Origin of the sequence: Natrinema sp. 74, from assembly GCF_046097095.1 — an archaeon.
Lineage (GTDB): Archaea > Halobacteriota > Halobacteria > Halobacteriales > Natrialbaceae > Natrinema.
Genome location: NZ_CP175698.1, coordinates 562,627 through 616,961, shown reverse-complemented (window position 1 = coordinate 616,961; position 54,335 = coordinate 562,627). Strand labels below are relative to the sequence as shown.

The following is a 54,335-nucleotide window of genomic DNA, read 5'->3' as shown; positions in this document are numbered from 1 at the left end:
TCAACTGGGAGCGCCTGGGTAGCTCGACGCTCGCGAACGCGATCGCCAGCTGCGCCCTCGAGAAGGCCCTCGAGTACGCACAGGACCGAGTGCAGTTCGACCAGCCGATCGGCGACTTCCAGGGGATCGAGTGGAAGCTCGCCGACGCCGCCACGGAACTTGAAGCCTCGCGAGCGCTCACCCACCGCGCGGCGGTGCGGGCCCACGAACAGGGCCGCATCCCCGACCGCCGCGACGCATCAATGGCCAAGCTCTACTCGAGCCAGATGGTCGAGAGCGTTGTCAGCGAGGCGCTGCAGGTCCACGGCGCAAACGGCTACCAGCAGGGCCACCCCCTCGAATATCTCTACCGGCTCGCCCGCGCCCGGCGGCTCGCGGCCGGGACCGACGAAGTTCAAAAGAACCAGATCGCGTCCAGCCTGAAACGCGACGGGCTCGGCGACCTCGCCTGACGGTGGCTACCCCGCCCGGTCGGCTCCCATCGCACTGCATCTCGAGCGAGGCCGAGTGCGGAGAGAGCGCGGCGCTCGCGTACACGGTTATGTGCCTGGAATTCGAACCATTGGTTGAGAATATGTACCACATCGTCGTTCCGGTCGACGAAGACGAGACGCGAGGCGAGACCGCGGCGGCGTTCGTCACGGCTCTCGGCGACGACGACGGCCTCGACGCCGATCTCGACGACGTCACCGTCTCGATCGTGAACGTGTTCAAGGAGTTCAAAGCGGTCGACGAAGGGGCTAACGTCCGTTCCGACGAGTTCTACGACGAAGACGAGTACCCCGACTCGGTGCTGACCGTTCGCGATCGGTTGGCGGCGGCCGACGTCGCGGTCGACCTCGAGCGCCGCCACGGCGACCCGGCGGACGAGATCGTCGAGTACGCCGAGTCGGTCGACGCCGACCTCATCGTTATCCCCGGCCGGAAGCGATCGGCGGTCGGGAAGGCGGTGTTCGGCAGCGTTACGCAGGACGTGATCCTCACCGCCGACCGGCCCGTCACGATCGTATAGCCGACGCGTCGGCGGTGGCGCGCTCGAGAGATGCCGCGGTGCCGCCCGTGTCCGTAGCCTCGCGTCTTGCCCACTCCCGACGAGCACCGTCGCCGTCGGTTCTACGGTCTGCTGTATCTGGGTACGGCTCCCCGAACCCGCTTCCGGAGGACGCCGGAACCGACTTTTAGTGGACTATATCAGCCCGTCCGTCTCGTCAGAACGGCGACGCAGACAGCGGCGACGGCGGTGTGCATGAGCAGCAACGCGGCGACGCCGAGTATCGTCGCGTTCTCGTCCTCGGAGAGCAAGACGAAATCGGGGATGTACGAGAGAACGAGGACGACGGCGGCGACGATCGTGAACGTCCTCTCCGGGCTGTCGGACAGGCGGGCGAGGAGCCAGTAGACGACGACTGCGCCGACGGCACCGATGACCGTAAACGAGATCACCGACGGCCAGGTGAGCGGTTCGAAGCCCGGCGCGATTCGGACTGCCCGAGCGACCGCGAGGAGACCTGCAGTGCTGAGAACCGAGAGCAGAACTGCGAGCAGGCCGCGCCGGACGAGCGAGCGCCCGCTCCGTGCTGGGGTTTCGGTTACGGTTGACATGATGCGGTGACTACTACGGACTCTGCGGCCATATAGCTGACACTTGGCTGTCAGGAATCTGCCTTACCCCCTCTCGGTCACTCCTCGAGGCGACTCGCCGTGAAGCGGTCGAGAGTCCGATCGCGGCGGACGCCGAGAGCGGTGTCGACGCGGGACCGCGACGCTCAGCCGGTCGGACCCGGACTCGAGTCGCGGGTGAGAAACAGCAGGCCGATTCCGACGACGCCGATGAGCGCGTAGAGGAGAAACGTCGTCTGCCAGGAGAACGCGCCGATCAGCCAGCCGCCGAGCGTCGGAGAGACGAGCGTCCCGCTGAACGCGATCGACGTGAACACGGCGAGGCTCGTCCCGCCGCGTCCGTCGGCAGCGAGTTCCCGCGTGTAGACGTAGTAGACGCCCATGCCGAACTGGAGCGAGAATCCGACACTGAGCATCACGAGCGAGAAGAGGGCGATCGAGATGCTCCGCGAGACGACGAAGAACGCCGGGAGCGCGAAGGCGAGCGAGCAGACGACGATCAGCCGCCGCCGGTAGCCGACGTAGTCGGAGAGCCAGCCGCCGACGGGTCGGGCCACCATGCCGACGGCGGGCAACAGCGCCGTTATCGCTCCTGCTTCACCCAGCGAGAGGGGCAATCGCTCCGTCGCGTACGTCGGCATCCACGAGTTCATGAAGATATAGAGGAGGTACGAGCAAAATCCCGAGAAGGAGACGAGCAGTACCGCTCGATTTCGCAACGCGTGGCCGAACTCTCGCGGCGTAATCCGGTCGCCGGTTCGGATCGCCGGCGGTCGCGAGAGGCGAAAGACGAGATACCCCACCGCCGAGACGAGCGGATACGCGACGAACGCGGTTCGCCAGCCGAACGCGTCCGCGAGGAGCGGCCCGCCGAACTGGCTGATCGCGAATCCAAGCGGAGCGCTCGCGATGAACACCGTCGTCACGACCCCCTGGCGCTTCCCGGCGAACACCTGCGCAACGACGTTGGTGCCGAGGACGAACACCGCACCGCCGGCGAGTCCGGCGACGGCTCGACTCGCGAGAAAGACCGGATACGCCGTCGCGAACGAGCCCGCGATCGCGACCGGCACGAACACGGCCGTCCCGGCGGTCATCAGCGGGCGGTTATCGTAGCGATCCATCAGAAACCCGAACGGGATCTGGACGAGAACGGACCCCAACACGGCCGCGCTGATAGCGACGCCTGCGCCCGCCTTGTCGACGTCGAACGCCGCCACGAGCAGCGGGACGATGCTCGCCGGGGCGATCATATACGCGTTCGCCCCGACCGAACCAAGAAAACACGCGAGGAAGACGCCCACGCGGGACCGCCGGTCGCTCATCCGCTCACACCCGACGCGCGCCGGAAGTACCGTGTACGCATACTGTTCGGTCCCGTGATTATCCGTGCCGTCTATTTATACTTATCTCGACTCGTCTCCGGACAGACCGGTAACGCTTACGGACCCCCTCGAGAATTGCTACCTGATGGCAAGCGAAGAGCCAGTGTACATCGCCGGCGCGTACGAGCATCCGACGAGGGAGGCACCGGACAAATCGACGATGCAGTTACACGCGGAGGTCGCGAAGGGAGCCCTCGAGGACGCGGGGCTCGAGAAGGACGACGTGGACGCGTATTTCACGGCCGGCGTGCCGGAATACGGCTCTGGACTGTCGCCGCTGATCATGGCCGACTACCTCGGGCTCGAGCCGTCCTACGCCGATACGACGGACTACGGCGGGTCGTCGTACGTCAGCCACGTCGGCCACGCCGCGAGCGCGATTCGCGACGGCAAGTGCGACGTGGCGCTGATTACCCTCGCCGGCCGCCCCCGGTCGCGCGGGCAGGCGACCGGCTCTGGCGTGCGCGATCTGCAGACGATGCAGGACAACTTCGAGCGAGTCTACGGCGTCACCAACGTCACTATGTACGGCATGGCCGCCCAGCGCCACATGCACGAACACGGGACGACGAGCGAACAGCTCGCCGAGATCCGCGCCGCGGCCTCCCATCACGCCCAGTACAACGAGCACGCGATGTTCCAGGAGCCGGTCGCCGTCGCGGACGTCCTCGAGTCGCGGATGGTCGCCGATCCGCTTCACCTCCTCGACTGCTGTGTTATCTCGGACGGCGGCGGCGCGCTGCTCGTCGTCTCCGAGGACGTTCGGTCGCACCTCGAGCGGTCCTGCGTCGAGGTGCTCGGCCACGGCGAAGCGACCGGCCACCACGACGCCGGCCGCATCGATCTCACGCGGACCGCCGCGGAGCAATCCGGGACGCGCGCCTTCGAGGAGGCTGGACTCGGCCCCGAACACGTCGACTACGCGTCGATCTACGACTCGTTTACCATCACGGTGCTCGAGGCGCTCGAGGACCTCGGCTTCTGTGCGAAAGGCGACGGCGGGACGTTCGTCGAGGGCGGAACGCTTCGCGCGCCGGACGGTGAACTGCCGTTCAACACCGACGGCGGCGGCCTCTGTTCGAACCACCCGGCCAACCGCGGCGGGATGACGAAGGTCATCGAGGCGGTCCGCCAGCTTCGCGGGGAGACCAACGACGAGGTGCAGGTCGACGCCGACATCGCGCTCGCCCACGGAACCGGCGGGAGTATCGCGACGCGCCACGGCGCTGCGACGCTCGTCCTCGGAGGTGAGGATCGATGAGCGAGTCTCGGCCGGTGCCCGAGGTGACGCCCGAAACGGAACGCTACTGGGAAGCGGCCGCCGACGGTCGCCTCCTCCTTCGCGAGTGTCAGGACTGCGGGCTCACGTACCACTATCCGCGCGCGCTCTGCCCGGACTGCTTCAGCGACGACGTCGCGTGGCTCGAGGCCGCCGGCACCGGCGAGGTCTACTCCTACTCCGTCGCCCGCAGCATGAGCGGCTGGCCCGACGACGACCTCCCGCTCGTCGTGGCCTACGTCGAACTGGACGAGGGGCCACGGATGGTAACGAACGTCGATTGCGACCCCGACGAGGTGGCGGTCGGCGCGCGCGTCGCAGTCCGGTTCGTCGACGTCGACGCCGATGACGTGGCGATCCCGGTGTTCGTCCTCGCGGGCGACTAACGTCGCCCTCGCTCGCGAGCGAGCAGAGCCGCCAAGGTGACGAAAACTGACGACGGAGTCGATACCGTAACGAACCGTACTCCGAGAAGGCTAAGTTAAACTTACATTCGTATCTGCGTAAAGCCACGGCCAGCATTGTACTGAACTAACCTCGAGAGGGATTCTGTGGAAGGGCACGGCGACTGTCTCGCTGCACGAATCAGTCGCCGTCATCGACCGCGCCGATTTCGAAATCGCACCGACGACCGTACTCATCGAGGGGGCCGACACAGCGGCGTCGGCCACCGACGGCTCACCGCCTCACACAACACCATAGCATCTATCCCCTAATCGAATGTCTCTCTGAACGGAACGCCACCCGAAGTCCCCGAGCGAGACATCGACACGATGACGCAAACACCACTCATTCCGGATGCTACGCGAATCGGCCGCACCGCATTGCTCGTCACCGACCTCGACGACATGGTCGACTTCTATCGCGACGTCGTCGGCCTCACGGTCCATGCGCGAAGCGAGACGACGGCGACGCTCGGTGCCGACGGGACGCCGTTGCTCGTCCTGAAACGAGATGAGGCCGCCTCGCCGAGACGCCGGGAGCAGGCGGGGCTGTTCCATACCGCGTTCAAGGTCCCGTCGCGGAGTGCGCTTGGCGCTGCGCTCGAGCGGATCCGCGACCGGTGGCAGCTCAGCGGGGCGTCCGACCACTACGTGAGCGAGGCCCTGTATCTCACCGACCCCGAGGATAACGGGGTCGAAATCTACAGGGATCGGCCGACAGCGGAGTGGCCGCGCGCGGACGACGGCTCCGTACAGATCGGGACGGAGGCGCTCGATCTCCCTGCTATCGCGTCACAGTCTGACGGGGCCGCGACGGTCCCGTCCGGAACGACGGTCGGACACGTCCACCTCGAGGTGTCCTCGCTCGACGCCGCACGCGCGTTCTACGTCGAAACGTTGGGATTCGGCGTTCAAACGGACTCCCGATCGGCGTTGTTCGTCGCGGCCGGGGACTACCACCATCACCTCGGTCTGAACGCGTGGAACGGTCGATCGGAACCGCTTGACGGTCGCGGACTGGCGTGGTTCGAACTCGTCGTCCCGGACGAGGCGGTGCTCGCGACGGTCCGACAGCGTCTCGACGACACCGATATCGCCGTCCGAGACCGCGAGGAGACGATCGAAATACGCGACCCGGACAGGATCCCAATCCGGCTGCGAGCCGAGTGAACGCGTCGAGCACCGAACGTGAAGGCACGTTTATCGCCTTCGGAACCGTCGTCTCTCCATGGCCGACCACGATCCCGACTACCTCGAGGAGTCCGACGACGGTGCCTGGAAACGCGTCGACGCCGAGACCTGGGAAGACTGGCGCACCGTGACCTGTCCGGAGTGCGGTGCCGACATGGAACTCCGCGCCCTCGCAGAACGCGAGTTCGTCGCCGACTGTGGGGGGTGTGGCACTCGGTTCGTCGAATGAGTTGCTATCGGACGAGAGTCACGTGAACCGGCGATCGGAACGCCACCGTTTCGGTGACGCTCCCCAGGAGAATCCGCGATTCCTCGTCACGACCGTGGCTCCCCATAATGATGTGGTCGATGTCGTTATCCGCCGCGTAATCGACGATCACACGCGCCGGCGTGCCCGCGACGAGCTCGGTCTCGAGTTCGACGTCGTAGTCGGCCGCCGTTTCCTGTGCGTCCTCGAAGAGGTCGTCCGCGAGTTCCTCGGCGCGCTCGTACCACGCTTCGGAGCCGTGCAGGGGCTCTCTCGTGACGTCGACGTCGATCGGATAGCTGTATCCCGGATCGGCGGGGTCGATCACGTGGAGGACGGTGAACTCGGCGTCGTCGTTCTCCGAAAGCGCCACCTCGAGCGCCTTCTCGGAGAGCGGTGCGCCGTCCATCGGAACGAGGATGCGCTTGCTCATATCGCCTTATACGATGTCGTCCCGTAAAACGGCTACACAGGTACACGAGGCCGAACGTCAACGAATGCGGATTGTTACGTGGGAGACGCCGCTCTGTCGTTCGCACCCGAACGGCCGTGCCAAAAGCGATCGAACCACCCCATCGTCCGAGACTCGCGTGCCGTTCGACGCATACCGATGATTGCGGAGACACTCGCGACAGAGACTCCGATAGTGCGATTTTGTAGACGCGCCCACGATTGGTCACCAGCGAGAGTGACAGCGCGCTCATCAATGGCGACCTGCGACGGCGAAACCGTCTACAGAACGCGTCACATCCTGATACGTTCGTCCACGATCCATTCCAAGAACTATAGAGGGAATAGACAGTCTCGGTGGTACTACCGACTGGTCCGAACCACTATCGTCGTCTAGTGTGCCGCTTGTGGACTTTTCTCACTCCATCTTTATATCACAAGTCGTTGCCACCATTGGTGATGTCAACGAGTCAGTTCCCGGACGAACGACGGGTAGCGGTGCCGACCGACCTCGCGTCACCACAGGCCAAACTCGTGTACCTGTCCCTCCTCGTCAGCGAGGGGGCGACGGCGACCGACCTCCGGCAGTCGCTCGGACTGTCCAAGCTCACGCTCTTTGCCGTACTCGAGTCGCTCATCGATGCCGATCACGTCCGGCGGACGGAGGACGGGTATGTCGTCGAGTGAGTTCGCGGCGTCTCCCGTTGTCGACATCGATCCGCACGACTCCCTTCGCGTCGACTGTTACGTGCGGTCTGCCGTGCCCGCGGCCGTCTCCGGAACGATCGAAACGGTCGTAGAGCGGCTACGACACCTCCGTGATACCGGTCGGGTCGCCGACTGTCAGATCGAGCGTTGGCCGCCGGCACATCGGGCCCTCGCGGGGACGAACGACGACCGTGGTTCAGCCCGCCGTGATCTGGTCGCCGAGTTCGAACGCTGGGCCGCCCAACGCGACGTGACGCTCGAGCCGGCGTTCCGTCGTCGGGAGACGCCGTCGTCGCCGCTCGGTATCGGGAGTGACTCGCGCGAGCGAGTGCGAGTGCCGCTGGTGGCGCTTTCGCTCTACGAGGACGAGCCTACCGCGTCCGGCGAGGGGACGCTTCGAGGTGTCGTTCCGTTCACGGAGGAATCGGCCACGGGCGAGACGCGGACACACACCGTCGAGGAGTGGCTCGCCGCTGCCGAGACGGACGAACGATCGGCCGCGTGTGCGGTCCCGTCCGACCAGCCGACACAGCCGGAGGGACGGCGATGAGCTCGACGAGCGCCGAGCGGCCGGCCGACGTGGAACGGCCGTCGCGCCAGCCGCTCGCGGGCCAGACGTGTCTGGTCACCGGCGCGTCGCGCGGCATCGGCCGCGGTATCGCCTGCGAGTTGGGCCGTCACGGCGCGACCATCATCGTCAACTACCGATCGTCGGAGGCCGCGGCTCACGAGGTCGCCGACGCCATTACCGACGCCGACACCGAGGGAACGGCCCGTCCGATTCAGGCCGATGTTACCGACCCGTCCGAGGTCGACGCGATGCGCGAGGCCGTCCGCGAGACGGTCGGGCCGATCGACGTCCTCGTCACCAACGCGGGCATCACGAGCGATCGCACGTTCGCCGACATGACCCGCGAGGACTGGCACCGCGTCCTCGACGTTTCGCTCCACGGAACGTTTAACTGCACCAAGGCGTTCTACGACGACCTCGAGACCGCCGACGACGGCCGGCTGATCGCGATTTCGAGCGTCGTCGGCAAGCAGGGGAACGTCGGTCAGGCCAATTACGCGGCGGCGAAAAGTGGGCTCTTCGGCTTCACTCGCTCGCTCGCGCTCGAGCTAGCGGGGTCGGGGGCGACGGCGAACTGCGTCGCACCCGGGTTCACGCGCACCGAGATGGTCGAAGCGATTCCCGACGGGATTCAGGACGACCTGCGCGACGACATCCCGCTCGAGCGGTTCGCTACCGTAAACGAAATCGCGGGACTCGTCCGCTATCTCGCCGGCGAGCGGTCGGGCTACATCACCGGCGAAGTCATCGACATCAACGGCGGGATCGATCTGTAGACGCTGCTGCAGTAACCGACTGGCAGACGCTTATCGGAACATTCCCCGTACCTGCGCGGACTCGTCTTGCTGACCCTGTGACTGCTGGACCTGCTGTGCGATCTGTTGTTTCTGGTTTTGAATCTCCGCCGCTTGCTCGCGGAGTCCGTCGGTGTCGATGTCGAAGTCGACGAGCGGCTCGAGCGCGTTCTCGATCACCGACCGCGCCGCGGCCGGGTCCGGAAGGCGCGGATTCGCCCGCACGAGCAACAGCGCTGCCGGCACGTCGGCCTGGTAGCACGCGGTCACGAGTGCCCCGGTGACCCCGCCGACGGCACCGGAGTCGTCCGCGATCTCGATATCGGCCGCCTCGAGTTCGGCCCGCAACGCCTCGGTCGTTGCGACGCCGACGACATCTCCCTGTTGCTCCTCCGACTGGGCGGGGGCACCGGCCAGGAAAATCGCCCGGCCGACATCGTCGGCGAGGTCTGTCAGCACGCACCGACCCAGATCGTCGAACGCCTCCTCCGGGATCGGCACGTCGCTCTGGAGCGTCATGATGTCGGGATCCGTCCCCCCGTAGACGCGTACCGCGTCCTGGACGAGCCCGTCCGCGAACGACGCGACGGACGGCAGGGAAGCCGACCGAATCGCACCGTATTGCTCGAGTTCCAGTTGTTCGGTGATCTGATCGACGGCGATCGAGGCAACCAGGCCGTGCCCCGGCAACCCCTCGATCAGCGTCGGGGTCTCCGCGTCGAGATCCGTCGAGCGGTGAAACGTCGCGTCGGGGGTATTCGTCGTCATCAGCGCACGCTACGCTCGCTCGACACATAGGCGTATGGGCGGCAAGATGCGGCGAGCGCGCACCGCGGCATTGCCGGTCGGTCACGTCGCGAGGTCGAGTCGCGAGTGCGTCGCTCTCGAGCGCCGGTCAGTCCTCGCTCTCGGCGTCCGCAGCCCCATCGGACTCGCCCTCGGCCGCGAGTTCGGCCGCTACCTCCCGGCTCGTCGCGCGGACGTCGTGCATGGACGCGGCGAGTTGCGACTCGACGCGCTGTTCCGTCTCAAGGTCGAGCGTGCCGCCTTCCGTTTCGATCAGGAGCGTCGCCGTCTCGACGGCCTCGTAGAGGATCTCGTCGAGTTCGTCGGCCGTGTAGAACCCGGAGAGTGCTCCGTACAGCATCGTGTTCGCGGCCCGTTGTACCTTCTCGTCGAAGCGGTGTTTCGCGCTGCCGACCGACTGTCCCGAGTACGTCTCCTCCATAAACGGGACGATCTCGGGGAGGTGCTCGCCGACCGTTTCCATCGGCACGCCCGTCGGAGTGCGGAAGTCCTGACAGGCGCGGGCGATCGCCCACTCTCGAGCGGTGAACGCGGTCCGCTCTTTGAGGAACTCGTTGACGCGGTCGTACTCGGCAGTGCGAATCTTCGTGAATCGCTCGCCGTCCGGGTTGCCGGCGTACTTGCTTGTCGATCCGCCGTCCGTGGCTGTCGTTTCGTCGGGCATGGTGTGTGTCGGGTGGTCGCCCGAAGCCCCGCCGCGGGAACGATCCGCGGTCCGCCGACCGGGGTCTTCCGCTCGCGGTCGCGCCGTCGGGAGCGCACCGCGAGTCACGCCGCTATGAACGGTCGGATCGAAGGTAAGCGGGAGCCAAGCGCGGTGAAAGTGGACGTGAACCGATCTGGGTCACGCTCGAGGGTTCCGCGCCCGGTCGGTTCTCGGCTGTAGGTCCCCGTCGTGGAGCGCCCGCCGCTCAGTCACTGCGATTCGTCCGTCGTTTGGAACGCGGGTGGCAGCCCCTGATGTTTGATCCCCGTCTGCTCGTCGATTTCGAACTCGTAGACGGAGACCTCGCCCGAGAGAGTCACCGTGTCGAACAGTTCTGGCCGCCACGTCTCGCTGAGAACCTCCTCGAGCGAGTCCCACTCCGTTTCGGAGACCTCGGTAATCGACCCTCGCAGGAGGGTGCTCTCCCAGTTGTACATCGTGTCGACCTTGAAGACGAGGAAGCTCGCGGTGTCCGCCGCCTGGCTCAACGCTCGCTTCCGGCTGCTAGTGCCGAGGAGGAACGTAAAGTAGAGCCGCGTCTCGCCGTCGTAACCGTACGTCAGCGGAAGGAGATACGGGGCGTCCTCCTCCGGGAGACCGAGAACGCCCGTGTTCTGGGTCGACAGGAAACTTCGAATTTCGGTATCGTTCATCTTCTCCAGCCCGTACGCTTGTAATTCGTCGACTGACATGTCCTGACGCTCACCGAGGAGTGCAAAAAAGGCTACCCGCCGTGTACGGACGGTGAGAGCGACTTCGCTGACGCCGACGGCAGACCGAGACGGACCGCTAATTCGCGCCCGGCAGTCGTTGGAGGCTGAGCACCCACATGATCCGATGTTGACGGTTTGACTGGCGGCGGCCTCGAAAGTGGGGGCAAGAATCACCTACTTTGGCGTAGTGTGTTCCCTATGGACAATCCACAGGAATTCGATGACATCCTCGTTCCAACAGACGGTAGCAAAGCCGCCCGTGATGGGGCCGCGCAGGCGATCGCGTTCGCACGACGAAACGACGCGACCCTCCACGCGCTGTACGCGATGGACATGGGCGATGCCGACTACGTCGCGGTCCCGAGCGACATCGCGCAGACGCGGCGTCGCCTCGAGAAAAAGGGCCACACGTTCGTCTCGGAGATCGACGACCTCGCGGCGGACGCCGGAGTCGACTGCGTTACGACGGTCAAGGCGAACACGCCCGTCGAGGCCATCCTCGAGTACGTCGACGAACACGATATCGATCTCGTCGTCATGGGTAAACGCGGGCGTTCGGACCCCGATAAGCCGCTGATCGGCTCAATTACGAACCGAGTAGTCGGCTCGCTCGAGATCCCCGTGTTCACCGCCTGAGCAATCCGCCCCGCGGTCCCGACTGAGAGACGATCGGACCGGGGGAGTCCACGGTCGAGCGGAGCCGATGTGATTCGTTGGAAGAACGGCTGCTACGCGTCGATATAAAAAGGGTGGTGTCCGGTAGTCGGTCAGGCCCGCGTACCGACCATCTCCTCGGTGGTCCGGCGGCCCTTGGCCCACGATCCGATCGCGCCACCGAGCACGCCGGGGATGGCGTAGAACGCGAGCATGAGCAAGCCGAAGGCGACCACGCCGAACGTCGGGACGACGCCCGCGAACAGGAGCGTCGTAAACGCCGCAACGGCTAACAGGAGAAGCGATCCGAAGACGGTCGCGAGACCGCCGTGGAGCGCACCGGACGTCATCGTTCCACCAACGAGGTAGCCGGCGGTAAGGCCCCCGAGAACACCGATGGTACCCCAGTACAGGACCACGGCCGATGCTTCCGATCCCACGTAGAGGATACCGCTGATGAACCCGAGTACGAGCGTCACTACGAATCCGATTACAACTGCTGACCACTTGATGTTCATGACCAATCATAAGTACGCTGTCATAGGATATAAACCTCATCTCACGGAAGACGGACAGTACGATCGCTCTGACCGGACCCTCACTAGAAGTATTGTAGAACAACCATGTGTAGGGTATGAATGAAACTGCCGTTACTACGAGTGCCCGACCAGCCGCAATCGAAGTGTACCGAAATGGACCCTCGGCGCAAGTACTCGGATCGGTACGCCGATTTGAAAGACCAGCTTTTCGCCAGTTTTTGAGAGGCATGAAAGAGTCGGGGACATGAGAGGCTCGATTCGGATATCCGGTTTCTCCTGGCGTCGTAATATGTTCTACGGCATGTGCGTCCCGGTCGTCACGGGGATCGGTTCGGACTCCTGAGCGACGACGAACCCGACTCGTACGCCGACATTCTCACCGGTTGTGTCCTCGAGGTGACGATCGAGACGATCTGCGAAGTCCGGCGGAACGGCTGTGGCGTTCGACTGTCCGACGACGACCGAGACGGTCGGGTCGTTTCCGAGGAGGACGTCCTGTGAGTCGTAGTCCACCGCCACGGACTCAAGTTCGTACCCCAAGGGGACGGCGTCGTCGAAGAACCGCTCCGTTTCCACGGTGGCCTGATGTTCGAACGTCGTCGTCTGGTACGAGGCGAACGTGACCAGTCCGAGCACGACCGACAGTCCGACGAGCGCGACGACGAGGATCGCACCACGTCTGCGTACCGCTGTGTGCACGGTCTTCCGTTGGTCCGGCAGTTCGGGTCGGTAGCCGCTGAACCAGAAGATCGCGAGCGCAGAGAGATTGATCGACAGGAGGTTGACCAACACCAGCACCGAGGCGCTCGCGGCCACTCCTCCGAATCCCCAGGCGATGCCCAGTCCCGCCGTGCCTGCGGGTGGAATGAGCGCGACCGCGATCGCGACGCCTACCAGCGTCGACCCCGACCCGCGCGAGACGCTGATCGCGCCGGCGATCCCCGAGCCAAAGGCGATGAACAGAGCGAGGAAGTTCGGACTCGTCCGCTCGGCGACCTGCGGGATCGTCCGAATGTCGGTCCCCGGTGGGACGATCACCGATCCTTTCAGTAACGCACCGAGCGCGGCGGCGACGGCGACCGCCAACAGCAGGCCGGCGACCTGCAGTGCGATGCCCCGCGTCGCGAGGTCACGATCGGCGAGAACGCTGCCGGCGCTTGCGGTGATCGCCGGTCCCATCAACGGCGCGACGACCATCGCACCGATGATGGTGGCTGTGGAATTGAGCAACAGTCCTCCCGTCGCGATGACGGTGCTCAAAACGATGAACGCGAAATACGTCGACAGTTCCGGCGCGAGGCTCTGTGCGTTCGCCTTCAACTCCTCCCGCGAGAGGCGATCACCGGGATAGAGCGCCTGCAACGCCTCGAGCCGCTCGGAAACGACGGTCTCGGTCGGAAGGACGATCGTGTACGCACTCTCGCTGACGCCGGCGGCCCGCAGGTCCTCGAGGACGGGTTCGACGCCGGTCGGCGGCACCGGGAACTGGACCAGCGCCTCGAAGTCACCGCGGCCGGTCTCTTCGAATACGGCGTAATCGATCTCTCGGTCGTCTAACGTCTCTATGACCGATCGACGGTTGCCGTCCGGAATCAGCACCTGAACGAGCCGCATACCGCCGGTACGGTGCCGCCGTGCTTAAAGCGTGAACGCGAACAGACGTTCCGACCGAACACGGCTACGTCGCCCTCGACCGCTCGTTTCCCGGTAATTCAGTGTGAGATGACGAATTCGTCAATACCGCCACTGTGGTAACAGTACCTATGAACGACCCTGACTCACCGATCCGGAACGTCCGCGTCTGGGCGGCCCGCGAACGCCTCGGATGGTGGATTCTGGGCGCTGCGTTACTGGCCGTGTTGGGACTCGTCGTTGACCGCTATCTCCCGTGGCTCGTCTTCGGACTGTTCGTCTACTACGTCGCACGGCCCATCACGCGGCGACTCGAGCGGCGCATCGCCTCGCCGACGCTCGTCGCGGCACTGACGCTGCTTCTGATCGTCGTCCCGATCGTGGTGGTGATCGGTGCGATTTTGTTCGTCGCGCTCGAGCAACTGGTGACCGCAGTCGCGAACCTACCGGTCGAGGGAATCCTCGCACAGCTACCGGTTCGGATCACGGACCTCCCGAACACCCCCGCAGAGGTGTACGACACGACGGTCGTTCTGATCCAGAACCCGTCGGTCCAGACCATGCTCGGTTCCGTCGGGCAGGCGATTGGCGCTCTCGGCGCGGTGTTGTTCAACATGTTCATCTCGCTGCTGATCGCGTTTTTCCTGTTGGTCAGCGACCGCGACATCGCCGACTGGTTCGAATCGAACGTGTTCGGCGAGGACAGCCTGGCGACCGAGTACCTCTCGGCCATCGATCGCGGACTGGGGTCGATCTACTTCGGCTACACGATGACGATCTTCGCGGTCATCGTCCTCTCGGCGATCATCTACACGCTGTTTAACGTCGTCGCGCCCGGCGGACTGGCGATCCCTTCGGCGGTGTTGTTCGCCGTCGTCACAGGTCTGTTCACGCTCGTCCCGCTCGTCGGCCGCTCTGTCGTCTACTTCGTGATCGCCGGGACGCTTGCAGTTCAGGCGGCGACGGTCGATCCGCGACTCCTCTGGTTCCCGCTTGCGTTTCTCGCGGTTATGATCGTCGCGTTCGACAACCTCGTGCGAACCTACATCCGGCCGTTCCTCTCCGGGCGACTACTCAACACCGGGCTCGTCATGTTCGCCTATCTGTTCGGTCCGCCGTTGTTCGGCTGGTCGGGTATCTTCCTCGGCCCGTTCCTGATGGTATTCATCGTGACGTTCGTCCGGCTGATCCTTCCGGTGCTGGCCGATCCCGAGCGCGAGCGCGTCGATGTCGAACTCGAGCACACGCTCGACGAGTTCGCTGAGAACGTCGGCAGCTGGGAGGACGTCACCTCGTCCGAGGGAGACCGGACCGACATCGGAACTGGGCAAGCAGAGAGATAGTGTTACTACACCAATACTAATTGCGTTTCCCGGCGTACTAGTCCGCGATCGAGGCACAATGATGGTGTACGATGTACGCGTTCACGAAAACGGAAGGGTCGTTCGACGGACCGAATCAGCCCACGGCGAGTACGAACCGTGAGTCTCCTGGAGGTTCTGCCGCTGGCCATCGTGATGATAGCGAGGCCACAGATACTCACTCCAATCTTCCTCGCTACGAGCGACCAGTGGCGAGCGAACTCGACGGCGTACGTCTTCGGTGCATCTCTCTCGATCAGTCTCGTCGTCGTCATCGCGTACCTCGTCGGGAACAGTCTCGGTGGCGGCGGCAGCCTGTTCGGTGCAAGCGCAAAGCAACTACTTTACCTCACCGTCCTCGTCCTCCTCGTCTACGCAGCGGTGGATACCTACCGAAAGCGAAACGTATCAGACCCACCGGCGTGGATGGGAAAACTGACCACCGCGACGCCGCAGTTCTCGTTTCGACTGGGATTTCTCCTATTAGGCTTTTTTCCGACCGACATCGTCACCTCGACGAGCGTCGGCACCTACCTCGCGGCGAACGGCGACCCGGTCACGGACGCGGCCGGATTCGTCCTGCTCACGCTGTTAATCCTAGCGTTTCCGTCGCTCAGCCTGTTCGTACTGGGCGAGCGAGCGGAAGCCGCCCTCCCGGGGATTCGCGACTGGATGAACGACAACTCCTGGCTCATCTCCGAAGCGGTGATTCTGCTCTTCGTCGTTCTGACGCTTCAGAACCTCGTCGGGTGACATTCACCCACGACCTACGTTGTGGGTTTTGCGCCTGCTAAACGATACACTCACGAAGTAGTCTGCAGCATCTAACACTTATGTACGGAATAGATAAATACTATTTCTGTTAAGAATATCTGGAACTGGACTTGGGAGTCTACTGCAATCGGACACCACTCGAGCCCGCGTTTGCTTTTGCAGTCTGTAAACGGCGTAGTGCCGTTCCGGCCGCTGCATACCCACGTAGAGTGACCGAGAAACTGACTACTGGAGTCTCATTTTCCGCTACTAGCTCCGATTATCCCATTTCACTCTCTCGCTCACTCTCTCGATCAAGCGTGTGGAGACTCCCCGCCCATCTGGACCGAAACCCGATCAAAGTGCGGTTTCAGACGTTACAATGCGAGTTGACCGCTGGTGAAACTTGTGGGGTAGCAGTCGGCGAACGTCAAGGATATAATGTATAGTTTCTACAATACTATGGCGGAGGAAGGATAAATAGATAATTTTCGATATGGTTCCCAGCGACGATGTTCAACCGATAGTGCCGAGCAGAGAAAGACGTATATGTTGTGGTATTACACACCACGATGGATGATTGCAGAGGACAGGACGATTCTCCAAGAGCGTATCGAGGACAAACGCGACGACCTCATCGATCTCCTCGGTGAACTCATCGACCAGCGGCCCGTTACCGGAAACGAAAAACCCGCTCAGGAGGTCATTGCTTCGCGGTTGGACTCCCGTGGCCTCGACGTCGATACGTGGGAACCCAACGCCGACGAACTAAGAGACCACCCCGGATTTTTCGAGACGTCGTCCTACGCGGAGTATGGATACGAGGCCCGACCGAACGTCGCAGCGACCAAAGACGGCGTCGGCGACGGTCGCTCACTGACGCTCAGTGGCCACGTCGATGTCGTTCCGGTCGATGACGATGAATGGACCGACGATCCGTGGACCGCGACCGTCGAAGACGGCCGCCTCTACGGGCGCGGAAGCAACGACATGCTCGGCGGCGTCGCGTCCATCGTCATCGCTTTCGAAGCGCTCGACGAACTCGGCATCGACCTGGCGGGCGACCTTACGCTCCAGACGACCATCGAAGAGGAGGCCGGCGGCCCCGGGGGCGTACTCTCCGCCCTCGAGCGAGGGTATCGGCCCGATGCGGCGATCATCGCCGAACCTTCCGGGCTTCCGAACATCGGGATGGCGAGCGCCGGCGTCATGTATTTCCGAGTCACCGTTCCCGGAGCGTCGGCACACGCGGCTCGAGGCTATGCCGGCGTAAACGCCATCGGGAACGCGGCGACGGTTTACCGGGCGCTCGACGAACTCGATCGAAAGCGAAAATCGCGTATCTCGTACGAACCGGCCGTCCGGCAGAATCCGAAGCTCGACGGTCACGAGACCAATCTAAACGTTGGCGCTATCGACGGCGGCGACTGGCCCTCGACGGTTCCATCCAGCGCGGTCTTGGAGGGACGCATCGGCTGGCCGCCCGGCGAAACGCGCGAAGAAGTACGGGCGGAGGTGGAAGCGGCCATCCAAGCGGTCACCGAGAACGACGAGTGGCTGGCCGAGCACCCGCCCGAACTCGAGTGGTTCGGCTGGAACGCCGCGCCGCACGAACTTGATACCGACGACGAAATCGTCCGAGTCGCGCGGGAGAACGCGGAGACGGTCACCGGCGGACAAACGACCTTCGGTGGCGGGAGCGGCGGGAATGACGAGCGATTTTACAACCGCTACTACGACATCCCCTGTCCCTCGGTCGGTCCGCGCGGCGCGAACATCCACGGAGCCGACGAGTACGTCGAAATCGAATCGCTCGTCGAAACGGCACAGACGCTCGCGCTGACGGCTATCGACTGGTGCGGCATCGGAGAGTAACGCCGGCCGGTTACTTCGGACCATCGCCAACGCCGGCTCGTGCAGCTTCCGATCGGAGCCGGTCTCTTCAGTGGAGTTCGAGACCGCGACCTCGAGCCTGCACCATTATATTGTTTCAGTGTCATGTGCCGCCATGACCCCGGTGACTATTCGCGATCACGTCCGACCCACCGACGGCGGCTATCCGGACGGGATCTATCGCGTCGTCGGGACGAGCAACGGGACCGCGACGCTGCTTCGAGTCGGAGACGCCGACGGCCGGCGAATCACCACCGGCGAGGTCGTGAGGGTCGCCGAGAACGAACTTGAGGCGTTCGCGCCGGCCGAAAACCCAGACGGAAATCGGCCGCTCGGTGCTCCCGTCGCATCGACGGTCGAAATGGGATACTGGTCGCTCCGGGCATTCGGACAGCAACTGGCCACGCGGCCGCTCCCCGCGGTCGTCGCGGGCGTGCTCGTCGTAATCGGGGCCGTCGGCGAAGGCGTCGTTCCGGTCCCGACGGTCGTCCTGACCGTATCGGTGATTACCGGAAGCATCGCGCTCGCGCTCGTCGGAAGTGGCCGCATGTAAGGCCGCTCACTGATCGATGACGGCTCGGTCCTGTCGCTCGCCGGCCATCGAACGATCGAGAAGGGAAGTTGAGTTCGAGGACCGCTTAATCGCCGAACAACTCGTCGACCGCCTCTCGAGCCGCGAGCGCGGCATCGTCGGCGACTTGCTCGGGGTCGGCCTCGTCCTCGGGTGCATTGAGGTAGACGTCGACCTCGAGGACGCCGTCCTCGAACGTGACGGTGACATCGCAGTCGCGCACGTCCGACTGTTTGTACCGCGAAAAGATCAGCCCCTCCGCGGCGTCGGAGGCCGTCTGAACGACGGTCTCGTCAGACGGCTCGTCGCTCGGCATTTACGCGCCGCCAGCGCCCGGGCCGCCGGGGCCGGCCGGACCGCCCATGCCGCCGCCACCGCCGAGTAGGTCTTCGAGTTCCTCCTGCAGTCCCTCGAACTGGTCCTGGACGCGCTCTTCTTGCTTTTCGAGGGTCTCGAGGCGGATCTCGAGCGTGTCGACCTTCTCTTCGAGGTCCTCCTCGGCCTGGTCGTACCCGGTCTCGACGAGGAGTTCGCCGACGTTGCGATACATCGTCGTCTCCTCGTCGATGTTCTCGAGCTCTTCGAGGGCGCTCTCGGCCTCGTTCAGGCTCGATTCCGCTTCCTGTTTCTGGACGGCGACTTCCTGTGCCGTCTCCTGGAGGTCCTGTAACTGCTCGATTTTCTCCTGTGCTTCCGGCGGCAGATTTCCTTGCATGTCTCGACCGTCGCCCTCCGGACTGATAAAGACCAGCTTTGTCTTCCGGATCACTGTCCAGTTCGGACGCCAGTCCGTCCCGCCGTTTGGACTCGAGCGCGGTGGTCCCTCACTGGGCCTCAAGACTCACTGGGACTCGAGAATTCGCTCCCCTGCATCGGCGGTCCGTTCGGCGACGTCGACGAGCGAGAACCAGGTGTTCAGCGCCGCTCGCAAGGCGACGGCGTCGGCGGCATCGATCTCGAGGACGAGTGTCGTCTCGTCGCGCGCGATAGTCGTCTGCGATCGCTCGTCGTCGATTTCGCCGATCTCGCGGGCGACGCTTTCGGCGACGAGACGGGCACGTGACGCGCTCTCGTAGTCGAACTCGAGGGTCGCGTCGTGAGAAGACACGCGTTACTGAACGTCGACTTCCTTGACGTCGCGGCTGCGTTCTTTCAGGAGCACGCGGTGGCCGCAGTAGGGACAGCGGACGCCGCCGTACTCGTCGAGCTGGACGTCGCGTTTACAGCGAGAGCACTTGTAACTCATACTGAACCTGAGGCGAGTGTGTTAGTCGTCGTCCTCTGCGAGGGCAGCGCGGATGGAGCGCTGGACGGTGCGGCCGGCGGGGGTCTCGGGGCGGTACGCACCGCCGGTGAAGACCTCACCGGTCTCCTCGTTCTTCCAGATACCGGTGCCGACGCGGGTGACGTCGTCGCCGTCGACTTCGGCGTTTTCCATGTCGTCTTCGATCTCGCTGACGCGGCGTCGCGCGACGCGGCCGTAGCGGGCACCGAAGCGGCCAGCGCTACCGACCTGTCCTTTCTTGGCCATAGTAGTGCTGTCTATCGCCAGCGGATTCTTAAACCTGTTGAGTCACATCGGTAGCTGTCTGGGATCGGCGATCGCAAGCGGTGGCGCGCTCGCCTCAACTGCCGAGCCGCTCGGCGAGCGGCCACGCGAGCAGTTCCACGAAGACGAGCACGAGCGCGGCGGCGTATCCGACTGGTGCGAGCGGTGCCGCAAGCAGTCCCGTGGCGATGCCCGTGGTCGCGATCAGCACACGGGCCGCGAGACCGCTCACCGCCAGCAACGGGATCAGGGTCAGGACGGCGTCCGGTCGCTCGAGCATGGCTAATTATATCTAATTACGGCCGTCCCATTAAGCTTGGGAGAACCAGCAGCACCTGTCACCTCCATCGACTTGCCACACTGGGCGACACAAAAGACTCTCACTGACGAGACCGACATCGGTTGGAAGCGGTGTCGCGTAGTGGCCGGACGGGCTACTGCAACTCCGCCTCCGCCAACACGTCGTTGAGATCAGCGCGGATCCGCTCGCCCATCTCTCGGTCGCGAGCGGTCGTCACGACGCGGTTTTCCTGGACGCTCGAGCCGTCGCGGATGAGCATGCGGACGTTGCCGCCGTCGTCTGCACGGGTGACTTTCGCTCGCAGCCCGGACTGTGATCCCTTGCCACCGGCATCGATGGGGCCCGGAATCACCTTTTTGACGTGTGGATGGTCGGCGACGGTGTGGATCGCCTCCATCCCCGTCCGACCGCCGATGAGCGTCGTGTGGCTGCCGCCGATCTTCTCGGCCGGCGGCGTCTCGACGACGTCGAGCGCGCGGTTGCCGCGCCGTTCGAGGACTGCCTTAACGGGCTCATCGTCGTCGACGCGGTAGAAGGGATGGTGAATGTCCTCGCGGACGGCGCGGATCACCGCGCGCTCCCCGCCGGCGTAGACCTCTTCGGGGCGCTTTCGCCGGATCTCGTCGCCGATCAGCCCGGCGAAGTTCCGCAGTTCGACGACCTCGCTCTCACCGTCTTCCGGCGTCGTCGTGATCGTCGTTTCGCCGAGGATTTCCTCCTTGGCGTCGGCCGCGGACGCCGCGTCACCGGACCGCTCGTTGCCGTCCGATCTCTCGTCGTCGCCCGCCAGCATCGTGATGGTCGCCCTGTCGCGCGCCGCCTCGAGGACGATCGCCTCCGTGTTGGTTTCCCGACAGACCAGACAGAAGTCGCCGGGTTTCTCGAGAGGCGACGCGCAGTGACGACACTCCATACCGACCGTTGACGAGACGGATGTAAAACTGGCGTGTTTTTCGGCCGGCGGTCGCGCTACAGCGCGTCCTCGAGTATCGTCCGGACGGTCTCGGTGTCGACGACCTCGTAGGGGACTCGGAGCGGGGAGATCGATACCGCGTCCTCGAGCACGGCGTGACGATCGGTGTCCTCGGGGTCAGGAATGTCCCGGTTGGCCATCTGCTGCCAGAGCCGGTTGGTCAACTGGAAGCCGCCATTTTCGTGGGTCGCGTCCATCTCGTAGACGCGCGTCGGGCGCGTGACAGCGAAGCCGTTCGACTCGCGGTCCGGCCGCGGCACGTTGACGTTCAAGTAGTCTACGCGATCGAACAGGCCGGTACCGGGCGCACCGTCAACGAGGGAAGCCGCGACTTCTCCCGCCCGTTCGAAGTCCCCCGGCTCGAGGTCCGTCTCGTAACCGAGGGTGTCCATCGAAATCGCGATCGAGGGCGTTTCGAGGAACGCGGCCTCCATGGCCGCGCTGACGGTTCCCGACCGGGAGAAGACGTAGGCCCCGAGGTTCGCCCCGGAATTACACCCGGAGACGACGACATCGGGGGCCGGCTCGAGGGCGTTGACGCCGACGATGGCGCAATCACAGGGGGTGCCGTTGACGGCGTAGCCGAGTTCGTGGTCGGTGTGGGGGACCGGCGACGTAAACGCGTCCGATTCCAGATCGATCTCGAGGTCGTCGCCCTCCTCGCTCGTCCGGCCGTAGGACAGCGACCGGCCGACAGCACTCTGATTTCGATCGGGCGCGACGACGGTGACTGTGCCGACCGCCGAGAGTGCGTCGTACAGCGCGCGAATGCCGGGCGCGTCGATCCCGTCGTCGTTCGTCAGGAGAATGTGAGGGTCCGAATCCAGTTCCATTGCCGTACGCCTCGTCTAGGGGCCGACCTACCTATGGGTTCGGTTCGCCGACGGAACGAACTCCGACGGAGATCGGGTCCGCGACGAACGACAGGGGTCGCTCCGACGGCGTGCCGGGAGCCCGTAGCCGGTAGCATCCGCGACCCCACTTTGCAATTCCGAACGGGCGTCTCCGTCGTTCCCGAGGACGCGGTATCGCGAACTCGAGACGTGGACGTACGCGGCCCGAGCCACTCGCTGCTCAGCCTGCTGGAAAACGCACGGACGGCTTATCCTTGGCCGTTTGACCCCATCAATACCTTTTTCTCGGTTACAATGCAAGCCGGCCCATGGCCCTTCGAGACCACTTCGAGTCAGATATCCGGTTTTACTACGCGATCGGGATATTCATCATGTTGTTCTACGGGAGCGCGGTCGCCGTCGCAGCGATGCTGGGCCTCGCCGTTATCGATTGGCGGCTGCTTCCGCTCACTGTTGGGTTCTTCCTGTTCATGTTCGTCTACTTCATTTCGATAAGCGTCCAACTTATCGAGCCAAGCGAATCATAATTCTGTGCAAATCTCGAGAAGATCGGCCGATCGGTGACGAGATAAACCGACGTTAGCCGAGGGCGACCGGATCGACCTTCAGATACTCCCGTAAGACAACCGTCGCGTACGCCCCTTTCGGGAGTGCGAACTCGAGGGTCACCGGATCGGTCTCGAGGGCGAGTTCGGTCCGGACGAGCATCGCTCGCCGCGTTCCGGTCGAGTGGAACTCCCCAGGGAGGTCGAAATCCGCGGGCTCGAGGCCGAGATCCGCCAGTACATCGCGCTCGATCTCGCCCTGCTCGCCGTCGGCCAGTTCCGTCTCGGTGCCGACTAGCGGCGCAGTGACGAACGCTCGGCCGCGCTCGCAGTGGCGGGTCACCGAGTCGACCCGGCGCTCGTCGACCCGCTGGAGGCGATCGGTGTCGGGCAACTCGAGTCCCGCTGGCGCGTCGGTATCGGAAAAACAGACCACGTCGCCCGCGACGGGGCGATCGAACGGGAGTCCGCGCTCGAGTCGTTCGGAGAGCATCAGATTAAACGCGTAGGACTGCGCGGCGTGGACGAACAGCCGCTGGAGGTTCGAGGGCACGCGCTCGAGGGCCTCGCGGAACTGCTCGGGCCCCGGCTCACCGTCGTATTCGGCGAGGGCGTGGATCATCGAGCGCTCGTAGCGCAGGCGGTTTGGGATGCGCTCGAGGGCTTCCTGCCAGTCTCGTGTCTCCTCTCGCGGGTCGCGTTGCTCCCCGCTCGAGGTATCCGACCTCCGTCGGAGTTCGCGATCGACGAAGGCGCGGGCTTCCTGCGTGCCCTCGGGTTCCGCATCCGTCGGATTCCCGAGGTAGGCCATCACCGCGCCCTCCCAGTCGCCGCGGGCGATCGCGAGGCCAACCTTGTGAGTGACCGGCCGGCGACTGCCGAAGCGCTGCTGGCCGAAGAAGTTGGGGACGCCGATCGAGGTTGCGTCGTTGCCGTTCGCGTCAGCATCTGACGCACCGCGGTCGCCGCGCTCGAGCCCACCGAACGCGGCCAGTTCGTCGGTGATCGACGCGGCGGTCTCTGGCCGCTCGGGGTCGCTGACAACGAGTTCGAACGCGTTGCCCGCGAGGTCGCCGAACTCGAGGTTCCGTCCCGCCCGCCCGAGCACCTCGAGTTCTGCCCCGTCGACCGCGGGCAGGTCCTCGGGAGCAGCCCCGTAAACCGAAAACAGCTGCGTCGTCACGGCGTACTTGTCCTTCGTGCCGGCCCAGTTGACTCGTTCCCGCGAAATTCCGAGCGCATCCGAGATCCGAGAGGCGAAGTCGTTGGTGTCCCAGCCGCGCAGGGTCGCCCGGAAGACGAGGTGCGGGTAGGCGTCTGTCGGCGCGTCGACCGGTTCGGTCTCGAAGCGCTCGAGTTCGCGCACCCGGAAGTGTTCGTCGTCCTCGCGAAGGCGGCCGCCGACACCGTCGGCGTCGCTGACGTAGTACTCCATGCCGACGGCCTGCTCGGTGGGGTGGGCTGGGCGCATGCTGTTGGCGGGGCTTGGCGTGCCGGGCCTAAATCCGTTCGTTCTCGAGAACGAGTCGCGACGGTCCCACGACGGGGGGAGCCGCGTCAGTCCGTCCGCGGGATCGACCGCGCGCCCAGCGCGAACGCGACGACGGCCACCGCGGCGAGAATCAGCAGGTTCGCGAACTGGGGCTCGAGTCCGGCGACCGCGGCCGTCTCGACCCCCGAGTAGGTCGCGGCCCGCACCCCGCGCGCGAAGTACGTCAGCGGCGAGAAGTTCACCAGCGGGCCGAACCAGCCGGGAAGCTGGGACAGCGAGACGAACGTCTCAGAGAGGAACAACAACGGGAGCCCGATCGCGTTGCTGGCGGCGACCGCACCGTCCTGAGAGCCGGTGTAACTGCCGAGCATCGCGCCGACGCCACAAAAGCAGACGACGCCGAGCAGGATGTACGGCACCAGCAACGCCGAAAAGCCGATTTCCGCGCCGGTGAGGACGATTACCAGGCCAAGGATCAACAGGCTCGCAAGACCGATGATGACGGCGTTGACGACCGTCTGAGCAAGCAGCCACTCCGCGCGGGAGAGCGGTGTCGTCGCGAGCTTCTCGAAGCGGCTCCCCTCGCGGTGGCGCGCGACTTCGCTGCCCATCCGCGAGAGCGGCGTAAAGAGGACGACCACGGCGAGGTAGCCCGGCACGTAGTAGGCCGGCGGCTCCGTGAACAGCCCCTCGCCCGTCGGATCGGTTCTGACCAGCGCTCCGAAGATGACGATCAGGATCACCGGGAAGAAAAACGTGAAGAAGACCGCCGTCCGCCGGCGGACGAACGACCGCCAGCCGGCGCTGGTCTCCGCTCGCACGCGGCCCATTCGGCTCATGCCGTCTCACCCGCGCGTGCGAGCTCGTCACCGTCACCGCCAGCCCTGCTCGCAAGTTGCTCCGTCCGCTCGCGCTCCGTCGTGTCGGCCAGTTCGAGGTAGACGTCCTCAAGGTCGGGTTCGGCCCACGAGAGCTCGGTGTATGCAAGCTCGCGGTCTTCTAGGTAGTCGACCACCGTCCCGATCGCCGCGGGTTCGATCTCCCGGACGACGACGGCGTTCTCAGGGTTCCGACCGCGGCCACGCTCCGGGCGCTCGACCGGATACGGCAGATCGGCGAAGGCCTCGAGGGTGGCGCTCGTCTCGATCGTGAGGCGGCTCGAGCCGCCGTGCTCGCGGACGAGTTCGTCGGACGTGCCCTGTGCGACGATCTCCCCGTCTGCGAGCAGGCCGACGCGGTCGGCGAGGCGCTCGGCTTCGGCCATGTCGTGGGTCGTTAAGACGACGGTCGTCCCGGCGTCAGCGAGGTCCTCGATCAGACGCCAGACGGTGCGCCGGCCGGCAGGATCGATACCGGTCGTCGGCTCGTCCAGAAAGAGCAGGTCGGGGTCGTTGACCAGCGCGGAGCCGACGCAGGCCCGGCGCTGTTGCCCGCCCGAGAGATCCTCGTACCACGTGTCGTTGGCGTCGGCGAGGCCGACGTCCGCGAGGACGTCGTCGGCATCGCGAGCGCTGTCGTACAGTCCCGCGTAGTAGGCCAGCAACTCGCGGGCGCTGAGCCGGCCCGGCGGCGAGAATTCCTGCGGGAGAACGCCCAGCCGGTCGCGATCGATCGCCGTCGGCGATTCGCCGAGGATCCGCGTGCGGCCGGCGTCGGGCTCGGTCGTCCCCGTCAACGCGCGCACGAGCGTCGTCTTGCCGGCCCCGTTCGGACCGATCAGCGCGAAGACCTCGCCGCGCCCGACCGACAGCGAGGCCCCCGAAAGCGCAGCGGTCTCACCGTAGGTCTTCTCGAGGTCCGTCGCTTCGACTACGGCTTCCATAGTGGCCGGTTCCGGCGCATCGCGGGTAAGGGGTTCGATTCGGGGCTCGAGTGGACTCGTGGTCGGTAGTGGTATTGCATACGGGATGGGTGGCTGACCGAACGAAATCGTCCCGCTATCGTGGCAACACGGGGTCGCCACGCCCTCCCCAGCCGATTTCTGCTTACAGGCGCTTCGGGACTGGAACCGTCCCGACAGTCGCGGCGCGTTGCGCCGCGCACTGTCTGTTCGCACGGTTCAGCGTGCGCCACCGCAGACCGAAACGTGAGCCGCCGGCAGTGGGGCGGGGAGTCGCGTCGCCGGAACGCAGCCGCGTTCTTGCCCTCGCAGGTGCAACCGTTACCCGCGGGGTCGTGATAGCGGGCTGGGAATGACGCAACTGGGATACACCCTCTCGAGCGAGGAGTTCGGGCCGCAGGAACTGGTCGATATCGCCGCGAAGGCCGAGGAGGCCGGCTTCGACTTCTGCTCGATCTCGGATCACTTCCACCCGTGGGTCCCCGCACAGGGCGAATCGCCGTTCGTCTGGTCGACCCTCGGCGCGATCGCGAACGCGACCGACGAGATCGAGGTCGGTGTCGGCGTCACCTGTCCGACGACGCGGATCCATCCGCTCAACGTCGCCCACGCGGTCGCAACTGTCGACGAACTGTTCGGCGATCGGTTCACGTTCGGCGTCGGCACCGGCGAGAACCTGAACGAACACGTCACCGGCGAGCGCTGGCCAGAACACGACGTCCGCCTCGAGAAACTCGAGGAAGCGATGGACGTGATGCGCTCGCTCTGGACCGGGAAGACGACGAGCCACCACGGCGAGCACTACACGGTCGAGAACGCGCAACTGTTTACCGTCCCCGACGACCAGCCGACGACGATCGCCAGCGCGTTCGGTCCGCAGACGGCCGAGTGGGCCGCCGAACACGCAGACGGACTCTGGTGTTCCGGTCCGAAATCGGAACCGGTCGAGGCCTACGAGGACGCTGGCGGCGACGGCCCGACGTACACGCAACTACACGGCTGCTACGCCGACAGCGAGGAGGAGGCGATCGAAACGATCTACGAGCAGTGGCCCAACGGCTCGATTCCGGGCGAACTCGGTCAGGAGCTGTCGACGCCGGCGCACTTCGAGCAGGCCGCCCAGATGGTCGAAAAAGAGGATATCGCAGAGAGCGGGACGACGACCGAGCCCGACGCGCAGGCCCACATCGACAGCATCGAGGAGGCGATCGACGCCGGCTACGACCACGTCTACGTCCACCAGATCGGCCCCGAACAGGAGACGGCGATCGACTTCCACGCTGACGAAGTCCTGCCGTCGTTCAACTAGTCGGCTGTACTCTCGCCGTGGTAGCTAATCGGTCGCGAGCGCGACGAACTTGTTGATCGCCTCGTCGCTCCCCGCGACGATCAGGGTGTCGTCCGTGCGGACCTCGAACCCCGGGCCGAGGTCGGTCAACAGCTCACCGCCGCGTTCGGCCGCGACGACGGTACAGCCGGTTCTGGCTCGCAGGTCCACGTCGCCGAGGCTCCGGCCGGCAATCTGCGGCGCGGAGGTCCGGACGAGCTCGAACTGGGTTTCGGGGGTGAGAATCTCCTCGTCCTCGATCAGAACGGAGGCGAGCATCCGCCCGGTCACCGTCGACAGCGAGAGGACGTACTCCGCGCCGGCGCGGTAGAGTTTCGGGATGTTCTCGGTCTCGTTCGCCCGCGCGATGATTTCCACTTCGGGCGCGACCTGTTTGATGACCAGCGTCGCGTAGATCGTCGTCGCGTCGTCGTCGAGCGTCAGGATTATCGACCGGGAGTCACCGATCGCGGCGGCCTCGAGGTCGTTTTCGTCGGTGATATCGCCGACGACGTCAACCCCCTCCTGATCGACGAGATCGACGATGCAAGTCGACACGCCGTCGGCAGCCAGCGTCTCCGCCGCGGTTCGGCCGACAGCGCCGTAACCGCCGACGAGAACGCGGTCCCGTCGGTGTTCCAGCGTCGACACCGTCCGCGCTTTCAGTTCACTGAGTTCGTTGCGTTGCCCCGCGACGAGCAAGATCGTGTTGCCGTCGATCCGGTGTTCGGTGCCCGGAACGGGGACGAATTCCCCGTTAAACCACGCGCCGATGACGGTGATCCCCATGCGATCGCGGATCCCCGACTCCGGGATCGTCTGGCCGACGAGGTCGCTGTGGTCCTGAACGAGCAGTTCGGTCACCGCGAGGTCGTCGCTGAACTCGATCGTATCCCTGAGATCGGCCGAAACGGTCGTCGTCGCCTTCGTCGCGAGGCTCTGTCCGAGGACCCGTCGCGGTCGGACGACGTCGTCGGCACCGGCGTAGCGGTGGTAACTCGCCACGTCGTCGTCTTCGACCACGGTGACGATCCGCAGATCGCTCGAGAGTTCTCGAGCCGTGAGGATCACCATCGCGTTGGTTTCGTCGTCGATGTCGGTGACGAGCGCGCGAGCCTCGGCGGTGTTGGCCGCGCGCAGCGTCTCCTCCTGATCGAGGTCGCCGTAGATGGCCTCGATCCCGTCGTTTGCCAACTCCACGACAAGTTCGGGGTCGTCATCGACGAAGACGTACGGCACGTTCGCCGCCTCGAGTTCCTCCGCGAGCACGTCCGAGCGCGGCGTGTACGAGCAGATGACGACGTGATCCGTGAGGTCTGTCTCTTCGGGCGGGCGGTCCTGAAGCGCCTGCTGGAACAGTGGGACGACGATCAGCGGCAAGGCGAGGAAGACGAGTAGGACGCCCGTGAGGTTCATAACGACCACAAACAGGTTCATCTGAAGACTCTGCCAGTCGTCCGCGTCACCGCCGAAACCGGCCGTCGTCAGCGTCTCGATGACGGTCTGGATCGCATCGGCGTACGTCCTCGTTTCACCTTCGAACGTGGCCATTCCGTGCTGATAGAGTCCGGCGTAGACGAGCACGAGGACGAGGACGGCGACCAGCGAGAGCGCGATTCGCCGCCACCAGTAGTTCATCACCGGGACGTGACCATCGAGTGCTATGTAGCTTCGGAAACCGGGTTCGAGGATAGCACTCGGCCGGTGGTCCTCCGACTTCATTCGGTTAGCCGTCTCCCTGCAGCAGATTTATGTGGACTATGTATGTACATACATGTAGATATGGGGACGAAGACGATTTCACTTGCAGACGACGCATATGAACGGCTTCGAGCTGAGAAGCGCGAGAACGAGAGTTTCAGTGATGTCGTTCGACGGCTGACTGACGGTGCGGCCTTAGAGGAATACTATGGAGCGTTGAGCAACGAAACGGCGGACGAACTCGAAGAGATCGTCTCTCGCCGTCGGACGGAGCGTACGGACGAGCATCGGGAGCGCGTCAAACGGATTGCGGACGAGCTTGAATGATTCTCGACACGTCCTTTCTGATCGACGTATTACGGGGAGAGGAAACGGTCGAAGAAGCAGTCAAAACCGTCGATGAACGCGGTACGGCGCACGTGAGTTCGGTAACGGTGATGGAACTCTGGGAAGGAATTCATCTCGCGGATTCGTCCGAAAAGGAGCGAACTGTGGTGAAGAACCTGCTGACAGACGCTCGAGAACTACCGTTCGATCGCGAGTGCGCGACAACGGCCGGAGAAATAAACGCGGCGCTGCACCGAAACGGTAAAACGATAGAGAACGCCGACGTGATGATCGCTGCGACCGCCCTCGTCCACGACGTTCCGGTCGTGACGAGCAACGTCGACCACTTCGAACGAATTGAGGACCTCGAGATCCTGACGTACTGACCGACGTCAGAGAATCTCACCGTAACCCCGTTCGTTTTTTCCCTCGCCGCCGAACCCGCAGCCATGGAGTACACGACGCTCGGCGACACCGGAACGCGAGTCTCGCAACTCTGTTTCGGAACCTGGCGCTTCGGGAAGGAAAGTGACGGTACCGTCGAAACGGACCGCGAGGAAGCCCACGAGTTGCTCGACGCCTGCTGGGACCATGGGATCAACTTCATCGATACCGCCAACGTCTACGGCGACCCCAACGGCACGAGCGAGCGCTGGATCGGCGAGTGGCTCGAGGACCGGGGCCACCACCGCGAGGATCTCGTCCTCGCCTCGAAGGTCTACTTCCCCTTCGACGGGCGCGGCGAGCCCGGGCCGAACGATTCCGGACTCGGGCGGAAACACATCCGCGCACAGATCGAGGGTACCTTAGAGCGACTTGGCACCGACTACCTCGATCTGTACTACATCCACCGCTGGGACGAGGACACGCCGATCCGAGAGACGATGCGGACGCTCACCGAACTCGTCCGCGAGGGGAAAGTCCACTATCTGGGGGCCTCGAGCATGGCCGCCTGGAAGCTCACCAAGGCGCTGTGGGAAAGCGACGTCGAGGGCCTCGAGCGCTTCGACGTGACCCAACCGATGTTCAACGCGGCGGACACGGACGACGTGAGCGACTACCTCGAGGTCTGTGCGGAGCAGGACATCGCCGTCTGTCCGTACTCGCCGCTGGCCGGTGGGTTTCTCACCGGGAAGTACGAGCGGGCGGATGACGGCTCCGTCGTCGCGCCCGACGGCGCTCGCGGCACCCTCACCGACCTGTTCGAAGACCGCTATACGAGCGAGACCGCGTGGGAGGTCCTCGAGGCCGTCGAGTCCGTCGCCGAGGACGTCGATGCCACGCCGGCACAGGTGTCGCTGCGGTGGCTGATGGATCAGGACCGCTTTACCTGCGTACCGATCGTCGGCGCGCGGACGGCCGACCAACTCGCGGAGAACGTCGGCGCAGTCGACCTCGAGCTGTCCGCCGAGCAGTTCGAGCGAATCGATGCGGCCCGAGGCCCGGACGACGACGGCTATCGCTGAGTACAACCAGACGACAGCGGAACGTTCCAGCGTCTCGAGAACGGGGTGGCAACCGACGCTCGCTGACGCCGACTTCGTTTCGTAGCAAGGTAGATTCGCCGGCCGCCGAACGGCTCCCTCATCGCGCCGACAAGTCGGCTGTCGGACAGTTTCGGGTCGACTGCGATCGGTTCGTCACTCCTCGGGCGCGTCCGAGCGACTCGCGGAGGCGTCCGTCTCGCTGCCCGTCGTTTCGTCGGATTCGAGGAGGTGTTCCTGCACGTATCGCTCGAACGCGTTACCGGCATCCTCGAGTAGCTCGTCGGTGCCGGTTGCGTGTTGGACCATCGAGCCGGTGATCACGACCATGAAAAGCGCCGCCGTTTCCTGCGGATCGGCCTCGCGAAAGACTCCCTTTTCGATGCCTGCACGGATCGTGTGCGCGATATACTTTCTCATGAAGTGATCGGTTCGGGTGAAATACTCCCGGAACTGCTCGTCGTGTGCCGCCTGTGCGCGAAGTTCGACGAGCGCCTTCGTGAAGTCGAGGTTCACTTCGGGGTCGTCGAACTCGAACGATCCGCGGGCGATCCCTTCGATGGAGTCCTCGTAGCGTCCGTCCTCGTGTGCCGGTATCTGATCCTCGTACCGATCTAATATGAAATCGAGAAAATCGAGCAGGAGTTCGTCTTTGCTATCGTAGTGGTGGTACAGCAGCGACTTGCTCTTCGAAAACTCGTCCCCGATCCGCTGGATCGTGAGATTGCTGTAGCCGTGTTCACAGAGCGCGACGTACGTCGCCTTCATGATCGCTTGTTGGGTGTCGTCCGGGTCCTCGAGGAACGATGGGAGTCGTGTCATCGTGATCGGTGGTCGTGCGTTCCCGGTATTTCGGTAGGGCTCCGATGTCGCTTCCGATTCGGTTTCGTGATACCGGCCATATTGCGTCTCCCGTACCGGTTCCTGCTATAAAAATAGATTGAATGGTCAGTATAGGGTGCTGACGGGACGAATCTTCCTGATGCTCGTTCTTCTCGCGTGAGCGGCCCAGATAGAGAAAGTATATAAGTGGTAACTGAATATTCAGTCAGTACATGACAGCGGATTCGAATTGGACGATCGAACCGTCACCCCCGAGTCGAAGGCGGAGGCGCTCCTCACCCGGAACGACATCGGGGAAGACGAATGATGACGCGGGAGGCGGAGGTCGAGCTGGCACATGAGCTGGTTCGACAGGATCGCCGAGGGGGTCACTGACTACAGTCGGCCGGTGATCGCCATCATGCTCATCCTCACGGTTGTCGCGGGTGCCGGCGCTGGAATGGTCGAGCAGTCATCATCGCTCGATCAGTTCCAGAGCGACACCAAGGAAGCGAAGAAGTTGGAGTACGTCCAGGACAACTTCTCGACCGGGGCCGAAAATACGTCTTCGGCACAGGTGATCGTCAGGGGTGAGAACGTCCTCTCTCAGAAATCGTTGGTCGAGATGCTCCGGCTACAACAGGCGTTCCACGACAACGAGACGATCAACCGGACGCTCGCCGACGAACGGCCGTCGGTCGGGGTGGCGAACCTCGTCGCGCTCGCGTCGCTCTCTCAGCAGCAGCAAGCCGCTCAGGCGAACGGCTCGAGCCGACAACAGGCGGCGCAAGGTACTGCCGCCTCACCGACACTGCAACAGCAGATCGACGCGGTCGAGTCGATGAACGCGACGGAGTACGAACGGACGCTCGGCGTCGTCCTGAGTGACGATTCGTCCGGCCAACTCAACGGACTGTCGTTCATGCCGATGGACTACACCGCCGGATCGCCGACCGCGAACGCGACGATGCTGTTGGTCACCCATCAGACCGACGGTGGCGGCGGCCAGCAGGGGACGGCGTCCGACGCCCTCGTCGACGCGCAACTGGCCATGCAGTCGCTCGCGAACGACGAGTTCGACTCGAGTGGCACCGACGTCATCGTCTTCGGCGGTGGGATCATGAGCGAAGAGATCAACAATTCGATGGGCGACAGCCTGGCGATCGTCGGTCCGCTCGCGCTGTTGTTCGTTATCGTCGCCCTGATCGTCGCGTATCGCGATCTGCTTGACATCCTGCTCGGCCTGTTCGGTATCGCCGTCGTCCTCGTCTGGACGTTCGGCTTCATGGGCTGGAGCGGGATCGACTTCAACCAGATGTTCATCGCCGTCCCGGTCTTACTGATCGGACTCTCGATCGACTACGCGATACACATCTTCATGCGCCACCGCGAGCAGCGCCACGACGGCGGTGCGTACGGTGACGACGACACTCGCGGATCGATGCGGACCGCGCTGGCCGGCGTCGGCGTCGCGCTCGTGCTGGTGACTGCGACGACTGCCATCGGATTCCTCTCGAATCTCACGAGCCCGGTCCCGCCGATTCAGGACTTCGGCATCGTGAGTGCGGTCGGCATCACCGTCGCCCTGTTCGTCTTCGGGATTCTCGTTCCGGCGCTCAAGGTCGAACTCGACGAATTCCTCGAGGGCCGCGGCTTCGATCGGAAAAAGCGCGCGTTCGGGACGGGCGGCGGCCGGTTCAGCCAACTCCTGTCCGTCGGGTCGACGGCGGCACGACGGATGCCGGTCGTCATCATCCTCGTCGCGCTCCTCGTGAGCGCTGGCGGTGCGTACGGCGCGACGCAGATCGACACCAGCTTCAATCAGGAGGACTTCATCGCGGAGGACCCGCCGGAGTGGACGGATAGCCTCCCCGGACCGCTCGAGCCCGGGGACTACTCGATGAAAGAGAACCTCGAATTCGTCAACCAGAACTTCGTCCGCGAGGACTCGCAGGCGCAGATCCTCGTCGAGGGGAACGTGACCGATCCGGAGACGTTACAGCAGCTCGAGGCGGCCAAGCGCGAGGCCGCTAACAGTTCCGTCGTCGCCACGCTCTCGAGTGGCGAGACCGACATCCAGAGTCCGCTCGCGACGATGCGGCAGGTCGCCGCCGAAAACGAGTCGTTCAACGCGACGCTCACCGCCGCCGATACCGACGGCGACGGTGTGCCAGACCGGAACGTCGAGGGAGTGTACGATGAACTGTTCGCGGTTGCTCCCGACGACGCGGGCGGCGTTATCCACCAGACTGACGACGGCGATTACGAGGCCGTTCGGATGGTCGTCTCCACGAAGGGCTCTGCGGCCATGAACGATGTTACGACCGAGATGCGTGCTATCGCAGACGGCATCGACGGCAACGGACTCGAGGCCACGGCGACCGGACAGACGATCCTGTTCGATATCATCCAAAAACAGCTGATGGACACCGTCATCGAGAGCCTCTTGATCACGCTTGTGGCCGTCTTCGCCTTCCTGATGGTCGCGTACCGGATCACGAAAGGGAGCGCGACCCTCGGTGCGGTGACGCTGCTTCCGGTCGTGTTCAGCGTCTCGTGGATCCTCGGGACGATGTATCTCCTCGAGATTCCGTTCAACGTCATGACGGGGATGATCACGAGCCTCACTGTCGGACTCGGCGTCGCTTACAGCATCCACGTGAGCGAACGCTACAGTCTGGAACTGGACCGAACCGGCTCGGTCTGGGAAGCGATGTCCCGGACGGTTACCGGGACCGGCGGCGCGCTGCTTGGGAGCGCCGCGACGACTGTCGGCGGCTTCGGCGTCCTCGCCTTCGCCATCCTTCCGCCGCTCCAGCAGTTCGGGATCATCACCGGGATGACGATTATCTACGCGTTCCTCGCGAGCGTCCTCGTCCTCCCCTCGCTGCTCGCGATCTGGACGAAGTATCTCGGCCCCGATGTCTCGTTCGACGTAGCGAGTCAGTCGACCGCAGCCGCGGCCAGCGACGGTGGGCAGCCGACGGATCAGGCGTCGCAAACCGAGGAGTGAATAGCGTCGAGAGACCGCTCTCTGTTCGAAACCGTTGATCACCGAGGCGGAGTCGCCCTCCGCCAAGGTACCGAATCGGTTCTTCTGCGGCACGAGAGGAAGTCGGAGTCCCGTCGAACCGCACCGAGACGACTGTACGGTCTGCTGTAACTGGGTATCCAGAACCTGTTTCCGGAGGACGCCGGAACTGCCGTCCAGTGGACCGTATCCAGGAGGATCGCCGCCAGATGGAGACCGCGAGGCGCTCTTTCCGACCGGCGGTTCGTCACCGAGAGTCGCCGGCCGTCGGCTCGAGCCCCACTCGATACGCGGTCAGATTCTCGTAGCCGTCCTCGGTGACGACCACCAGGTCCTCGATGCGGACGCCGCCGACCGCGGGGTCGTAGATGCCGGGTTCGATCGAGATCACGTGGCCGGCCTCGAGTTCGCCGCCCGATGGCGAGACGCTTGGCTCCTCGTGAATGTCGAGTCCGACGCCGTGGCCGGTGCTGTGGATGAACCCGGTCTCGGCGTTCGGGTCGCTTCTGAGCGTCTCGTAGCCCGCGTCTTCGATCACGTCACAAGCCGCGTTGTGCACGTCGGCCCCCGTGACGCCGGCTTCGACAACCTCGAGCGCGGCCTCGTAGGCCTCTCGCGTGACCTCGTAGCGCCGGCGGGCCTCCGCGCCGGGGTCGCCGCGGGCGAACGTCCGGGTCATGTCCGCGAAGTAGCCCGTCTCCTTGTTCCGCGGGAAGATGTCGATCACGATCAGCTCGTCGGGCTCGAGCGGCCCGCTGCCCCGGTCGTGGGGGTCCGCGCCGTCGGCTCCGCAGGCGACGATGGTCTCGTCGAGCGCACAGCCGTGGCGCAGCAGGGTGACCTCGATCTCTTCCGTTACCCGTTCGCTGGTCAACGGCTCGCCGTCGCGGACGAGGACGCCGTCCTCGATATCTGCGGTGGCTATCAGCTCCTCCGCTCTGGCCATCGCGGCCTCGTTGGCCCGCTGGCTCGCCTGGATCTGGTCGACCTCCCAGTCGGTCTTCGTCGCGCGGATGTCCGTCACGATCCCCGCAGGTTCGACGGTCACCTCGAGCCCGCGCTCGCGAAGGCCGTCCGCGGTCCCCGTTGGGAAGGTCCGCGGGACCGCGATCGAGTCCACGCCGTGGTCGTCGAGAAACGCCGCGACGGCGCGGATTTTGCCCTCGTACCGGCCGTGTTCTGCTACCAGTCGCTGATAGTCGTAGGCCGCTCGCCGGCTGACCGAGTCCGCGTTCGCCGCCGACCGCGCGCGACCGTACTCGAGGCCGGAAACGAGCAGGTGGACCCCCTCCCGTGTGACCAGCGTCTGATAGGGATCCGGCGCGGTGAAGCCGGAGACGTACTGCTGGTCCGAATCTGAGGCGTCGTCGTCGATCAGGTAGCCGTCTACGCCCGCCGACTCGAGGTACTCGCGAAGGGCGGAGAGGTCCGCATCCACGTTCATAGGTCCGTATGTGGCGGGCGAGCACATAATTTCGGGGATTCCGTCTGTCACGGACCGATTCCGATCCACAAACTTATCAACGAAGGTGGTAACCCACCGCGTATGAACCGGCGACGGATCCTGGCAGCGGGGGCGGCGGTCGCGCTCGCCGGCTGTGTCTCCTACCCCGGCAGTGACGACGAACCGCCGACGAGCGAGGGGATCGTCCGGGACGCGATCGAAACGCGTCGCCACATGCACGACCTCAAGGCGCGTCGGACGATGACGGTCGAAACCCCGGCCGAAACCGTCGAGCGCGTCGAGCAGATCGCCCGCCAGCCGCCGGCGAAACAGCGCATCGAGGTCGTCGAGTCGACCGATCCGGACGTCCCCACCGGCTCGGTCACCGTCACGAACCGAGCGACGACGTGGGAGTACAACCCGAAAACGGAGGTCGTGAACAAGCAGTACCACCCGAACAAGGTCGACACCGACCGAACGCGGCTCGTCCTCGAGACCCTTCTCGAGGACTACCGGCTCAGCTACGAGGGGACGGCCACGGTCGACGGCCGAACGGCCCACGTCATCGAGACGAAGCCGCCGGTCGACGGTATCGGGCCGACAATCGAACTCGTCGTCGGAGACACGACGTACGTCATGCCGGTGAATCTCGTACAGGACCGCGAGAACCTCGAGAGTGGACGAACGATGTGGATCGACGACGAGTACCGGTATCCGGTCAAAGAACGGACTACGATCGCGGTCGACGGGGAGGTTCGCCACGATTTGACCGTCACGTACGACCACCTCGAGATCGACCAAGGGCTGCCGCCGGGGACGTTCACCTACGATCCGCCGAAGGATGCGACCGTCGAAACCGACGGTCGCAAGCCGGCGGGGGTCTTCGAGTCGCGGTCGGCCGCCGAAGAGATCCTCCCCTACGACCTCCCCAAACCTGACGTGCCCGACTCCTACGTCCTCGACCGGATCACCGTCGTCGAACGAGCACCGGACGTCGGCGGGACCACCACGACACTGTGGTACAACGACCCGAACGTGATCGCGCGCGAACTCTACGTGGCCGTACGGGAGTCCCAGCGGTTTAACCCGACCGCGTCGACGCTCGAGGAGATCGACCTCGACGGTCACACCGCCTACCGGCGCGACGGGGGGATTCAGAGCGTGTTCTGGACCTGCGGCGGGCTGAGCCACGAGGTCTCGAGTCTCACTGACGACGCCCCGCTGCTCGAGATCGCGTCGTCCGTCGGCTGTCCGTGATGTCATCGCCATATCCACTGATAGGCATGTAATCACTGGTCGAGGAGGGCGACCCACAGAGTCCGTTCACGGCCCATCGCCCGTTTCGAGACTCGGAGGATCGGTATCGGTAAGACGGAGCCACCCCACAGGGCGACCATGAACGTCACGATCACGCCCTCGAGCGTCGCGGGGACGGCCCGCGCACCGCCCTCGAAGAGCTACACCCACCGGGCGATCCTCGCGGCCGGCTACGCCGACGGGGCGACCGTCCGCGACGCGCTCTGGAGCGCCGACACGCGAGCGACCGCCCGCGCCGTCGACCTGTTCGGTGGCGATGTCGACCGACTGGACGACGGCACGCTCGAGATAGACGGCTTCGACGGCCGTCCCGACGTCCCGGCCGACGTGATCGACTGCGCCAACAGCGGGACGACGATGCGACTGGTCACGGCCGCGGCCGCCCTCGCCGACGGTACCTCGGTGTTGACCGGCGACGAATCGCTTCGCTCGCGACCGCAAGGGCCGCTGCTCGAGGCGCTGACCAAGCTCGGAGCCGACGCCGAAAGCACCCGCGGCAACGGGCAGGCCCCGCTGGTCGTCACCGGCCCGCTGGCCGGCGGCGAGGTGTCGATTCCCGGTGACGTCTCCTCGCAGTACATCACCGCCCTGCTGATGGCCGGCGCGGTCACCGACGAAGGGCTCGCGATCGATCTCGAGACGGCCCTCAAGTCCGCGCCGTACGTCGACATCACGCTCGAGGTGCTGGCAGACTTCGGTGTCGAGGCGCGGAAAACGGACCGCGGATTCGACGTCGACGGCGGGCAGTCCTACGACCCCGCAGGCGGCGAGTACGCGGTCCCCGGCGATTTCTCGTCGATCTCGTACCCGCTCGCGGCGGGCGCGATCGCTGGGGATGCGGACGAGGGCGTTCGTATCGAGGGCGCGAACCCGAGCGCGCAGGGCGACACCGCCATCGTCGAGATCGTCGAGCGGATGGGTGCGGCCGTCGACTGGGACCGCAACGCGGGGACGATCGACGTATCGGCGGCCCCGCTCTCGGGAATCGAAGTCGACGTCGAGGACACGCCCGATCTGCTGCCGACGATCGCGACGCTGGGAGCCGCCGCCGACGGCGACACGCACATCACGAACGCCGAGCACGTCCGGTACAAGGAGACCGACCGCGTGAGCGCGATGGCCGAAGAACTGGGCACGATGGGCGTCGAAACCACCGAGGAGCGCGACTCGCTGACGGTCCACGGCGGCGACTCCGACCTCGAGGGTGCCACCGTCGCGGGACGCGACGATCACCGAATCATCATGGCGCTCGCGCTGGCGGGACTCGCCGCTGACGGCGAGACGACGATCGAGGGTGCCGACCACGTCGACGTGTCGTTCCCCGGGTTTTTCGGCCTGCTCGAGGAGTTGGGAGTCGCCCTCAAGCGCGACGACGGGCAGTAACGACGGCGCTCCGACCGAACGGACAGAAGACGGAGCGGTATCGTCGTTCGGGCCGGCACCGACTTACTCCGGAATCTCGAAGCTGCCGACCGGAATCCCCTCGTCCGTCTTCGGACCGTGCCAGGCAATCGTGAGGAGTTTGCCCGGGCTCGCATCCGTACCTGCGACGGTGATCCGATCGCCCGGCGTGATCTCGCCGGAGAACTGCTCGTCGGTGCGATCGTCTCCGATCCAGATCTCCGCGGACGCCCCCTGAAACGGCTCGCCGCTCTTGTGAGTGATCGTAACTGCTCGAGCCGTCTCGTCGTACTCGAACGCGAACTCGATGTCCGGGACCTCAGGCGGGTCGCGATCGATGACGTTCGGTCTCAGGAAGCCGCCCACTTCGGGGCCTGTCTCGTCGCTATCGGCCTCCTCGACGGTCATGTTCGAGACGTGAACGACGCGGGGGTCCTCGGACTCGGCCGGCGTCGGGCCGAAATCGATGGTCGCGCGATAGATCCCGTCGTGATGTTCGGTGAACGCCGCGTCGCGGTCCTCGATCTCCCGATCATCGACGACGCCCTCGAACGTCCCGAGGTGGATCCGATGGTTCTCCCTGGCCTCGTAGTAGGTCTCGTCGGCGTAGGCGTGGATCGCCCAGTTCTCGGCGTCGGCGTCGTAGACCGGTGCCAGAAAGAGGTGCTCGACGTCGTCAGTCGTGTCGAGGACCGGATCGACGTGGAGCGACTCCGGGCCGTCGGCGTTCCGAAGGCGACCGTACATCCACTCGATCCGGATCGGGGACACGTACGACACTGATCCCGTCGTGCCACTGCCCTCCAGGAGCTGTACCTGACCGTCGCTGATCGCGTCGATATTGACCTCGTAGCTACCGTCGTCCCGGCGCTCGAGATCCGCCGGGGTTTCGTCGTCGGTCGGTTCGTCGGAGGGTGCATCGCTGTCGTTGGAGGGGTCGTTGCCCAGACAGCCGGCGATACCGGTCGCTCCGGCGGCGAGTGTCGTGAGCAGGAACCTTCGTCGGCGGACCATACTCCCTGTTTATTTGTTAGATTAATATACTATACGGTAGAACTATTTGTGGCCGAACCAGCGACGAGTTCTCTAACGAGCCGTCCATATCGCCCCGGTCGGCAATCGGTTCGGCGACCGGCCGAACGTCTTACCGGTGGGACCAACTATTTATGATCACGAAAGATTGTGCTATACAATGGCAGATAATACACCAGTAATCGTTAGCGCTGTTAGGACAGCACAGGGAAAGGAAGACGGCGCGCTCGCGGACGTCCGCAGCGAGGATCTCTCGATTCCGCTGGTCAACGAGATGCTCGCCGAGACGGGCGTCACCGGCGAGGACGTCGACGATCTGATGTGGGGCTGTGCCCAGCAGCGCTCCGAGCAGCGAACGAACATCGCGCGTCAGATCGCGCTCTTCTCGGAACTCGGTGAGAACGTCCCGGCGACGACGATCGATCGCCAGTGTGCCTCCTCCGCGCAGGCGATTATCAGCGCCGCCGACTCGATCGCAGCGGGTCGCCATCAGGCGGTCATCGCCGGCGGGGTCGAGAGCATGAGCCGCGTCAAGATGGGCGCGGCCGACAGCGGCGAGATGTATCCTAAACTCGAGGAGCGCTACGGGATGGAGAACCTCGCGATGGGGATGACCGCCGAGAAGGTCGCCGAGGAGTACGGCGTCTCCCGCGAGGAACAAGACGAGTACGCCGCGCGCAGCCAGCAGCGCGCGGTCGAGGCCACCGAGGAAGGCACGTTCGACGACGAGATCGTCCCCATCGAGACCGAGGACGGCGTCCACGACGAGGACGAGGGCCTGCGGCCCGGCACCACGAAAGAGAAACTCGCCGAACTCCCGACGGTGTTCAAGGAGGACGGCACGGTCACGCCCGGCAACGCCTCCCAGATCGCCGACGGCGCGGCCGGCGTCATGCTCACGAGTCGGGCCTTCGCAGACGAAAACGACCTCGAGGTCCTCGCGGAGGTCGGCACCAGCTACGTCGCGGGCGTCGACCCGACGATCATGGGCGTCGGCCCGGTCCCGGCGACCGAGGGGCTGCTCGAGCGCGCCGGCCGCGATATCGACGACTACGGCCTCGTCGAGATCAACGAAGCCTTTGCCAGTCAGACGCTGTACTCCCAGCGCGAACTCGGCATTCCAGACGATCAACTCAACGTCAACGGCGGCGCGATCGCGATCGGCCATCCGCTCGGTTGTTCCGGCGCGCGCTTGCCGGTGACGCTCGTCCACGAGATGAATCGAGAGGGCGTCGAACGCGGCATCGCGACAGAGTGCGTCGGCTTCGGACAAGGTGCGGCGATCGAGTTCGAACTGCCCTGAGACGCTCAGGGTAGCCTTTTTGGTCCAGATTTTGCGAGGGAGGAACGGAGTGACGACCGAGACAAAAGGTGGTCGCGTCAGGGTGCGGCGATCGAGTTCGAACGCCCCTGAAACGATTCGCGTAGCTCTTTTTGGTCCAGCTTTTGCGAGGGAAGCGCGGTTCGAGGTCTCGAGCCGTGACCGACGAGTCGCCGCGGGCGACACGTCATCTCACCGGCGGCGTTCCACACCGGTGTCGGCTACCGAACGTCGTACGTCCGCTCGAGATACGAGACGAGGTCGTCGACTATCGCAGGCTCGTACGTCCAGAAGCCGTAGAACTCCCCGTTTCCGCGTTCTTCAGCGAGGAGCGCACAGGCCTCTAGCTCGTCGCCGCCACCGTCGAACGCGACGAACCAGTGCTCGCCGAGTTCTCCGCCGGGTTCCGAGACGATCGATGCATCGTCGAGGGTCGATACGTCCCACGTATCGTCGATAAACACGGTCACCGCGAGCGCGTCGTGACTCGTCAGTCGCTCGTAGATCTCGGTCTGTGCGGCGAGCGCCGTTGCCCGCTGGAATCCGGCGTACAGTCGCCCGGAGCCGACCCGCCACGCCCGCTCTTCGATCTCTCGGGCCGTCGCCAGCATCTGCCTGCGATCGTAGGAGGTAAACAGCGTGTTCTCGAGGAAGTCGAACAGCTCCGTTTGGTTGCCGTCGATCTCGGCGAGCTCCCACGGAGGGTGGATCTCGGGCGAGAGGATCGCTCGAAACTGATCGATCCCCAGCGCACCACGGAACGCACCGTCGATGTCGCGAACGATCACGAACCCGGTATCGCCGAGCGAGCCGAGCGATCGGTGAGTGACCTCGACGTTTCGCGTCTCGAACTGGTGTCGGAGCTCGTCGACGACGCGGTCGTCGTCGGTGCGGACCTCGAGCGTCTTGCGCCGGCGTTCGATTGCCTCGACGAAGTCGCCGAGCGAGGTCGCGGTCACGAGTTGGTCACCCCCATCGCGTCGGTGACCGCGGTCGGAATGTCGGCGTCGGAGACCCCCTTCGTCTCGGTGTCGAACGCGATGAACCCCAGCGCCTCGAGCCGGGGCAGTGTCACGTGATACAGCCGCGTTCGGATCGGTTCGCGGTCGCTCGGTGTGGCGATCGTCTCCTCGACGCTGGCGTCTTTGGCGGTGACGACGTCGGCCAGTTCCTCGAGCGTCGCCGTCGAGTGGTCGTGGAGATAGACGATCGCGTACCGCGCGTGGCGATCGGTGAGCAGGCGGAGCACGTCGTCGATCGGGAGCTCACCGGCCGCCGCTCGCAGCGCGAACGGATCGGGTTCAAACCGTTCGTCGGCCATTCTGTCGAGCTACGTGATCCAGTCGGAAATAGCTGTAGACGGTGTCAACGCCGTTGAATGTCGGCTCTCGGCTACGGCCAATCGACCGTTTCGTTCGACCCGGCGACGAGAGAGACCGTGGCGCTCTCGACGGGGATGCCGCGCTGATTGTAGACGTCGACAGTGATATTGTACGTGTCTCCGTTGATGCCGCCTTGGTGTCGGCCCGCTGCCGGATACACGACCGTGCCGGTCGGTGCCGCGTCGTTCGTTTTCGTCGCGTCGGACCAGTCGCTTTGGGTGTTGTCGAAACTGACTGTGACCTCCCCGAAGTCGTCGCGCGGCTCGACCTCGTAATCGACGGTGAACCGATTGTTCGTCCACTGCTCGTCGTTGGTGACCGAAAACCCGACGAGCGTCGGGTCGGTCTCGTCACCGAGGTCGTCGCCCGGCGGGTCCGAGCCGGTGGCAGTCGTCGTGACCTCCGTATAGAGATCGGACACCTCACCCGACGCGTCGTAGACGCGAAACCGGAACTCGTAGGTGTCGCCGCCAGCGCCACCGTCACCGCCACCGCCCGGCGGATACGAGACCGTCCCCTCCGTCGTCTCCTCCGTGTACGTCACTGGGCCGATGTAGCCGGCATCGACGTTCTCGACCTCGAGCTCGAGCCGGTCGAAGCTCGGTACCCGATCCACGCGATAGGAGATCGAAAACGCCGCGTTGCCGTTTCGCGTCTCGTCGCTGATCCGCTGTTTGAGTGTCGGACCGGCGGTGACCGCCACGCTCCGTTCCAGCGACAGGTCCATCGCTCCGTTCGATGCATCGACCTCGAACGTGAGCGCATCGCTTCCGGTCTGCCCTCCGGAATCGACGGAAATGAGGACGGAACGAACCGCGCCGCTGTCGATCTCGAGATCGGTCCTCGAGAGCGTTCCCCGGCCGGGGACCGAGAGCGCGAGCGACACGTCGAAGGGATCGCTCGTGTTGTTCGTCAGATCGACCAACTCTTGGCTGTCGGTGCCGGCTCGCACCGACGACGCGATATCGAGCCCAAGCGGAGCGTCACCGTCGTCGCCGGCCGTCACGGCGAGGGGACGATCGACGTCGACCGCCGAGAACGCCTCCGTTCCGCCGAACAATAAGACGATACCACCAACCACCGATCCCTTCGCGAGAAGCCGCCGCCTCGTCGCCCTCCCTCGTGTTCGCGTTCGACGACGCCCCATGGAGATGTCGAGATGAATTACTTTCTCCGCTTAGATGAATGTGTCGGCCCCGACGCGAGATCGTCCCGTCGGCCGAGACTAGCTCCGAAACAGGTCGATCAGACGGCAGCGATACGACGCCGCCCGTCCGCGAACCCTGCAGGGCTAAGTGGCCCCGTCTCCGAGGACGTGGTAATGAACGGCAACCGCTTCGGTCGCCTCTTTCAGGTGACCACGTTCGGCGAGAGCCACGGGGAGGCGATGGGCTGTACCGTCTCGGGCTGTCCCGCCGGCCTCGAGCTCTCCGTGGAGGACATTCAGGCGGAGCTCGACCGCCGGAAACCGGGCCAGTCGATGATCACGACCAGCCGCGGCGAGCCCGACGATGTCTCGATCAAGTCCGGAATTCAGGACGGCTACACCACCGGGACGCCGATCGGGATGGTCATCCAGAATAAGGACGCCCGCTCGGGTAAGTACGAGCCATTCATCACCGCACCCCGACCCAGCCACGGCGACTTCACCTACTCGGCGAAGTTCGGCACCCGTAACTGGGGCGGTGGCGGCCGTTCGTCGGCCCGCGAGACCGTTAACTGGGTCGCGGCCGGCGCGATCGCGAAGAAGCTCCTCGCGCGGGAAGGGATCGAACTCAAAGCCCACGTTAACCAGATCGGCGATATCGAAGCGCCGGAGGTCAGCTTTGAGGAGATGCTCGAGCACTCAGAGGAGAATGACGTGCGCTGTGCTCACCCGGAGACCGCCGCGGAGATGCAAGACCTGATCGCGGAGTACCAGGAGGAGGGCGACTCGATCGGTGGCAGTATCTACTTCGAGGCGCAGGGAGTTCCGGTCGGCCTCGGCGCGCCGCGGTTCGACTCCCTCTCCGCGCGCCTCGGACAGGCCATGATGGCGGTGCCGGCGACGACCGCCTTCGAGTTCGGCCTCGGACGCGAGGCCCGCGAGTGGACGGGGAAGGAGCGCAACGACGACTGGGAGTTCAGCGAGGACGGCGATCCCGTCCCCGTCGAGAACGACCACGGGGGCATTCAGGGCGGCATCTCGAGCGGAGAACCGATCTACGGCGAAGTCACGCTCCACGCGCCCACGTCGATCCCCAAGTCCCAGCAGACCGCCGACTGGGAGACCGGCGAGATAAAAGAGGAGCAGGTCATCGGTCGTCACGACCCTGTCCTCCCGCCGCGGGGCGTCCCCGTCGTCGAGGCGATGCTCGCGCTAACGCTGGTCGACTTCATGCTCCTGTCGGGCCGTATCAACCCCGACCGCGTCGACGACCAGCCCGGCGAGTACGACACGGACTATCACCCGAGCAATCCGCGAAACGAGTAACGTAGATCGTCAACGATCGACGTTCGGTTTTGGTTTCTGGTAGCAACTCACGGCCATATCGGTCAGGACGTGCCACGCCGACTCGGGGAACGACGTACGGTGGCACGCTGGACCGTGGGTGGGAAGACGCGTTACCCGATACTGTACGCTAGCAGGTCGCTTCGTTTCACTTTACTTTCGACGAACCGAACAAGTCATCTATCTGTACTGTACGATGATCGATTCGGTATCTATAGACGGCGTTACCGAAGCAGGCATCTACCCGTACACTAGCTGTCGGAACCGGGCTACTGATAGGGGCGCGTTTAATCTCTCGGAAGACAGGAGAGAGAACAATTCCAGAAGTGATAGTTATCCTAACTGTTTTTAATCCCGCAAGACTACCGTTTAGATATGACCTCTCTCGATTCCATAGCGATCGAATGGCTAGCGAGTGGCACACTCATCACGATTCTGGGGGCCCTCATCAAATTCGGCGGCTGGACGTGGTTGTTAACGGGATACAACGAATTGACTTCGCCCGTTCCCGACGACGTGGTTCAGAATACCGCGGGTAACACCGTTCTCCGCGTCGGCATCGCCGTCTTCGTCTTTGGCATGCTCGCATCCATGACGGACCCACCGTCGTCTCTCGGCCACGTGGTTGAGGCGGCGATTGTGTTGGCCGTACTGCGCCTACTCTACCGTCTGAACACATGGTCCCCACAGGCGGCCTAACAGTAATTGATACCACGCTTCCCTCGTCCGGATCGGGCACAAGCCGAACTCTTTCGATCGGTGAGTACAGATACGCACTAGCTTCTTCAAAGTCGAAACTGACGCCGCGTTCTGCGAGCGTAACACCTAACTCTCCACCCGTGGGTAACGGCGTATGCGGGATTTTCACGTCCACTCGAACTACTCGGACGGCGACTTCCTCAGGTCGATGGTGCGGGCCGCCGAGTCGGCCGGCCTCGAGGGCGTCGGCTTCGCCGACCACTGTAACGTGGCCTCGCGCGACCGCCACGAGTCGATGCGGAGCGTCTACGGGTTCAACCTCGATCTCACCCACGAGCGCCGGCGACAGGGGATCGAGCGGCTACGGGAGGACTTCGAGATCGAGATTTACGACGCGGTCGAGATGGACTACGACCGGCGCGACGAGGACGCTATCGACGCCTTCCTCTCGGAGGCGGGGTTCGACTACGCGGCGGGGAGCGTCCACGATGTCGACGGGTACAACGTGCAGGTCGCATCTCACTTCGCGCCGATGAGCGAGGCCGAGCGCGACGCAGTCGTCGATCAGTACTTCGATAAACTCGTCGCGCTCGTCGAGTCGGAACTGTTCGATATCGCGGCTCACCTGGACCTGCTCGAGCGGACGGAGCCGCTGCGGGGCCGGGCGACCGAAGACCACTATCGGCGGGTAGCGCGGGCGCTGGCCGATTCGCGGACGGTGCCCGAGATCAACGCCGGCCGGGCGCTGACCGACGCCGAGGTCGTCCATCCGTCCGAGACGTTTCTGGCCGTCCTGCGCGAACACGACGTGAGCGTGACCGTCGGCACCGACTCGCATCAGCCGAGCGAGATCGGCGAGCGTGCGGACTTTCTCGCCGAGTTCGTCGACGACTTCGGGCTCGAGCCGGTCGTCCCCGAGGCGCTCGAGCGAAGCATCTGACGAACGGCCGTCCTGTTGTCCGGTGTGAACGGAAAGCAACCGTCCACAAATTTCCAACGAGTAGCATCATCTTTGGCGGTGGATCTGAACACTATAATGGTCGATAATACATATTCTTAAGTGTACGTCCATTCTTCACGAAAGATCCTTGGTAATCTATAGCAAAGGCTTTAGGTACGGTAGTGCGAAAATCCAGATACGGTCGGCCCATCGGCCACTGATTCACCTATGACTAGCGACGAACTCATCTGGCGAATCGCGGGCGGTTCCGGTGACGGGATCGACTCGACGAGCCAGAATTTCGCCAAGGCGCTGATGCGCTCGGGGCTCGACGTGTTTACCCACCGCCACTACCCATCGCGGATCCGGGGCGGCCACACCTACGTCGAAATCCGGGCTGCGGACCGCGAGGTAGAATCGCGCGGCGACGGCTATAACTTCCTGCTGGCACTGGGCGACTCGTTCGCCCGCAACCCTCAGGAAGAGGCCTACTACGGAAACGAGGAGATCAAGCCACTCTCGGAGAACTTAGACGACCTCCGCGAGGGCGGGATCATCGTTTACGACGAAGGGCTCATCGACGACGAGGAGATCGCCGATATCGACCTCGAGGCCCGCGCCGAGGAAAACGACTGGCACGTCTTCCCGATGGACCTCCGGTCGCTCGCCCGCGATCACGGCCGCGAGGTCATGCGGAACACCGCCGGCGTCGGCGTCACCGCGGCGCTGCTGGAGATGGACCTAGAGCACATCGAGGACCTGATGGAAGACGCCATGGGCGGGGACGTCCTCGAATCGAACCTCGAGATTCTCCACGAGGCCTACGACATCGTCAACGAAGAGTACGACTTCGAGCACGACCTGCGCGTTCCCGAAGGCTCTCACGAGACCGAGCAGGCGCTGCTGTCGGGGTCGAACGCGATCGCCTACGGTGCGATCGACGCCGGCTGTCGATTCATCTCTGGCTATCCGATGACGCCGTGGACGGACGTGTTCACCATCCTCAGCCAGAACTTCCCCGATATGGGCGGAGTCTCCGAGCAGGTCGAAGACGAGATCGCCGCCGCGGCGCTGGCCCTCGGCGCGAGCCACGCCGGCGCGAAGGCCATGTCCGGCTCCTCTGGCGGCGGCTTCGCACTGATGAGCGAACCGCTCGGCCTCGCCGAGATGACCGAGACGCCGCTCGTTCTCATCGAGGCGATGCGCGCCGGTCCCTCGACCGGGATGCCGACGAAACCGGAACAGGGCGACCTCGAGTTCGTCCTCTATACGAGCCAGGGCGACTCCTCGCGAGTCGTCTTCGCGCCCGGAAACATCGAGGAGGCCTACGAGCAAACCCGACTCGCCTTCGAGATCGCGTGGGATTACCAGATCCCGTCGATCATCATCTACGACCAGAAGCTCTCGGGGGAGAACACCAACGTTGACGTCGAATTCTTCGACCGCGAGCCCTCGCCGGATCTGGGCTCGACACTGACGGAGGACGAACTCAAAGAGGCCGCTCACGACGCGAGCGGGAAGTTCAAGCGATTCAACTACGAGGACGCCGAGAACGGCGTCGCACCGCGCTCGCTGCCCGGCCAGGAGGGCGGTCGATACCTCGCGACCGGCAACGAGCACAATCCCGTCGGCCACATCAGCGAGGACCCGGACAACCGCGTCTTCCAGATGGACCGCCGCCTCGAGAAACTCGACCACATCCGCGAGGAACTCGACGAGGAATACGCCTCCAATCAGACGTCCTTCGGCGACGACGACGCCGAGTACGGCATCATCACGTGGGGCTCGAGTCAGGGTGCCGTCCGCGAGGCCGTCGAGCGACTCAACGAGAACGGCTACCCCGTCAAGGGACTCGGCGTCTCCGACATGATGCCGTTCCCCAAGGCCGAGGTAACCGAATTCCTCGAGAGCGTCGACGAGGCGATGGTCGTCGAGATGAACGCCACCGCGCAGTTCCGCGGGCTGATCCAGAAAGAGCTCGGTCGCTTTGGCGAGAAGATGACCAGCCTCCTGAAGTACAACGGCAACCCCTTCGAACCCGCCGAAATCGTCGAGGGCTACGAGGTCAATCTCGAGGAAGAAGACCGTCAGCCGACCGCACAGGTACGAATCGAACCCGCTGCAGGTGATTAATCCATGAGTGCATTCAACGCGATCGGAGCGAAAGAGGAGATCGACCGGGACGAGTTCACGCCCGGCGTCGAACCGCAGCCGACCTGGTGTCCGGGCTGTGGCGACTTCGGCGTCCTGAAGGCGCTGAAACAGGCCCTCCCGGAAGTCGGCAAGAACCCCGAGGAAGTACTGACCGTCACCGGGATCGGCTGTTCTGGCAAGCTGAACAGCTATCTCGACACCTACGGCTTCCATACGATCCACGGCCGCTCGCTGCCCGTGGCTCGCGCCGCAAAGCTCGCGAATCCCGAACTCGAGGTCATCGCTGCGGGCGGTGACGGCGACGGGTACGGGATCGGCGGCAACCACTTCGTCCACACGGCCCGGGAGAACCACGACATGACCTACATCGTGTTCAACAACGAGATCTTCGGGCTGACGAAAGGCCAGACCTCGCCCACTAGCCCGAAGGGCCACAAGTCGAAGACCCAGCCGTCGGGCAGCGCGAAGACGCCACTGCGACCGCTGTCGCTGTCGCTGAACGCCGGCGCGAGCTACGTCGCCCGGACCGCCGCCGTCAACCCGAATCAGGCCAAGGAGATCATCAAGGAGGCCATCGAACACGACGGCTTTGCCCACATCGACTTCCTCACGCAGTGTCCGACGTGGAACAAGGACGCCCGGCAGTACGTCCCGTACATCGACGTCCAGGAGTCAGACGACTACGACTTCGACGTGACCGACCGGCGCGAGGCCGCCGAGATGATGCACGAGACCGAGGACGTCCTCAACGAGGGCACCGTCCTGACCGGCCGCTACTACGTCGACGAGGACCGTCCCTCCTACTCTCAGGAGAAACACGCCGTCGGCGAGATGCCCGATCAGCCGCTGGCCGAACGCTACTTCGACGACGACGCCGAGTGGGAGCGCAGCTACGATCTGCTCGACCGCCACACCTGAATCGGCCATCGCGAGTGCCGCCGGGTGGCGGTCATCCCGGTATCCGCCGTTTACCGCCGCGTCCGGTAGGAAATCCGTCGTTTTCGTATACAAAAGATATTTTTCTGCCGGAGCAAAACATACTCCCATGAGTACCCAGGCGACGGAAGATCGCATCCTCGAGGTCCTCGAGGAGGACGCGCAAGCGTCTTACGCCGAGATTGCCGAGCGGGCAAACGTCTCGAAACCAACGGTCCGAAAATACATCAACCAACTCGAGGAGGATGGTGTGATCGTCGGCTACTCGGCCGACATCGACCCGAAGAAGCTCTCGAGTCAGACGATCGCGCTGGTCGGACTCGACGTCGCGAGCGAACGATACGTCGAGGCGACGAAGGCGATCAAAGATCTCGAGGAGGTCGAAGCGCTGTACAGCTCTAGCGGCGATCACATGCTGATGGCCGAAGTACGCTCCGAGGACGGCGACGCGCTCGGCGAGACCATTTCGCAGAAACTGCTCGAGATCGAGGGCGTCACTGCGGCGCATCCGTCTTTCCTGCAAGAACGGCTGAAGTAACGGCCGGATCCGCCGTCGCCGATCGTCGGGGTCGACGTTTTCCCGCTGGCGGTCGTCCGTTCGAACGAGCGATGCCGACGTACCACCGCGAAACGACCGTCGACTCCCCACTCGAAGCTGTCTGGGCGTTTCACTCCCGCGTCTCCGGCCTCGAGGCGGTGACTCCCGACTGGCTGCAGCTCCGGGTCGAGCGCGTAATTGGACCCGAGGGCGAGTCGGATCCCGCCGTGCTCGAGCCGGGGTCGGAGGTCGCGCTGTCGATCCGCCCGTTCGGCGTAGGACCGCGCCAGCACTGGACCTCGGTCATTACGGCCCGCGAGCGAGACGCCGGATCGGCGTACTTCCGCGACGAGATGGTCTACGGCCCGTTCGACCGGTGGGAACACACCCACTCCTTTCACGCGGACGGCGATCGGACGATTATCCGGGACCGCGTCGAATACGACCTTCCGCTGGGCGGGCTCGGCGACGCGATCGAATCCGTCTCGAAGCCGGGCTTCGAGGCTATGTTCCGTGCGCGCCACCGGCTGGCGAAAGCGCAACTCGAGTGAAAGTCGGTGATCGCGTTCGATAGCTGAACCAAGTCGGCTATAGTCGTCGCGTGACTACCCACGAGTATGACCGAATGCGGGGGACTCGAGCGGCGGCGACTACTCGGCGCACTCGGGGCTGGTGTGACCGTCGGGACCGCGGGCTGTCTCGGCGGTCTATCCGGGGCTGACGACGGTAGCGGCGAGGACGACGAGAAGGCACAGGTGTACGAACCCACGCACGAAGGTGTTGACGAGGGACCGATCGAATTCACCGCGGACCAGAACTGTGCGGTCTGTAACATGACGCCGACCGACTGGCCCGGCCGACAGAGCCAACTCGTCCACGAGAACGGGCTGGCGGCGGTCTTCGACTCCCCGGGCTGTCTGTTCGCCTACAAGGTCTCGTCGACGCCCGACTCGCCGACCGCGGGTGCGTGGACGACCGACTACGAGACCGGCGACCTCATCGACGCGACCGCGGCGCACTTCGTTCTGATCACCGACGAGCAGGCCGCCGAGGACCCGATGGGGATCGATCCGCGCCCCTACGCCGCCCGCGAGGACGCGATGGCGTTCCTCGAGGAGTGGGAAGCCGAGAACCTGACAGAGGACGACGTCATCGTCGGCCTCGAGCCGGTCGACATGGAAATCGCAGCGATCTACCGCGGCGCGCGGCTACCGGACGAGTAGCGATCGGTGTTCGGTTCGGACTCCGCCTGGACTTCGCGAACGCGCCACGGCCCCGGTGCGATCGTGGTGATCACTGGCGTCTCGATCACGGCGCTCGAGCGGGCGCGACGCCGCAAGCTGATGGACTGAGCCGCGAGCGCAATCGTCCGAACGAAAAATGAGCGGCGGCCGTTGATCGTCCTTATTGGACGGTGATTTCGCCGATCGCGTCGAGTTGTGCCTGATCGAGGTAGACGGCCATCTCCTCTTTGGCGACGAACTCGACGGTCTGTTCCCCGCCCGCCTGATCGAGGAAGTCGGAGCGAACGTAGGTGTTCCACTCGTTCGTCTCGCCGCCGCTGGCGATCACGAAGTTGTGGCCGGGCAGCGGCTGGGAGTGTCTGTTCTCGCCCGATGGCTGGCCGCGTCCGATCGTGTTCTCCCAGTCGATCGCGTAGGTCTCGCCGGCCTCGAGTTCGAGCGTCGGGTTCGCTTGGTCGGCGATGCTATCGGGCGAGACGCCGACCCACTGGCCGTTCTCGAGGCGCATCGAGAAGGTGGTCGTCGGCTCACCGGGCTCGATCGGCGGGAGCGTGACGGTCATTTCCTGATTGCCACCGTCGATCGTCACCGTCTCGGAGACTTGTTCGTAGCCGTACGTCCAGGCTTCGAGGTTGTACTCGCCGGACTCGAGTAGGTCGAACCGGGCGAGGGCCTGCTGGTCTTCGGCCTGTTCTGGCGGGTCCGGTCGCGCGGCGATGTTCGAAAACGAGTGCCGATCGCCGAGGGTGACTTCGGCACCGAGGGGTTCGCCGGCCTCGGTCTCGACGTGGACCACCAGTTCGTGGGCCTCGTCCGGGCTGATCAGTTCGACCGGGCCGCGCATCTGAGCGGGATGGGGCGCACAGAAGTACTCCGACATCTCCTCGGAGGGGGTGAACTCGAGGGCGACGGTCTCGCCCTGTTCGGACACCGTGTTCGTCGACTCGAGTATCTCGCCGCCCTCGCCGACCGCGCTGCCGCTGGTGATGTTGAAGTTGTGCGTCGCGCCGTCGCCGTTGGTCCAGATGACTCGGTGCTGTTCGCCTTCGATCAGTCGCAGCGGCGGGTTCGAGACGGCGTCGATTTCGTGGGGTGCGACTCCCATCCAGCCGCCGACGATGCCGAGCAGCGAGAAGGTCCGTCCCTCGCCGTCGTTCTGTACGGCCGGGAGCGGGAAATCGATCGCGTCGCGGTACGCGCCCGCGGTGCCGGCGGCCGCGGCCGTGCCGGTCAACGCCGCCGTTCCCTTCAGCACGCCGCGACGGGAAACGTCGCGTGAGCGTTGGTCGTTCGTCATGGATTGATGTGTTAGTCGTGTCGGTGTCTGTTAGGCGCTCATCGAGAACACGGCGAGTGTGTCGCCGCGCGGTCCCTGGCGGAGCCAGCCGCTGCCGCCGACTTGCACGGCGACGTACTGTTTCTCCGTGCCGGGGTCGTACCAGCTCATCGGCGAGGCGCTGATTGGCACGTCGAAGCCGTACTCCCAGAGGCGTTCACCGGTCTCGCCGTCGTAGGCGACAAAGTTGCCGTTCTGGGTGCCGTTGAACACGAGCCCCGTCGCGGTCGACAGCGATCCGCCCCACATGTAGCGTTCCTCCTGGCTCGTGATCCAGTCGCGCCAGACGCGCTCGCCCGTCGCCGGATCGACCGCCGCGAAGGCGGTGATGTTCCCATTCCACTCGTCAGGCATCTCCGAAGCCGGATCGTCCAGCCCACCGCCCCAGTACGGGTCGCCTTCGGAGAACTCCTCGTATCGCCAGTAGAGGTCCTGCGGGAAGTTCTGGTGGACGACGTACACGTACCCGGTCGCGGGGTTGTACGACGGCGGCTGCCAGTCGTTGCCCCCCGGTGCGCCGGGGACGAACGGCGTCCGCTCGTCCTCGCTGATATGGGGGATCATCCGCCACATGTTGATGTGCTGGCAGATTTCCTGACTGCGCTCGTGGAGCTTGCCGGACTGGGCGTCCAGCAGAAACACCCACCCGGCCTTGTCGGAGCCGACGACGAGGTCTCGCTGTCCGTCCTCCGCGGTCACGTCGCGGAGCAACACTCGCGGTGCGACCGCGTCGTAGTCCCAGACGTCGTGGGGGCTGCTCTGGTAGCCCCACTGGAACTCGCCGCTTTCCAGGTCCAGCGCGACCGTTCCGCAGGTGGGGAAGTTCGGTCCCGGCCGGACCGTCCCGTCGAAGTCTGGTCCGGGGTTCGCGACCGCCGTGTAGAGGACGTCGCGCTCCTCGTCGATCGTCGGCGTCATCCAGCTCGTCCCGCAGCCGTGTTCTCGGCTCTCGCCGATCCACTCGTCCTCGAGAAGCGTATCGGTCTGCCACTGGATCTCGCCGCTCTCGGCGTCGATGGCGGCGATGAACCCAAGTACGCCGTACTCGCCGCCGGCGCTGCCCGTGTATATCGTTCCGTCGCGGACCACCGGTGCCCACGTCGCAGAGTAGCCCTCCTCGTGATCGGCGGTGGAGGCGTACCAGAGCTCCTCGCCGGAGTAGCGGTCAAGGGCGACGACGCCCGAGTCGAGCGTCGTCATGTACACCTTGTCGCCGTAGACGGCCGCACCGCGGTTGTTGTCGTCACAGCAGAGTTCGACCCCGATCGGCGGCGCGTAGGTGTAGCTCCAGAGGACCTCGCCCGCGCGGGGGTCGATCGCCTTCATGTGGTTCGGCCCGTTGGTCTGGTACATGATCGGCGGATCGCCCGGCACGACGATGGGCGTCCCCTCCATGCTCGAGCCGGTCCCGACCGACAGCTCGTACTCGAGCTCGAGGTCGCCGACGTTCTCGGGCGTGATGACGTCGGCGGTGGTGGCCCGGTGTTGTTCGTAGTTCCCGCCGTACATGAGCCACGACTCGGGTGTTTCTCCGGTG

The 54,335-nt window shown here is 64.6% G+C and carries 60 protein-coding genes (2 of these 60 only partly in view); 32 read left to right on the top strand and 28 right to left on the bottom strand.

The window, feature by feature from the left end:
• Window positions 1-452 carry the 3' portion of an acyl-CoA dehydrogenase family protein gene (locus ACJ70B_RS03030; RefSeq protein ID WP_408958943.1) on the top strand. Its footprint begins 685 nt before the window's first position, so 452 of the gene's 1,137 nt are visible here — the last part of the coding sequence; its start codon lies off the left edge, out of view; the stop codon is at window positions 450-452.
• Between the two features lie 122 nt (window positions 453-574).
• Entirely contained in the window at window positions 575-1,012 is a 438-nt protein-coding gene (locus tag ACJ70B_RS03025) for a universal stress protein (protein ID WP_408958942.1), read from the top strand.
• A 179-nt stretch (window positions 1,013-1,191) separates the two neighbouring features.
• On the opposite strand, the gene ACJ70B_RS03020 is transcribed toward ACJ70B_RS03025, so the two are convergent.
• On the bottom strand, window positions 1,192-1,602 hold the full coding sequence (locus ACJ70B_RS03020; RefSeq protein ID WP_408958941.1) for a DUF6069 family protein: 411 nt from the start codon (window positions 1,600-1,602) through the stop codon (window positions 1,192-1,194).
• Between the two features lie 164 nt (window positions 1,603-1,766).
• Window positions 1,767-2,945 (bottom strand): nitrate/nitrite transporter, encoded by a 1,179-nt coding sequence (locus ACJ70B_RS03015; RefSeq protein ID WP_408958940.1) that lies wholly within the window; start codon window positions 2,943-2,945, stop codon window positions 1,767-1,769.
• Between the two features lie 145 nt (window positions 2,946-3,090).
• Between ACJ70B_RS03015 and ACJ70B_RS03010 the strand changes: the two genes are divergently transcribed.
• From ACJ70B_RS03010 to ACJ70B_RS02995, 4 genes are all read left to right on the top strand, one after another.
• Window positions 3,091-4,266, top strand: coding sequence for a thiolase domain-containing protein (locus ACJ70B_RS03010; RefSeq protein ID WP_408958939.1), 1,176 nt, complete (start codon window positions 3,091-3,093; stop codon window positions 4,264-4,266).
• Window positions 4,263-4,670, top strand: coding sequence for a Zn-ribbon domain-containing OB-fold protein (locus ACJ70B_RS03005; RefSeq protein ID WP_408958938.1), 408 nt, complete (start codon window positions 4,263-4,265; stop codon window positions 4,668-4,670). Before ACJ70B_RS03010 ends, ACJ70B_RS03005 begins: the two co-directional genes overlap by 4 nt.
• 387 nt (window positions 4,671-5,057) lie before the next feature.
• Window positions 5,058-5,897, top strand: a complete 840-nt coding sequence (locus tag ACJ70B_RS03000) for a VOC family protein (protein WP_408958937.1) — start codon at window positions 5,058-5,060, stop codon at window positions 5,895-5,897.
• A gap of 58 nt (window positions 5,898-5,955) precedes the next feature.
• The gene (locus tag ACJ70B_RS02995) at window positions 5,956-6,147 is read left to right on the top strand and encodes a hypothetical protein (RefSeq protein WP_408958936.1); all 192 of its coding nucleotides are present in this window, start codon (window positions 5,956-5,958) and stop codon (window positions 6,145-6,147) included.
• Between the two features lie 4 nt (window positions 6,148-6,151).
• On the opposite strand, the gene ACJ70B_RS02990 is transcribed toward ACJ70B_RS02995, so the two are convergent.
• Window positions 6,152-6,598, bottom strand: coding sequence for a universal stress protein (locus ACJ70B_RS02990; RefSeq protein WP_408958935.1), 447 nt, complete (start codon window positions 6,596-6,598; stop codon window positions 6,152-6,154).
• 476 nt (window positions 6,599-7,074) lie between these two features.
• Between ACJ70B_RS02990 and ACJ70B_RS02985 the strand changes: the two genes are divergently transcribed.
• From ACJ70B_RS02985 to fabG, 3 genes are read left to right on the top strand one after another with little or no spacing between them, the layout of a single operon-like run.
• Window positions 7,075-7,302, top strand: a complete 228-nt coding sequence (locus tag ACJ70B_RS02985) for a helix-turn-helix domain-containing protein (protein WP_408958934.1) — start codon at window positions 7,075-7,077, stop codon at window positions 7,300-7,302.
• A complete protein-coding gene (locus ACJ70B_RS02980; RefSeq protein ID WP_408958933.1) occupies window positions 7,289-7,873 on the top strand; it encodes an HTH domain-containing protein in 585 nt (194 codons plus the stop codon). Before ACJ70B_RS02985 ends, ACJ70B_RS02980 begins: the two co-directional genes overlap by 14 nt.
• Window positions 7,870-8,670, top strand: coding sequence for a 3-oxoacyl-ACP reductase FabG (gene fabG / locus ACJ70B_RS02975; RefSeq protein WP_408958932.1), 801 nt, complete (start codon window positions 7,870-7,872; stop codon window positions 8,668-8,670). The genes ACJ70B_RS02980 and fabG overlap by 4 nt, the downstream gene beginning before the upstream one ends.
• 30 nt (window positions 8,671-8,700) lie before the next feature.
• Here the strand turns inward: fabG and ACJ70B_RS02970 are convergent, their stop codons facing one another.
• The 3 genes from ACJ70B_RS02970 to ACJ70B_RS02960 all read right to left on the bottom strand — a co-directional run bounded on the left by ACJ70B_RS02970 (window position 8,701) and on the right by ACJ70B_RS02960 (window position 10,893).
• Window positions 8,701-9,456 carry a proteasome assembly chaperone family protein gene (locus ACJ70B_RS02970; protein WP_408958931.1) on the bottom strand — a complete coding sequence of 252 codons (756 nt, stop codon included), beginning with the start codon at window positions 9,454-9,456 and terminating at the stop codon, window positions 8,701-8,703.
• A gap of 127 nt (window positions 9,457-9,583) precedes the next feature.
• A complete protein-coding gene (locus ACJ70B_RS02965; protein ID WP_408958930.1) occupies window positions 9,584-10,159 on the bottom strand; it encodes a DUF5806 family protein in 576 nt (191 codons plus the stop codon).
• A 251-nt stretch (window positions 10,160-10,410) separates the two neighbouring features.
• Window positions 10,411-10,893 carry a pyridoxamine 5'-phosphate oxidase family protein gene (locus ACJ70B_RS02960; protein WP_408958929.1) on the bottom strand — a complete coding sequence of 161 codons (483 nt, stop codon included), beginning with the start codon at window positions 10,891-10,893 and terminating at the stop codon, window positions 10,411-10,413.
• A 219-nt stretch (window positions 10,894-11,112) separates the two neighbouring features.
• Here ACJ70B_RS02960 and ACJ70B_RS02955 point away from each other — a divergent pair, with 219 nt between their 5' ends.
• On the top strand, window positions 11,113-11,550 hold the full coding sequence (locus tag ACJ70B_RS02955; protein ID WP_408958928.1) for a universal stress protein: 438 nt from the start codon (window positions 11,113-11,115) through the stop codon (window positions 11,548-11,550).
• A gap of 131 nt (window positions 11,551-11,681) precedes the next feature.
• On the opposite strand, the gene ACJ70B_RS02950 is transcribed toward ACJ70B_RS02955, so the two are convergent.
• Complete coding sequence (locus tag ACJ70B_RS02950; RefSeq protein ID WP_408958927.1) at window positions 11,682-12,086, bottom strand: DUF5518 domain-containing protein; 405 nt, start codon at window positions 12,084-12,086, stop codon at window positions 11,682-11,684.
• 315 nt (window positions 12,087-12,401) lie between these two features.
• On the bottom strand, window positions 12,402-13,721 hold the full coding sequence (locus ACJ70B_RS02945; RefSeq protein ID WP_408958926.1) for a TIGR00341 family protein: 1,320 nt from the start codon (window positions 13,719-13,721) through the stop codon (window positions 12,402-12,404).
• Window positions 13,722-13,870: 149 nt separating this feature from the next.
• Between ACJ70B_RS02945 and ACJ70B_RS02940 the strand changes: the two genes are divergently transcribed.
• The 4 genes from ACJ70B_RS02940 to ACJ70B_RS02925 all read left to right on the top strand — a co-directional run bounded on the left by ACJ70B_RS02940 (window position 13,871) and on the right by ACJ70B_RS02925 (window position 18,299).
• The gene (locus tag ACJ70B_RS02940; protein ID WP_408958925.1) at window positions 13,871-15,082 is read left to right on the top strand and encodes an AI-2E family transporter; all 1,212 of its coding nucleotides are present in this window, start codon (window positions 13,871-13,873) and stop codon (window positions 15,080-15,082) included.
• A 138-nt stretch (window positions 15,083-15,220) separates the two neighbouring features.
• On the top strand, window positions 15,221-15,853 hold the full coding sequence (locus ACJ70B_RS02935) for a GAP family protein (protein ID WP_408958924.1): 633 nt from the start codon (window positions 15,221-15,223) through the stop codon (window positions 15,851-15,853).
• Window positions 15,854-16,429: 576 nt separating this feature from the next.
• A complete protein-coding gene (locus ACJ70B_RS02930) occupies window positions 16,430-17,728 on the top strand; it encodes an ArgE/DapE family deacylase (RefSeq protein ID WP_408958923.1) in 1,299 nt (432 codons plus the stop codon).
• 133 nt (window positions 17,729-17,861) lie between these two features.
• The gene (locus tag ACJ70B_RS02925) at window positions 17,862-18,299 is read left to right on the top strand and encodes a hypothetical protein (RefSeq protein WP_408958922.1); all 438 of its coding nucleotides are present in this window, start codon (window positions 17,862-17,864) and stop codon (window positions 18,297-18,299) included.
• 85 nt (window positions 18,300-18,384) lie between these two features.
• Here the strand turns inward: ACJ70B_RS02925 and ACJ70B_RS02920 are convergent, their stop codons facing one another.
• From ACJ70B_RS02920 to surE, 8 genes are all read right to left on the bottom strand, one after another.
• Window positions 18,385-18,633: a DUF3194 domain-containing protein gene (locus ACJ70B_RS02920; protein WP_408958921.1), complete on the bottom strand. Its 249-nt coding sequence runs from the start codon at window positions 18,631-18,633 to the stop codon at window positions 18,385-18,387.
• Window positions 18,634-19,032, bottom strand: coding sequence for a prefoldin subunit beta (locus tag ACJ70B_RS02915; protein WP_408958920.1), 399 nt, complete (start codon window positions 19,030-19,032; stop codon window positions 18,634-18,636).
• A gap of 126 nt (window positions 19,033-19,158) precedes the next feature.
• On the bottom strand, window positions 19,159-19,425 hold the full coding sequence (locus ACJ70B_RS02910; RefSeq protein ID WP_408958919.1) for a KEOPS complex subunit Pcc1: 267 nt from the start codon (window positions 19,423-19,425) through the stop codon (window positions 19,159-19,161).
• A gap of 3 nt (window positions 19,426-19,428) precedes the next feature.
• Window positions 19,429-19,563, bottom strand: coding sequence for a DNA-directed RNA polymerase subunit P (locus tag ACJ70B_RS02905; RefSeq protein WP_006181151.1), 135 nt, complete (start codon window positions 19,561-19,563; stop codon window positions 19,429-19,431).
• A 21-nt stretch (window positions 19,564-19,584) separates the two neighbouring features.
• The gene (locus ACJ70B_RS02900; RefSeq protein WP_006185277.1) at window positions 19,585-19,848 is read right to left on the bottom strand and encodes a hypothetical protein; all 264 of its coding nucleotides are present in this window, start codon (window positions 19,846-19,848) and stop codon (window positions 19,585-19,587) included.
• A gap of 94 nt (window positions 19,849-19,942) precedes the next feature.
• Window positions 19,943-20,146, bottom strand: a complete 204-nt coding sequence (locus ACJ70B_RS02895; RefSeq protein ID WP_408958918.1) for a hypothetical protein — start codon at window positions 20,144-20,146, stop codon at window positions 19,943-19,945.
• A 154-nt stretch (window positions 20,147-20,300) separates the two neighbouring features.
• Window positions 20,301-21,080 carry a DUF2103 domain-containing protein gene (locus ACJ70B_RS02890; RefSeq protein ID WP_408958917.1) on the bottom strand — a complete coding sequence of 260 codons (780 nt, stop codon included), beginning with the start codon at window positions 21,078-21,080 and terminating at the stop codon, window positions 20,301-20,303.
• Between the two features lie 56 nt (window positions 21,081-21,136).
• On the bottom strand, window positions 21,137-21,973 hold the full coding sequence (surE, locus tag ACJ70B_RS02885; RefSeq protein ID WP_408958916.1) for a 5'/3'-nucleotidase SurE: 837 nt from the start codon (window positions 21,971-21,973) through the stop codon (window positions 21,137-21,139).
• A 329-nt stretch (window positions 21,974-22,302) separates the two neighbouring features.
• Between surE and ACJ70B_RS02880 the strand changes: the two genes are divergently transcribed.
• Window positions 22,303-22,521 carry a hypothetical protein gene (locus tag ACJ70B_RS02880; RefSeq protein WP_408958915.1) on the top strand — a complete coding sequence of 73 codons (219 nt, stop codon included), beginning with the start codon at window positions 22,303-22,305 and terminating at the stop codon, window positions 22,519-22,521.
• A 52-nt stretch (window positions 22,522-22,573) separates the two neighbouring features.
• Here the strand turns inward: ACJ70B_RS02880 and truD are convergent, their stop codons facing one another.
• From truD to ACJ70B_RS02865, 3 genes are all read right to left on the bottom strand, one after another.
• The gene (truD, locus tag ACJ70B_RS02875; RefSeq protein ID WP_408958914.1) at window positions 22,574-24,010 is read right to left on the bottom strand and encodes a tRNA pseudouridine(13) synthase TruD; all 1,437 of its coding nucleotides are present in this window, start codon (window positions 24,008-24,010) and stop codon (window positions 22,574-22,576) included.
• An 86-nt stretch (window positions 24,011-24,096) separates the two neighbouring features.
• Window positions 24,097-24,870 carry an ABC transporter permease gene (locus ACJ70B_RS02870; RefSeq protein ID WP_408958913.1) on the bottom strand — a complete coding sequence of 258 codons (774 nt, stop codon included), beginning with the start codon at window positions 24,868-24,870 and terminating at the stop codon, window positions 24,097-24,099.
• On the bottom strand, window positions 24,867-25,853 hold the full coding sequence (locus tag ACJ70B_RS02865) for an ABC transporter ATP-binding protein (protein WP_408958912.1): 987 nt from the start codon (window positions 25,851-25,853) through the stop codon (window positions 24,867-24,869). Before ACJ70B_RS02865 ends, ACJ70B_RS02870 begins: the two co-directional genes overlap by 4 nt.
• 370 nt (window positions 25,854-26,223) lie before the next feature.
• Here ACJ70B_RS02865 and ACJ70B_RS02860 point away from each other — a divergent pair, with 370 nt between their 5' ends.
• The gene (locus ACJ70B_RS02860) at window positions 26,224-27,180 is read left to right on the top strand and encodes a TIGR03557 family F420-dependent LLM class oxidoreductase (protein WP_408958911.1); all 957 of its coding nucleotides are present in this window, start codon (window positions 26,224-26,226) and stop codon (window positions 27,178-27,180) included.
• Window positions 27,181-27,204: 24 nt separating this feature from the next.
• Here ACJ70B_RS02860 and ACJ70B_RS02855 read toward each other — a convergent pair whose 3' ends face one another.
• Window positions 27,205-28,836: a potassium channel family protein gene (locus ACJ70B_RS02855; RefSeq protein ID WP_408960069.1), complete on the bottom strand. Its 1,632-nt coding sequence runs from the start codon at window positions 28,834-28,836 to the stop codon at window positions 27,205-27,207.
• A 144-nt stretch (window positions 28,837-28,980) separates the two neighbouring features.
• On the opposite strand from ACJ70B_RS02855, the gene ACJ70B_RS02850 reads away from it, so the two are divergent.
• From ACJ70B_RS02850 to ACJ70B_RS02840, 3 genes are all read left to right on the top strand, one after another.
• On the top strand, window positions 28,981-29,226 hold the full coding sequence (locus ACJ70B_RS02850) for an antitoxin VapB family protein (protein ID WP_408958910.1): 246 nt from the start codon (window positions 28,981-28,983) through the stop codon (window positions 29,224-29,226).
• Window positions 29,223-29,612 (top strand): PIN domain-containing protein, encoded by a 390-nt coding sequence (locus tag ACJ70B_RS02845; protein WP_408958909.1) that lies wholly within the window; start codon window positions 29,223-29,225, stop codon window positions 29,610-29,612. The genes ACJ70B_RS02850 and ACJ70B_RS02845 overlap by 4 nt, the downstream gene beginning before the upstream one ends.
• Before the next feature lie 63 nt (window positions 29,613-29,675).
• Window positions 29,676-30,692: an aldo/keto reductase gene (locus tag ACJ70B_RS02840; RefSeq protein WP_408958908.1), complete on the top strand. Its 1,017-nt coding sequence runs from the start codon at window positions 29,676-29,678 to the stop codon at window positions 30,690-30,692.
• A gap of 174 nt (window positions 30,693-30,866) precedes the next feature.
• Here ACJ70B_RS02840 and ACJ70B_RS02835 read toward each other — a convergent pair whose 3' ends face one another.
• Window positions 30,867-31,532, bottom strand: a complete 666-nt coding sequence (locus ACJ70B_RS02835) for a TetR/AcrR family transcriptional regulator (protein WP_408958907.1) — start codon at window positions 31,530-31,532, stop codon at window positions 30,867-30,869.
• Window positions 31,533-31,890: 358 nt separating this feature from the next.
• Here ACJ70B_RS02835 and ACJ70B_RS02830 point away from each other — a divergent pair, with 358 nt between their 5' ends.
• Window positions 31,891-34,545: an efflux RND transporter permease subunit gene (locus tag ACJ70B_RS02830; RefSeq protein ID WP_408958906.1), complete on the top strand. Its 2,655-nt coding sequence runs from the start codon at window positions 31,891-31,893 to the stop codon at window positions 34,543-34,545.
• A gap of 265 nt (window positions 34,546-34,810) precedes the next feature.
• On the opposite strand, the gene ACJ70B_RS02825 is transcribed toward ACJ70B_RS02830, so the two are convergent.
• On the bottom strand, window positions 34,811-36,007 hold the full coding sequence (locus ACJ70B_RS02825) for a M24 family metallopeptidase (RefSeq protein ID WP_408958905.1): 1,197 nt from the start codon (window positions 36,005-36,007) through the stop codon (window positions 34,811-34,813).
• A gap of 102 nt (window positions 36,008-36,109) precedes the next feature.
• On the opposite strand from ACJ70B_RS02825, the gene ACJ70B_RS02820 reads away from it, so the two are divergent.
• Together ACJ70B_RS02820 and aroA are read left to right on the top strand one after the other, a co-directional pair.
• Window positions 36,110-37,264 carry a LolA family protein gene (locus tag ACJ70B_RS02820; protein ID WP_408958904.1) on the top strand — a complete coding sequence of 385 codons (1,155 nt, stop codon included), beginning with the start codon at window positions 36,110-36,112 and terminating at the stop codon, window positions 37,262-37,264.
• A gap of 138 nt (window positions 37,265-37,402) precedes the next feature.
• Complete coding sequence (gene aroA, locus ACJ70B_RS02815) at window positions 37,403-38,707, top strand: 3-phosphoshikimate 1-carboxyvinyltransferase (protein ID WP_408958903.1); 1,305 nt, start codon at window positions 37,403-37,405, stop codon at window positions 38,705-38,707.
• Window positions 38,708-38,770: 63 nt separating this feature from the next.
• Here the strand turns inward: aroA and ACJ70B_RS02810 are convergent, their stop codons facing one another.
• Window positions 38,771-39,739, bottom strand: a complete 969-nt coding sequence (locus ACJ70B_RS02810; RefSeq protein ID WP_408958902.1) for a hypothetical protein — start codon at window positions 39,737-39,739, stop codon at window positions 38,771-38,773.
• 178 nt (window positions 39,740-39,917) lie between these two features.
• Between ACJ70B_RS02810 and ACJ70B_RS02805 the strand changes: the two genes are divergently transcribed.
• Window positions 39,918-41,060: a thiolase family protein gene (locus tag ACJ70B_RS02805; protein WP_408958901.1), complete on the top strand. Its 1,143-nt coding sequence runs from the start codon at window positions 39,918-39,920 to the stop codon at window positions 41,058-41,060.
• Window positions 41,061-41,299: 239 nt separating this feature from the next.
• Here ACJ70B_RS02805 and ACJ70B_RS02800 read toward each other — a convergent pair whose 3' ends face one another.
• The 3 genes from ACJ70B_RS02800 to ACJ70B_RS02790 form a co-directional block, all read right to left on the bottom strand.
• Window positions 41,300-42,037: a DICT sensory domain-containing protein gene (locus ACJ70B_RS02800; RefSeq protein ID WP_408958900.1), complete on the bottom strand. Its 738-nt coding sequence runs from the start codon at window positions 42,035-42,037 to the stop codon at window positions 41,300-41,302.
• On the bottom strand, window positions 42,034-42,399 hold the full coding sequence (locus tag ACJ70B_RS02795) for a hypothetical protein (RefSeq protein ID WP_408958899.1): 366 nt from the start codon (window positions 42,397-42,399) through the stop codon (window positions 42,034-42,036). Before ACJ70B_RS02795 ends, ACJ70B_RS02800 begins: the two co-directional genes overlap by 4 nt.
• Window positions 42,400-42,470: 71 nt before the next feature.
• Window positions 42,471-43,520 carry a hypothetical protein gene (locus ACJ70B_RS02790; protein WP_408958898.1) on the bottom strand — a complete coding sequence of 350 codons (1,050 nt, stop codon included), beginning with the start codon at window positions 43,518-43,520 and terminating at the stop codon, window positions 42,471-42,473.
• A 261-nt stretch (window positions 43,521-43,781) separates the two neighbouring features.
• On the opposite strand from ACJ70B_RS02790, the gene aroC reads away from it, so the two are divergent.
• From aroC to ACJ70B_RS02745, 9 genes are all read left to right on the top strand, one after another.
• Window positions 43,782-44,933, top strand: a complete 1,152-nt coding sequence (gene aroC, locus ACJ70B_RS02785) for a chorismate synthase (protein ID WP_408958897.1) — start codon at window positions 43,782-43,784, stop codon at window positions 44,931-44,933.
• A 393-nt stretch (window positions 44,934-45,326) separates the two neighbouring features.
• Entirely contained in the window at window positions 45,327-45,650 is a 324-nt protein-coding gene (locus tag ACJ70B_RS02780; protein WP_408958896.1) for a hypothetical protein, read from the top strand.
• Between the two features lie 154 nt (window positions 45,651-45,804).
• Window positions 45,805-46,590 carry a PHP domain-containing protein gene (locus ACJ70B_RS02775; RefSeq protein WP_408958895.1) on the top strand — a complete coding sequence of 262 codons (786 nt, stop codon included), beginning with the start codon at window positions 45,805-45,807 and terminating at the stop codon, window positions 46,588-46,590.
• Between the two features lie 228 nt (window positions 46,591-46,818).
• A complete protein-coding gene (locus tag ACJ70B_RS02770) occupies window positions 46,819-48,723 on the top strand; it encodes a 2-oxoacid:acceptor oxidoreductase subunit alpha (protein WP_408958894.1) in 1,905 nt (634 codons plus the stop codon).
• Between the two features lie 3 nt (window positions 48,724-48,726).
• Window positions 48,727-49,662, top strand: a complete 936-nt coding sequence (locus tag ACJ70B_RS02765) for a thiamine pyrophosphate-dependent enzyme (RefSeq protein ID WP_408958893.1) — start codon at window positions 48,727-48,729, stop codon at window positions 49,660-49,662.
• Window positions 49,663-49,789: 127 nt separating this feature from the next.
• The gene (lrpA1, locus tag ACJ70B_RS02760; RefSeq protein WP_408958892.1) at window positions 49,790-50,218 is read left to right on the top strand and encodes an HTH-type transcriptional regulator LrpA1; all 429 of its coding nucleotides are present in this window, start codon (window positions 49,790-49,792) and stop codon (window positions 50,216-50,218) included.
• A 71-nt stretch (window positions 50,219-50,289) separates the two neighbouring features.
• Window positions 50,290-50,769, top strand: coding sequence for an SRPBCC family protein (locus tag ACJ70B_RS02755; protein WP_408958891.1), 480 nt, complete (start codon window positions 50,290-50,292; stop codon window positions 50,767-50,769).
• 66 nt (window positions 50,770-50,835) lie between these two features.
• Window positions 50,836-51,441, top strand: a complete 606-nt coding sequence (locus tag ACJ70B_RS02750; RefSeq protein ID WP_408958890.1) for a nitrous oxide reductase accessory protein NosL — start codon at window positions 50,836-50,838, stop codon at window positions 51,439-51,441.
• A 6-nt stretch (window positions 51,442-51,447) separates the two neighbouring features.
• Entirely contained in the window at window positions 51,448-51,570 is a 123-nt protein-coding gene (locus ACJ70B_RS02745) for a hypothetical protein (RefSeq protein ID WP_408958889.1), read from the top strand.
• Window positions 51,571-51,622: 52 nt separating this feature from the next.
• Here ACJ70B_RS02745 and ACJ70B_RS02740 read toward each other — a convergent pair whose 3' ends face one another.
• The gene (locus tag ACJ70B_RS02740; RefSeq protein ID WP_408958888.1) at window positions 51,623-52,759 is read right to left on the bottom strand and encodes a plastocyanin/azurin family copper-binding protein; all 1,137 of its coding nucleotides are present in this window, start codon (window positions 52,757-52,759) and stop codon (window positions 51,623-51,625) included.
• Between the two features lie 30 nt (window positions 52,760-52,789).
• Window positions 52,790-54,335 carry the 3' portion of a pyrroloquinoline quinone-dependent dehydrogenase gene (locus ACJ70B_RS02735; protein ID WP_408958887.1) on the bottom strand. Its footprint extends 164 nt past the window's final position, so the window shows 1,546 of its 1,710 coding nt (coding positions 165-1,710); its start codon lies beyond the right edge, outside the window — the gene reads right to left on this strand; its stop codon occupies window positions 52,790-52,792.

Excerpts from the sequence above, each read along its gene's own strand:
- ACJ70B_RS02955 (WP_408958928.1), top strand. The coding sequence starts at position 11,113 with ATGGACAATCCACAGGAATTCGATGACATCCTCGTTCCAACAGACGGT.
- ACJ70B_RS02825 (WP_408958905.1), bottom strand. The coding sequence starts at position 36,007 with ATGAACGTGGATGCGGACCTCTCCGCCCTTCGCGAGTACCTCGAGTCG.
- ACJ70B_RS02985 (WP_408958934.1), top strand. The coding sequence starts at position 7,075 with ATGTCAACGAGTCAGTTCCCGGACGAACGACGGGTAGCGGTGCCGACC.
- ACJ70B_RS02780 (WP_408958896.1), top strand. The coding sequence starts at position 45,327 with ATGACCTCTCTCGATTCCATAGCGATCGAATGGCTAGCGAGTGGCACA.
- ACJ70B_RS02820 (WP_408958904.1), top strand. The coding sequence starts at position 36,110 with ATGAACCGGCGACGGATCCTGGCAGCGGGGGCGGCGGTCGCGCTCGCC.
- ACJ70B_RS03015 (WP_408958940.1), bottom strand. The coding sequence starts at position 2,945 with ATGAGCGACCGGCGGTCCCGCGTGGGCGTCTTCCTCGCGTGTTTTCTT.
- ACJ70B_RS02840 (WP_408958908.1), top strand. The coding sequence starts at position 29,676 with ATGGAGTACACGACGCTCGGCGACACCGGAACGCGAGTCTCGCAACTC.
- ACJ70B_RS02925 (WP_408958922.1), top strand. The coding sequence starts at position 17,862 with ATGACCCCGGTGACTATTCGCGATCACGTCCGACCCACCGACGGCGGC.
- ACJ70B_RS02890 (WP_408958917.1), bottom strand. The coding sequence starts at position 21,080 with ATGGAGTGTCGTCACTGCGCGTCGCCTCTCGAGAAACCCGGCGACTTC.
- ACJ70B_RS03010 (WP_408958939.1), top strand. The coding sequence starts at position 3,091 with ATGGCAAGCGAAGAGCCAGTGTACATCGCCGGCGCGTACGAGCATCCG.
- ACJ70B_RS02865 (WP_408958912.1), bottom strand. The coding sequence starts at position 25,853 with ATGGAAGCCGTAGTCGAAGCGACGGACCTCGAGAAGACCTACGGTGAG.
- ACJ70B_RS02945 (WP_408958926.1), bottom strand. The coding sequence starts at position 13,721 with ATGCGGCTCGTTCAGGTGCTGATTCCGGACGGCAACCGTCGATCGGTC.
- ACJ70B_RS02965 (WP_408958930.1), bottom strand. The coding sequence starts at position 10,159 with ATGCCCGACGAAACGACAGCCACGGACGGCGGATCGACAAGCAAGTAC.
- ACJ70B_RS02855 (WP_408960069.1), bottom strand. The coding sequence starts at position 28,836 with ATGAACTACTGGTGGCGGCGAATCGCGCTCTCGCTGGTCGCCGTCCTC.
- lrpA1 (WP_408958892.1), top strand. The coding sequence starts at position 49,790 with ATGAGTACCCAGGCGACGGAAGATCGCATCCTCGAGGTCCTCGAGGAG.
- ACJ70B_RS03025 (WP_408958942.1), top strand. The coding sequence starts at position 575 with ATGTACCACATCGTCGTTCCGGTCGACGAAGACGAGACGCGAGGCGAG.
- ACJ70B_RS03000 (WP_408958937.1), top strand. The coding sequence starts at position 5,058 with ATGACGCAAACACCACTCATTCCGGATGCTACGCGAATCGGCCGCACC.
- surE (WP_408958916.1), bottom strand. The coding sequence starts at position 21,973 with ATGGAACTGGATTCGGACCCTCACATTCTCCTGACGAACGACGACGGG.
- ACJ70B_RS02860 (WP_408958911.1), top strand. The coding sequence starts at position 26,224 with ATGACGCAACTGGGATACACCCTCTCGAGCGAGGAGTTCGGGCCGCAG.
- ACJ70B_RS02835 (WP_408958907.1), bottom strand. The coding sequence starts at position 31,532 with ATGACACGACTCCCATCGTTCCTCGAGGACCCGGACGACACCCAACAA.
- ACJ70B_RS02765 (WP_408958893.1), top strand. The coding sequence starts at position 48,727 with ATGAGTGCATTCAACGCGATCGGAGCGAAAGAGGAGATCGACCGGGAC.
- ACJ70B_RS02920 (WP_408958921.1), bottom strand. The coding sequence starts at position 18,633 with ATGCCGAGCGACGAGCCGTCTGACGAGACCGTCGTTCAGACGGCCTCC.
- ACJ70B_RS02740 (WP_408958888.1), bottom strand. The coding sequence starts at position 52,759 with ATGACGAACGACCAACGCTCACGCGACGTTTCCCGTCGCGGCGTGCTG.
- ACJ70B_RS03020 (WP_408958941.1), bottom strand. The coding sequence starts at position 1,602 with ATGTCAACCGTAACCGAAACCCCAGCACGGAGCGGGCGCTCGCTCGTC.
- ACJ70B_RS02750 (WP_408958890.1), top strand. The coding sequence starts at position 50,836 with ATGACCGAATGCGGGGGACTCGAGCGGCGGCGACTACTCGGCGCACTC.
- ACJ70B_RS02880 (WP_408958915.1), top strand. The coding sequence starts at position 22,303 with ATGGCCCTTCGAGACCACTTCGAGTCAGATATCCGGTTTTACTACGCG.
- fabG (WP_408958932.1), top strand. The coding sequence starts at position 7,870 with ATGAGCTCGACGAGCGCCGAGCGGCCGGCCGACGTGGAACGGCCGTCG.
- ACJ70B_RS02900 (WP_006185277.1), bottom strand. The coding sequence starts at position 19,848 with ATGGCCAAGAAAGGACAGGTCGGTAGCGCTGGCCGCTTCGGTGCCCGC.
- ACJ70B_RS02770 (WP_408958894.1), top strand. The coding sequence starts at position 46,819 with ATGACTAGCGACGAACTCATCTGGCGAATCGCGGGCGGTTCCGGTGAC.
- ACJ70B_RS02830 (WP_408958906.1), top strand. The coding sequence starts at position 31,891 with ATGAGCTGGTTCGACAGGATCGCCGAGGGGGTCACTGACTACAGTCGG.
- ACJ70B_RS02940 (WP_408958925.1), top strand. The coding sequence starts at position 13,871 with ATGAACGACCCTGACTCACCGATCCGGAACGTCCGCGTCTGGGCGGCC.
- ACJ70B_RS02970 (WP_408958931.1), bottom strand. The coding sequence starts at position 9,456 with ATGACGACGAATACCCCCGACGCGACGTTTCACCGCTCGACGGATCTC.
- ACJ70B_RS02895 (WP_408958918.1), bottom strand. The coding sequence starts at position 20,146 with ATGCTCGAGCGACCGGACGCCGTCCTGACCCTGATCCCGTTGCTGGCG.
- ACJ70B_RS02795 (WP_408958899.1), bottom strand. The coding sequence starts at position 42,399 with ATGGCCGACGAACGGTTTGAACCCGATCCGTTCGCGCTGCGAGCGGCG.
- ACJ70B_RS02775 (WP_408958895.1), top strand. The coding sequence starts at position 45,805 with ATGCGGGATTTTCACGTCCACTCGAACTACTCGGACGGCGACTTCCTC.
- ACJ70B_RS02915 (WP_408958920.1), bottom strand. The coding sequence starts at position 19,032 with ATGCAAGGAAATCTGCCGCCGGAAGCACAGGAGAAAATCGAGCAGTTA.
- aroA (WP_408958903.1), top strand. The coding sequence starts at position 37,403 with ATGAACGTCACGATCACGCCCTCGAGCGTCGCGGGGACGGCCCGCGCA.
- ACJ70B_RS02930 (WP_408958923.1), top strand. The coding sequence starts at position 16,430 with ATGATTGCAGAGGACAGGACGATTCTCCAAGAGCGTATCGAGGACAAA.
- ACJ70B_RS02905 (WP_006181151.1), bottom strand. The coding sequence starts at position 19,563 with ATGAGTTACAAGTGCTCTCGCTGTAAACGCGACGTCCAGCTCGACGAG.
- truD (WP_408958914.1), bottom strand. The coding sequence starts at position 24,010 with ATGCGCCCAGCCCACCCCACCGAGCAGGCCGTCGGCATGGAGTACTAC.
- aroC (WP_408958897.1), top strand. The coding sequence starts at position 43,782 with ATGAACGGCAACCGCTTCGGTCGCCTCTTTCAGGTGACCACGTTCGGC.
- ACJ70B_RS02990 (WP_408958935.1), bottom strand. The coding sequence starts at position 6,598 with ATGAGCAAGCGCATCCTCGTTCCGATGGACGGCGCACCGCTCTCCGAG.
- ACJ70B_RS02810 (WP_408958902.1), bottom strand. The coding sequence starts at position 39,739 with ATGGTCCGCCGACGAAGGTTCCTGCTCACGACACTCGCCGCCGGAGCG.
- ACJ70B_RS02980 (WP_408958933.1), top strand. The coding sequence starts at position 7,289 with ATGTCGTCGAGTGAGTTCGCGGCGTCTCCCGTTGTCGACATCGATCCG.
- ACJ70B_RS02960 (WP_408958929.1), bottom strand. The coding sequence starts at position 10,893 with ATGTCAGTCGACGAATTACAAGCGTACGGGCTGGAGAAGATGAACGAT.
- ACJ70B_RS02850 (WP_408958910.1), top strand. The coding sequence starts at position 28,981 with ATGGGGACGAAGACGATTTCACTTGCAGACGACGCATATGAACGGCTT.
- ACJ70B_RS02805 (WP_408958901.1), top strand. The coding sequence starts at position 39,918 with ATGGCAGATAATACACCAGTAATCGTTAGCGCTGTTAGGACAGCACAG.
- ACJ70B_RS02950 (WP_408958927.1), bottom strand. The coding sequence starts at position 12,086 with ATGAACATCAAGTGGTCAGCAGTTGTAATCGGATTCGTAGTGACGCTC.
- ACJ70B_RS02845 (WP_408958909.1), top strand. The coding sequence starts at position 29,223 with ATGATTCTCGACACGTCCTTTCTGATCGACGTATTACGGGGAGAGGAA.
- ACJ70B_RS02995 (WP_408958936.1), top strand. The coding sequence starts at position 5,956 with ATGGCCGACCACGATCCCGACTACCTCGAGGAGTCCGACGACGGTGCC.
- ACJ70B_RS02755 (WP_408958891.1), top strand. The coding sequence starts at position 50,290 with ATGCCGACGTACCACCGCGAAACGACCGTCGACTCCCCACTCGAAGCT.
- ACJ70B_RS02870 (WP_408958913.1), bottom strand. The coding sequence starts at position 24,870 with ATGAGCCGAATGGGCCGCGTGCGAGCGGAGACCAGCGCCGGCTGGCGG.
- ACJ70B_RS03005 (WP_408958938.1), top strand. The coding sequence starts at position 4,263 with ATGAGCGAGTCTCGGCCGGTGCCCGAGGTGACGCCCGAAACGGAACGC.